A 56,561-nucleotide genomic window follows, 5' to 3' on the forward strand; every position below is an offset into this window, starting at 1 on the left:
TGCCGCCATTGCAGCAGGGGCGCGCCCCTGCTGCAATGGCATCACCAAACTGACCTGTCTCTATTTATCGTGTCTCATGTCAGGGGTGCAGTCCAGAGGCTCCCCTGCAACTCGATCTGGAAATCCGAGACGCCGTCGCCATTGACGTCGCCGCCGATCACCGTCTTGTCGCCCGAGACGGCATAGCGAAGCTGCCCGGCCTGATGGGTGTAGGCGCCGGTGCCGATGAAGGTGAAGGCCTGGTTGCCGGTGGCAGGGCCGCTCGCATCGATCGCCGACAGGTCGATCCTGTCCGCCTGGGCATGGCTGAAATCCATGATCAGGTCGCGGCCGGCGGCCGAGGCCAGGCTGTCGGCCAGGGTGGCATAGACGAAGCGGTCGGCCCCGGCCCCGCCGGTCAGCGTGTCGCGGCCCAGCCCGCCGGTCAGGACATTGGCGACGTCATTGCCGGTCAGCGTATCGCCGAAGTCGCTGCCGATCAGGTTCTCGATCGACGTGTAGATGTCGCCGGTGGCGGTGCCGGCCGATCCCACGCCGGTCGCCAGGCTGGCGACCACGCGGACGGTGCTGTCGGTGTAGATGGCGGTATCGGCGCCGTCTCCGCCGTCGAGATGATCGGGGCCTGCCCGGCCCATGAGGATGTCGTTGCCGCTTCCGCCGGACAGGGCGTTGGCGCCGCTGGTTCCGGACAGCCTATCCGAGACACTGGTGCCGATCGCGTTCTCGACCGAGAAATAGACGTCGCCATCGTACAGGCCGGCGCCGTAGCGCCCCCATATGGTCTTCTGCAGGTCGACGATCGCTCCTCCGGTTTGGGCGTTTCCGATGGAGTAGTCGACGGTGTCGATGCCCGCGCCGCCGTCGAAGCGCTCGGCGCCCATATTGGCCTTCATGATATCGTTTCCGGCGCCGCCGGACAGATCGTAGGGAATGTAAGTCGTGAAGTCCCCCGAATTTCCGCCGCTGATCAGGAGGTCGTCCCCGGTTCCACCGTCGAGATAGGTGATCTCGTCGAATGCACCTGTGAGGGTATCGGCGAAGTTGCTGCCGACGATGCCGAAGATGCCGCTGAAAGTGTCGCCTTCCGCGGTGCCGCCCGAAGCGGTTCCGGCGGCGAGATCGACGGCCACGCCGGCAAGGCTGTCGACATAGCTGACGGTCGTGGTGCCGGACGGCCACGGGTCTTGAGTGAAGTGGTCGGCGCCGGCGCCGCCGATGAGGATGTCGTCGCCTCCGCCGCCGTTGAGAGTGTTGGCGTTGGCGTCGCCGATCAGTGTGTCGTCGAAACTGCTGCCGAAGATGGTCTCGATCGAGGCATAGGTATCGCCCTCGGCGGTGCCGCCCGATCCGGTCCCGGTCAGGTCGGCAGTCACTCCGACCGTGCTGTCGGTATAGGAGACGGTATCGCTGCCGCTGCCGCCGTCGAGATGATCCGCACCCGCACCGCCGCTCAATCTGTCATCGCCGGCACCGCCCGCGAGAGCGTCGGCACCGGCATCGCCGGCCAGCGTGTCATTCCCGGCCGCGCCACGCAGCGTATCGTCGCCATCCCCGCCGGTGATGGCCGCGGCACCGGCGCCGGCGCTGATGATATCGTTGCCGTTCCCGCCGGAGAGACTGCCGAGCGTGTTGCCGCCGGTCAGCCTGTCATCGTGGTCGCTGCCGACGATGTTCTCGATCAAGAAGTAGGTGTCGCCATAGGCCGTGCCGGTCGTACCGATCCCGGTCGTCAGATTGACGGTCACCCCCACCGTGCTGTCGGTGTAAACGGCCGTGTCGCTGCCGTTACCGCCGATGAGATGATCGGTCCCGGCCCCGCCGGTCAGCATCCCGCCGCCGTCGCCGGCTTCAAGAATGTCGGCTCCGGCTCCGCCCGCCAGGATGTCATAGCCGTTCCCGCCGGAAAGAACATTCGCGCCGCCGTCGCCGGTCAAGGTGTCGGCGAGAGCGCTGCCGACGATGCTCTCGATCGAAACATATGTGTCTCCCTCGGCCGTGCCGCCTGATCCGGTTCCGGTGATCAGGCTGACGATCACCGCGGCGGTGCTGTCCGCATATCTCGCCGTATCCTCCCCGGCCCCGCCATCGAGATGATCGGCACCGGCACCGCCGGTGAAGCTGTTGTCCGCACCGTCGCCGGTCAGGTTGTCGGCAAAAGTGCTGCCGACCAGATTCTCGACCGAGGTGTAGGTATCGCCGGTGGCCGTGCCGGTCGACCCGGTTCCGGCCAAGCTTGTGGTCACTCCGACGGCGCTGTCGTCGTAAGAGGCCGTGTCGATTCCGGCGCCGCCGTCGAGATGATCGGCGCCGGCGCCGCCGCGCAGCACGTCGTCGCCATCCAGGCCGTCGAGGGTATCGTTGCCGCCAAGGCCGAAGATCTCGTCGGGGCCGCCGGTGCCGTCGAGCAGGTCGTCGCCAGGGGTGCCGAAGATCGCCATGACAGATCCCTCGATGCCTGTGTTGCCGATCCGACGTTGGCGACAAAAGGTGGCCGAATTCAGCCGACGTCTTCCGTCTTGATACCAGCTTCTTTCGGCCGGGCGCAGCGGCGGTCGGCCGACGCAGAGCTACCGCCGGACCAGGCATCCGCGCAGGAAGATGTCCACCGCCTCGTCGACCCGGCGGTCGATCTCCACCCGGGTCGGCAGCGGGGCGACGCCGAGCGTGGCGGCGCGGAGCGGTTCGGCGATCGTCATCGAGACCAGCATCCGGGCCGTTTCCATGGCGTCGTCGAAACGCAGCACGCCATGCCGGCGCTGCGTCTCCAGCCAGGCGGCCAGCGCCTCGGCGTTGCGCACCGGACCGGCCTGGTAGAAGGCCTTCGCCATCCCCGGGAAGCGCAGCGACTCGGCGTAGACCAGCCGGTTCAGCGCCACCGTCTCCTCCGACAGCACCAGCCGCGCCAGCTCCTGCAGGAACTGATGCAGGGCCTGCTCCATGCCTTCCGGATCGGGGCCGGCGTCATGCCCGATCGGCGAGCGCAGCGCTTCCGACCGGGCGTCGATCACAGCCTCCAGCAGATGCTCCTTGGTGTCGACGAAGCGGTAGATCGTCTTCTTCGACACGCCGGCCGCCTGGGCCACCGCCTCCATGCTGGTGCCGCCGAAGCCCTGGGCCAGGAAAATCCGGGTCGCCGCCTCCAGGATCAGGCGCCTGGTCTCCTCGTCGCTGCGCTGCTGCGGCCGGCCTCGCGGCCGTTTCGGCGTTTCCTGCATGTCTGGCCCCTCGGTCGCGCATTTGCACAATTCGCTTCCCTCTCCCATCTTTTGTCGGAAACCGTCAAGTTTCCTAAATCGCCTCGACATCCCGCCGCCCTCGAAGACGGCCGGCGATCCGGCGGTTTTCGCTTTGGAGGGCAAATGTCATGACGCATCAGGTTCAGCCGGCCCAGCTCCGCACCGCGCCGGCGCCGGAGGCCAGCGAGACCGCGGCCGCGCCGGCGGCGCCGCGGCGCCGCCTCGGGCGCCGGCTCCTGCTGCTGCCGCTCGGGGTCGTCGTCCTGGCCGGCGCCGCGTGGTTCGGCTGGAACTGGTGGACCGTCGGGCGGTTCCAGGAATCGACCGACGACGCCTATGTGAAGGCCGATTCGACCACCATCGCGCCGAAGGTCTCCGGCTACATCGCCGAGGTGCTGGTCCAGGACAACCACGCGGTGACGGCGGGCCAGCCCCTGGCCCGGATCGACGACCGCGACTACGCCGTGGCGCTGGACCAGGCCAAGGCCAATGTCCTGGCGGCCCAGGCCGACATCGCCGATGCCGACGCGGCGATCCAGCAGCAGGCGGCGGCGATCGAGCAGGCCCGCGCCACCGTCGGGGTCGACCAGGCGGCGCTGACCTACGCCCAGCAGCAGTTCGACCGCTACACGGCCCTGGCCAAGACCGGCAACGGCAGCGTGCAGAACGCGCAGCAGATGACCGCCAACGTCCAGTCGGCGACCGCGACGCTGCAGCGCGACCAGGCGGCGGTGACCGCGTCGGAGAAGCAGCTCGACGTGCTGAAGGCCCAGCTGGAGAAGGCGAAGGCCGCGCTCGCGGCCGACCAGGCGGCGCAGCGCCAAGCCGAGCTCAACCTCGGCTATACCACCATCGCCGCGCCGGTGGCAGGCACGATCGGCAACCGCAGCCTGCGGGTCGGCCAGTACGTCCAGGCCGGCACCCAGCTGATGGCCGTGGTGCCGCTGGCCGAAACCTATGTCGTCGCCAACTTCAAGGAGACGCAGCTGACCGACGTGCATCCGGGCCAGCCGGTCGACATCGCGGTCGACATGTTCCCGGACGCCGACATCCACGGCCATGTCGACAGCCTGTCGCCGGCCAGCGGCCAGGAATTCGCCCTGCTGCCGCCGGACAACGCCACCGGCAACTTCACCAAGATCGTCCAGCGCATCCCGGTGAAGATCGTGCTCGAGCGCGACGACCCGCTGGCGGGCGAGCTGCGCCCCGGCATGTCGGTGATCGCGACCATCGACACCAAGCAGGGCGACACCAAGCAGGGCGACACCAAGCAGGACACGGCCGCGGCCCACTGAGCGCCGCGGCCGGAGGGCCCAATCCATGTCTTCCACCACCACCGCCGGCGCCCCGCCGACCAGTTCTGGCGACCGTGCCAGCCTGACCACCTGGATCTCGGTGTTCTCCGGCCTGCTCGGCGCCTTCATGGCGGTGCTGAACATCCAGATCACCAATGCCTCGCTGCCGCAGATCGAAGGCGGCATCGGCACCGGCGTCGACAACGGCGCCTGGATCTCGACCTCCTATCTGATCGGCGAGATCATCGTCATCCCGCTGACCGCCTATCTCAGCCAGGTCTTCTCCTTCCGCCGCTTCCTGCTGGTCAACACCGCACTGTTCCTGGTGTTCTCGGTGGCCTGCGCCTTCGCCACCAGCCTGGGCGAGATGATCCTGCTGCGCGGCATCCAGGGCTTCACCGGCGGCGTGCTGATCCCGATGGCCTTCACCCTGGTGATGACCAGGCTGCCGCTCTCCCAGCGGCCGATGGGCATGGCGCTGTTCGCCATCACCGCCACGTTCGCGCCGGCGATCGGCCCGACCATCGGCGGCTGGCTGACCGACAATTACGGCTGGGAATACATCTTCTACATCAACCTGGTGCCGGGCGCCTTCATGCTGGCCGGGCTGGCCGCGACGCTGGAGCGCGAGCCGATGCGGCTCTCCCTCCTGAAGGAGGGCGACTGGTTCGGCATCGGCGCCATGGCGATCGGCCTGGCGGCGCTGCAGACGGTGCTGGAGGAGGGCAACAAGGACGACTGGTTCGGCTCTCCCTTCATCGTCCGCCTGACCGTGATCGCCGTCGTCTTCCTGTCGCTGTTCATCTGGATCGAGCTGACGGTGAAAAAGCCTGCGGTCGATCTGCGCCTGCTGACGCGGTGGAACTTCGGCTTCGGCACGCTGGCGAACATCTTCCTCGGCTTCGCCCTCTACGGCAGCGCCTATCTGCTGCCGCAGTACCTGGCCCAGGTGCAGGGCTACGACTCGGAGCAGATCGGCATGGTGGTCGCCTGGACCGGCCTGCCGCAGCTGCTGATCATCCCGCTGGTGCCGATGCTGATGGGCCGGATGGACGCCCGCTGGCTGGTGGCCGGGGGCCTCCTGGTCTTCGCCGCCAGCTGCTTCATGAACACCCACATGTCGCTGGTCTATGGCGGCGACCAGCTGTTCGCGCCCAACATCGTCCGCGCGATCGGCCAGGCCGTGGTGATGGCGCCGCTCTCGGCCATCGCCATGGCCGGCATCGCCCGGCACGAATCCGCCGCCGCCTCGGGCCTGTTCAACATGCTGCGCAACCTCGGCGGCGCCTTCGGCACCGCGCTCTTGGGCACCATCGTCACCAAGCGCGAGCAGTACCACTCGAACATCATCGGCCAGTCGGTGTCGCTGTTCCAGGAGGCGACGCGGACTAGGATCGACCAGCTGACCCAGCATTTCCTGTCGAGCGGCGTGTCCGACCCGGCGACCGCCAAGCACCAGGCGGTGATCGCCATCGGCAGGACCGTGCGGGCGCAGTCGCTGGTGATGGGCTTCAGCGACACCTTCGCCGTGCTGGGCGTGATCCTGCTGGCCTCCGCCGCCTGCGTCTTCATCATGCGCAAGGGCGCCGCCTCGGGCGGAGGAGCGCATTAGGTTCGCGTAGATTGGGTTCGCGCAAGCGAACCCAACACTGGTCCCGGCGGCGCGATGTTGGGTTCGCCCGAAGGCGAACCCAACCTACGACGTCAATTCACCAGCTTGCGGTACAGGTGCCAGGTGGCGTGGCCGAGCACCGGCATGACCACGATCAGCCCGACGAACAGCGGCAGCGAGCCGACCACGAGGCTGGCGGCGACGATCAGACCCCAGGCCGCCATCGGGATCGGGTTGGCGGCGACGGCGCGGACCGAGGTCCAGATCGCGGTATCGGCGCCGACGTCGCGGTCGAGCAGCAGCGGGAACGACACCACGCCGATCGCCATCGCCGCCACGGCGAAGACCAGGCCGACGCCGCAGCCGACCACGATCAGGGTCCAGCCGGCGGTGGTGCCGAACACCTCGCCCAGGAAGGTGCCGAGCGAGGCCGGCTCGCCCGGGCCGAGGGTGGCGTTGTAGATCACCTGGGCCAGGACCATCCACAGGATGAAGATCGCCGCCAGGATGGCGCCGACCGTCAGGATGACGCCGAAGCGGGGCGTGCGCAGCACGCCGAAGGCGGCGCCCCAGCTGGACGGCTGGCCCATCTCCCGCCGCCGGCTCATCTCGTAGAGGCCGATCGCGGCGAAGGGGCCGATCAGGGCGAAGCCCGAGGCCAGCGGGAACAGGAGCGGGATCATGTCCTGCCCGACCATGGCCCGTGCCAGCACCAGCCCGACCACCGGATAGATCAGGCAGAGATAGAGGACGTCGGTGCGGTAGTGGCCGAAATCCTCGAAGCCCTTGGCCAGGGCGTCGCGCAGGTCCTGCAGCCCGATGCGGTGCACCGCCGGGGCCAGGCTGTTGGGGTTCTCTTCGGCGTGGAAGACGGTCTGGCTGCCGGTGCGCAGGGCGTGGCTGCCGAATCTGAGCTGGTCCGCTCCCCACTCCAGGGGGTTTCGGATGGTCATGTCCGTTCCTCCCGAACGTCTGTTCGAGGGGGTTCGCTTCGACCGTGGCAGTGCGGCCGGGATGGCCGCCGGTCACGCCGACGCGACCCGCCATGGACCAAAGTATAACCCGGCTGCGACATTCCGTCCCCTGTCTTTGTCTGGCAGCGTGAAGCAGCCGGGACGTGACGAATCGCACGGCCCTTGAAGGCGGCGGCGGAAAGCCGGAGTATCGGGGCATCGGCAACGCCCGATGCAGCCAGCATGCAGCCAGCCAGGAGGAAGCGTGATGATGCGTTCGACCCTGATCGGTGCACTCGCCTTGGTCGTCTTTACGTCCGGGGGCCTGACCGCGACCGCCCGGGCGGATGGCGACCCGGCGGCCGGCGAGAAGGTGTTCACCCAATGCAAGGCCTGCCACCAGATCGGCGAGACGGCCAAGAACGCCGTGGGGCCGGAGCTGAACGGCCTGTTCGGCCGCCATTCCGGCTCGGTCGCGGGCTACAACTACTCCGACGCCAACAAGAACTCGGGCATCACCTGGGACGAGACGGTGTTCCGCGAGTACATCAAGGCCCCGCGTACCAAGATCCCGGGCACGAAGATGACCTTCATCGGCCTGAAGGACGACCAGAAGATCACCGATCTGATCGCCTTCCTCAAACAGTACGACGCCCAAGGCAAGAAGAACTGAGGGCGGCGGGCCCCGTCGCCCGAGATCGTTGACAATCGAGCGGGCTGACCCGCATCATCAATTCACAGGCCAAGGCCGGACAAGTCTGATGCTGCAAGGGTCGTCTTCGCGTCGACCGTGACGCGGGACGGCCGGGCCAGACGAAGAAGCCGGCCGGCCTCGACACGTGCGAAGGCCGCCATCCATGACGATGTGGCCAAAGTCCGGGGGAGAACGCCGCGCCGGCCCGACGGGTCAGGGCGCACCGGGCCCCCGCGCTGTGCCGCTGCATCCTCGTTTCAGCCCAAGACAACCGACTCCCGGCCTTCTCGTCCATGCCATTGCTCATGACGGGGGTGACCGGAGATGAAGACCGCGCTCGTCCTGGTTCTGGTCGCCGTCGGCTCGGTGGTGTTCCACCTGCTGAGCCCCTGGTGGTGGACCCCGATCGCCTCGAACTGGCATTACATCGACGGCACGATCGAGATCACCTTCTGGATCACCGGCGTGGTGTTCACCGCGATCGTGCTGTTCACCGCCTACTGCGTCTGGCGCTTCCGCCACCGCGAGGGCAACACCGCCGACTACAAGCCGGAGAACAAGCGGCTGGAGGGCTGGCTGACCATCGCCACCGCGGTCGGCGTGGCGGCGATGCTGGCGCCGGGGCTGGTGGTCTGGGCCCAGTTCGTCACCGTGCCGGACGATGCCACCGAGGTCGAGGTGCTGGGCCAGCAATGGCAATGGTCCTACCGGCTGCCCGGCCAGGACGGCAAGCTCGGCACCGCCTCGACCCAGGCGGTGACGGCGGAGAACCCGTTCGGCATCCATGCGGACGACCCGGCCGGCCAGGACGATATCCTGATCCAGGGCGGCGAGCTGCACCTGCCGATCGACAAGCCGGTCAAGATCCTGCTGCGCGCGGTCGACGTGCTGCATGATTTCTACGTGCCGCAGTTCCGGGCGAAGATGGACATGATCCCGGGCTCGGTCACCTATTACTGGTTCACGCCGACCCGCACCGGCACCTTCGAGGTGCTGTGCGCCGAGCTGTGCGGCACCGGGCATCCCTATATGCGCGGCACCGTCATCGTCGACGCCCAGGCCGATTACGACGCCTGGCTGGCGCAGCAGACGACCTATTCGCAGGTCTCGGCCCTGCCGGCGCCGGCCGACCGCGAGGTGGCCGCCGCGAAGTAGTTCCGGCCCCGCGAAGGGGAGGGGCCGCGAGGAGGGAGCATCATTCGGCCGGGACGATCCCCGTCGAGCCCGGCCGCGGAGGAAGCAGGAGGACACGCCCATGGTGGACGTCATCCGCGAACCCGTCGAACCGGTCCCGCCGCTCGAAGTGCCGGATGTCGACCTGTACCATCCGAAGAGCTGGCTGACGACCTGGGTGTTCTCGCAGGACGCCAAGGTCATCGCCGTCCAATACGCCGGCACGGCGCTGGCGATCGGCTTCGTCGCCCTGGTCCTGTCCTGGATGATGCGGCTGCAGCTGGCCTTCCCGGACGACTTCGCCTTCATCGACGCCACCGGCTATTACCAGTTCATCACCATGCACGGCATGATCATGGTGATCTACCTGCTGACGGCGCTGTTCCTGGGCGGCTTCGGCAACTACCTGATCCCGCTGATGCTGGGCGCGCGGGACATGGTGTTCCCCTACGTCAACATGCTCAGCTACTGGATCTACCTGCTGGCGGTGCTGGTGCTGGTGGCCAGCTTCTTCGTCCCCGGCGGGCCGACCGGGGCCGGCTGGACCCTGTACCCGCCGCAGGCGATCCTGTCCGGCACGCCGGGCGGGCGCGAATGGGGCATCATCCTGATGCTCGGCTCGCTGATCCTGTTCATCATCGGCTTCACCATGGGCGGGCTGAACTACGTCGTCACCGTGCTGCAGGCGCGGGCCCGCGGGATGACGCTGATGCGGATGCCGCTGACGGTGTGGGGCATCTTCACCGCCACCATCATGGCGCTGCTGGCCTTCCCGGCCCTGTTCGTCGCCTGCGTGATGATGCTGATCGACCGGCTCTTGGGCACCAGCTTCTTCATGCCGGCCCTGGTCGAGATGGGCGAGCAGCTGAAATACGGCGGCGGCAGCCCGATCCTGTTCCAGCACCTGTTCTGGTTCTTCGGCCATCCCGAGGTCTACATCGTCGCCCTGCCGGCCTTCGGCATCGTCTCCGACCTGATCAGCACCCACGCCCGCAAGAACATCTTCGGCTACCGCATGATGGTGTGGGCGATCGTCGGCATCGGCGCGCTGAGCTTCGTCGTCTGGGCGCACCACATGTATGTCAGCGGCATGAACCCGTATTTCGGGTTCTTCTTCGCCACCACGACGCTGATCATCGCCATCCCGACGGCGATCAAGGTCTACAACTGGGTGCTGACGCTGTGGCGCGGCGACATCCACCTGACGCCGCCGATGCTGTTCGCCCTCGCCTTCATCGTCACCTTCGTCAATGGCGGGCTGACCGGGCTGTTCCTCGGCAACGTCGTGGTCGACGTGCCGCTGTCCGACACCATGTTCGTGGTCGCGCATTTCCACATGGTGATGGGGGTGGCGCCGATCTTCGTGGTGTTCGGCGCGATCTACCACTGGTACCCGAAGATCACCGGGCGGATGCTGGACGACACGATGGGCAAGATCCATTTCTGGGTCAGCTTCGTCGGCGCCTACGCGATCTTCTTCCCGATGCACTATCTCGGGCTGATCGGCGTGCCGCGGCGCTATTTCGAGCTCGGCGAGACCGCTTTCGTGCCGCCCTCGGCCCATGACCTCAACATCTTCATCACCGCCGCGGCGCTGACCGTCGGCGCGGCCCAGTTGCTGTTCCTGTTCAACCTGATCTGGAGCGTGCGGCACGGCCGCGACGCCGGCGGCAACCCGTGGCGGGCGACGACGCTGGAATGGCAGACGCCGACCACCCCGCCGCCGCACGGCAACTGGGGGCGCGAGCTGCCGGTGGTCTATCGCTGGGCCTATGACTACAGCGTCCCGGGCGCTGCGCAGGACTTCCTGCCGCAGAACCAGCCCGGCGCCGTGCACCACGGCTGAGGGCGCGGCGATGGTCATCGTCACCCTGTTCATGCTGGCGGTCGGCGGCTTGGCCTTGTTGTGGCTGGCCCGCCAGGGGCTGATGACCAAGCCTTGGCTGGAGGAGAGCACGGTCGGCAACGTGCCGGCCACCGGCGCCTCGCTGCGTCCGACGGCGCTGATCGGGCTGGGCGTGTTCCTGGTCGTCGCCGGCGCGCTGTTCGCCCTGCTGGTCAGCGCCTATTCGATGCGCATGGCGCTGCCGGACTGGCGGGCGCTGCCGGTGCCGCTGCTGTTGTGGATCAACACCGCGGCGCTCGTGGCCGCCAGCATTGCCCTGCAATGCGCCCAGGCCGCCGCCCGCCGCGACGACCTGGCCGACACCCGCACCGGCCTCCTGGCCGGCGGCGCCGCGTCGCTGGTGTTCGTTGTCGGGCAGCTCCTGGCCTGGCAGCAGCTGCACATGCTGGGCTATTTCCTGGCCAGCAACCCGGCCAACTCCTTCTTCTACCTGGTCACCGCGGTGCATGGCGTGCATGTGCTGGGCGGCTTGGTGGCCCTGGGCCGCACCGGCGCCCGGGCCTGGCGCGGCGACCGGTCCGGCGACGAGTCCGGACGTCTGCGCCTGAGCGTCCAGCTGTGCACGTTGTACTGGCATTTCCTGCTGCTGGTCTGGCTGATCCTGCTCGCCCTGCTGACCGGCTGGGCGGACCGCTTCGCCGAGATCTGCAGCCAGCTCCTGACCTAGGGAGGTCGTCGATGGCCGAAACCCATATCGCCGGAACGCTCGAACGCCCCGCGGGCTGGCAAGGCGTCGCCGCCGATTGGTCGTCCGACCAGCGCGCCTTCAAGAGCGCGTCCTGGGGCAAGGCGATGATGTGGATCTTCCTGCTCAGCGACACCTTCGTGTTCGGCTGCTTCCTCTTGTCCTACATGACGGTGCGGATGTCGACCGCCGAGAGCTGGCCGAACCCGAGCGAGGTGTTCGCGCTGACCATCGGCGGCGAGTCGATCCCGCTGATCCTGATCGCGATCATGACCTTCGTGCTGATCAGCAGCAGCGGCACCATGGCCATGGCGGTCAATTACGGCTACCGCCGCGACCGGGTGAAGACGGCGGTGCTGATGCTGGTGACGGCGGCCTTCGGCGCCACCTTCGTCGGCATGCAGGCCTTCGAATGGACCAAGCTGATCCATGAAGGGGTACGGCCCTGGGGCAACCCCTGGGGCGCGCCACAGTTCGGCTCGGCCTTCTTCATGATCACCGGCTTCCACGGCACCCATGTCACCATCGGCGTGATCTTCCTGATCGCCATGGCCCGCAAGGTGCTGCGCGGCGACTTCGAGACCGGCCGGCGCGGCTTCTTCACCAGCCGCCGGGGCAATTACGAGATCGTCGAGATCACCGGCCTGTACTGGCATTTCGTCGATCTGGTCTGGGTGTTCATCTTCGCGCTGTTCTACCTGTGGTGAGGGACATGGCACACGCCGCGCATATCGACGAAGGGCACGGGCCGTCGCAGCCCGTCGCCCATGCCGAGGGCCAGCAGCACCCGATCAAGCTGTACCTGGTGGTCTGGGGCTGGCTGTTCGTGCTCAGCGCCTGTTCCTACCTGGTCGACTACTTCGCCCTGCAGGGCCTGCTGCGGTGGAGCCTGATCCTGATCTTCATGATGCTGAAGGCGGGGCTGATCGTCGCCGTGTTCATGCATATGAAATGGGAGCGGCTGGCCCTGGTCTACGCCATCACGGTGCCGCCGGTGGCGCTGCTGGTCTTCGTCGCCATCATGGTGGCGGAGTCCGACTATACGCTGCTGACCCGGATGCTGTTCCTGGGTGGGAAGTAGAAGCTTCGTAGGTTGGGTTCGCGACGGCGAACAACATGGCGCCGACCGAACGATTGTTGGGTTCGCAGGAGCGAACCCAACCTACGTCAGTCTTTCAGCACCCCGTCCGCGATCTCGCGGATCAGCTCCGGCAGCACCTCGAAGGCGTAGGGCCGGTAGATGCGCTCCAGCGGCGTGTGGTAGTCGCGCCCCCAGGGGCCGGCGTCGACGATCGGGATCTGCGCCAGGGCCGGGCCGTCGGGCCAGGGCAGACCGGCGCCCCAGGCCGGGGTCTCGGCGGCGATGGCCGCGACCGAGCCCTCGTCGCCCGTGCCGAGGAAGCTCATGTCCGAGATGCCGGGGAACCAGGGCTCGAGCCCGATCGTGGTGCCGTGGCGCGCCGCCACCCTGGCTGCGGCCTCGCGGGTCGCCCGCTCCAGCCGCCGCCCGGCCTCGTCCTGGCCCAGCGATACCGGCAGGTAGGGCATCGAAGCCAGGCCCAGCACCACTGCCGGGCCGCTGCGGCCGCTCAGCCGCCACAGCGCCTCGGTGATCCGGCGGCACTGTTCGGGCAGGTCCAGCCCGGCCTCCGCCGCCTCGGCCGCGACCGCGGCAAGCGCCGCCTCGGCCTCGGGCGAGCGGGCCAGCACCTCGCTGCGCAGCGCGGCGAAGCGCAGCACCGGCACGTCGGGCACATCGGCCCCGCCGCGTCGCCGCAGCTGCGCCGCGACCCCCGCGACGGCGTCCCCGATCAGCCGGGCCAGGGGCGCCAGCACATCCTCCGGCCCGCGCCGGTACAGCGCGGTGTTCCAGAACATCCAGACGGTGCCGGGGGTGGTGACGTCGTAGCCGGCCTTGCCGTCCTTCATGCCCAGCAGCGTCGCCGGGGTGCCGGAAGCGTTGCCCAGGCTCTCGGTCAGCTCCGGCGCCCATTCCACCGCGGCGGCGATGGCGCCGGCCAAAGCGGCGGCGCTCACCCCCCGGATGGTGTCGGCGACGTGGGTGGCGCGGCCGACCACCAGCGCGCTTGGCAGCAGCTTGCCGACGCTGCCCAGCGCCACCGACCGGCCGAAGCGGCCGTCGTCGGTGTCGCCCAGGCAGTCGAGATTGATCGCGGCGTCGAGGTTCAGCCCCAGCCGCTCGGCCAGGCCGGGCAGGGCGCGGGCGGCGCTGCGGGCGCCGGCGGAGTTGACCTCCTCGTCCGGCACGGCGAGGAACAGCAGGTTGCCCTCGCGCTCCGGCTCCGCGGCCGCCGTCTCCAGCACCGCGAGGCCGGCGGCGAGCCCGCCCTTCATGTCGAGCAGCCCGCGCCCGGGCAGGAAGTCCGGCCCGGACAGGTCGGCCAGGGCCAGCCGCTCCGCCTCGCTGGGCGCGTCCCGCCGCAGCCGGGCCAGCAGGGCGTACTTCAACTGCTCCGGCTCGGTCGCCAGCGGCTCGAGGTCGCCGTAATCGGCCGCCGTCACCGTGTCGAAATGGCCGGTCAGAACCACGGTGCGGCGGCCGCGCCCGCGCAGCAGCGCGGCGACGCTGGCGCGGCCCAGCCGGTCGCCGGTCGGGATGGTCCAGACGTCGTCCGGCCGGTCGCGGAAGGCCGGGCTGGCGCGCAGGAGCCCGCACAGCGTCTCGGCGAAGGCGACCTCGTCCGCCGTGCCGGTGACGCTGGGGATGCGGGTCAGGGTCAGCGCCCAGTGCTCGGCGCGGGCGGCGAGATCGGTCATGGTCGTCTCAGCTCTTGCCGGCGAAGGCGTTGAAGGTGATCAGCGTCATCGTGTCCTTGATGTGCGGCAGGGCGTGGATGCGGCTGTTGACGAAGCGGCCGACATCGACGTCCTCCGGCAGGTAGCATTTGACCATCAGGTCGAACTGGCCGGAGATCGAGTAGATCTCCGACACCTCCTCGATCTCGTCCACCGCATGCTCGGCCGTGTCGTAGGCGTGGCCCAGCTCGCATTTCACCATGATGAAGATCGGGCGCATCAAGCGGCCTCCGTGACTCGGGGTTCGGGCCGATCCTAGCCCGGCGGCGGCGGCAGGTCATGCGGGGATGGCGGTCCCGGGCCGGGCTCGGTCGGCGGCCTTTGCCGGGAAAACCCGTCAAACTATCCGTATTCCGGCAGGCGCGCATCCTCCGTTCGGCTGATGCCGCCGCCGCATTTGCCGGGCAGGCTGGCGCGCATCGGGCGGGCCGCGTCCGGCAGCGGGGAGAGCGATCATGGCCGTCGTCAACGGAACCGCGGGGAACGATCTGATCCATGTCGCCGGCGACGGCGTGGTGGCACAGCCCGGCTTCACCGACATCCCCCAGGCGACGGCCTCTAACGACCTGCTGTACGGCCTGGGCGGCAACGACCTCATCTATGGCGGCGTAGGCTTCGACGAGATCTTCGGCGGCGACGGCAACGATGTCATCGATGGCGGTGCAGACTTGGACGAGATCTTCGGCGGCGACGGCAACGATGTCATCCATGGCGGCGCAGGCCCAGACGACCTCGACGGCGGCGAGGGCGACGATGTGGTCTATGGCGACGACGAGGACGACGTGATCTACGGCGGCAATGGCAACGATATCCTGGTCGGGGGGGCCGGCCCGGACACGCTCGCCGGCGGCGCCGGCATTGACACCGTCCGCTATGACGGCACCACCGGCGTCAGGATCGACCTCCACAGGGCTCGCGGCTACTACGGCGACGCCGAGGGCGACGTGATCTTTGGGGTCGAGATCGTCGAGGGCACCGTTTTCGGCGACAACGTGTCTGGAGCCGCCGCCTCCGAGACGCTGAGAGGCCGCGACGGAAATGACACTCTCTATGGCCGCGGCGGCAACGACGCGCTTTCCGGCGATGCCGGCAACGATGGACTCTACGGCGACGACGGCGATGACGGCCTTTCCGGCGGCGACGGCGATGACCTCCTCGATGGCGGTGCCGGGGCGGATCGGCTCGCCGGCGGCGCCGGCGTCGATATGCTTCGGTATTTTAGCAGCGCTGCCGGCGTGGCCGTGAATCTGACGGCCCGGACCGCCTCGGGCGGCCACGCCCAGGGGGATGTGATCGGAGCCGACATCGAGTTGGTGGACGGCTCGGTCTACGCTGACACCCTCACCGGTTCCGCCGCCGCCAATACCCTCTTCGGCGAGGCCGGAAACGACAGCCTCTCAGGGCTCGCCGGCGACGACAGCCTCTCGGGGGGCGACGGCGACGACGTGCTTCGCGGCGGCATTGGGGCGGACCGCCTCGACGGCGGCGTCGGCATCGACTTCGTCAGCTACTACGGTGCAACAGCCAGGGTGATCGTCGATCTGGCTGCAGGCGCCGGCTCCGGCGGCGACGCGGCGGGCGACACCTATTTCGAGATCGAGAACGTCAGCGGTAGTACGGCCGCGGACGGCATCCACGGCAATGCCGTCGCCAATGTCCTCAACGGCTACGAAGGCGACGACGCACTTTACGGCTATGACGGCGACGACACCCTCCTCGGCGGCGCCGGCGACGACTTCCTGCAGGGGGCGGCCGGGGCGGACCGGATCGACGGCGGCGCCGGCATCGACACCATCGACTACAACGGCGCCGCCGGGGTGACGGTCAATCTCGGCACCGGCCTCGGCAGCGGCGGCGAGGCCCAGGGCGATGTGATCTCCGGCGTCGAGAATGTGCAGGGTACCGGCGATTACGGCGATGCCCTGACCGGCTCCGCGGCCGCCAACCGTCTCAGGGGCTATGGCGGGAACGATGTCCTTCTCGGCCTCGGCGGCTCGGACACGCTGATCGGCGACGGGGGCGACGACACGCTCCGCGGCGGCGACGGCGACGATATCCTCCATGTCGGCCCCGGGGCGGACATCATGGATGGCGGCGCCGGCCGCGACACCGTCGTGTTCACCAGCGCCACGGCGGCCGACTGGCAGACGGGGATGCTCAGCCCCGATATCGCCGAGGACACCTGGGAAGGCTGGGAGGTGATCCAGGGCTCCTCCGGCAATGACACCATCCGCACCGCCAACGCGGGCTTTGCGGTGGAGTTGCGCGGCGGCGCCGGCGACGACGTGCTCGCCGCCGCGGTCGACGCCGCCTTCGGCGACACGCTGTGGGGCGAGGACGGCAACGACCGGATCAGCGGCGGCGCCGGCGACGATACGCTCCGCGGCGGTGCCGGGGCCGATACGCTCGATGGCGGCACCGGTATCGACACCGCCAGCTACTACAACGGTCTGGTCGGGGTCTCGGTCAATCTGACCGCCGGCAGCGGCAGCGGCGGCGATGCCTCGGCCGACACCCTGGCCGGGATCGAGAACGTCTCCGGCAGCCAGGGCAACGACATCCTGGTGGGAAACGCCGACGCCAATGCCTTGCGAGGCTGGGGAGGCGCCGACGTGCTCAACGGCGTTGCCGGGCAGGACACGCTCACCGGCGGCACCGGCGCCGACCGCTTCGTGCTGAGCAGCACGGCGCACAGCCCGGTCGGGGGCGGGGCGGACCTGATCACCGATTTCAGCCATGCCCAGGCGGACAAGATCGACTTGCACCTGATCGACGCCAATACCGGTGCCGGCGGCGACCAGGCCTTCAGCTTCATCGGCACCGGCGCCTATACCGGCGCCGCCGGGCAGCTCCGCTACGTCGTCTCCGGCGGTGTCACCACCATCGGCGGCGACCTCAACGGCGACAAGGTCACCGACTTCCAGATCAAGCTCACCGGAAGCATCGCTCTGGTGGCCGGCGACTTCGTGCTCTGAGTCCGCCTCAGCCGCCCTGGTCCGGCGCCGGGCCGCGCACGGTGCGGCGCCAGATCAGCGGTGCCGGGATCGTCAGCCGCAGCGGCGCCGTGCTCTCCGCGTCCAGGGCGGCCATCACCGCGTCGCCGGTGGCGTCGACCGACTGGTCGAAGGTGGTCAGGTCGTAGGCCGACCAGCCGGCCTGCTCGGTGTTGTCGAAGCCGATGACGCAGAGATCCTCGGGCACGCGCAGGCCCAGATCGTGACGCGCGGCGTCGAGGAAGCCGAACGCGACCAGGTCGCTGATGCAGAAGGCGGCGTCCGGCCGGTCCGGCCGCAGCAGCAGGTCGTGCGCTGCGGCCTTTCCGGTGGCGTAGACGGTGCGGCCGCCGCGCCAGATCGCCGGCTCGATCCCCTCCGCCTGGGCGGCGGCCAGGAAGCTAGCCTCGCGCGCCAGGAGCGCGGGCGTGCCCTGGGCCGAGGTCACCAGGCACGGCCGGCGGCAGCCGGCGCGGCGGAAGGCGGCCACCGCCACCCGGCCGGGCAGGGCGCTGTCGATGGCGATGTTGTCGGGCCCGTCGATCCGGTCGTCGCGGTTGATCAGCACCACCCGCTGCCCGGCGGCGAGGCACAGCCGGGTGATGTCCTCCGACGGGGTGCCGGACAGCACGATGGTGGCGTCGGCGCGGTAGTTCAGGATCTGCCGCAGCGCCGATTGCGCATCGGCGTCGCCGCGGCCGCTGGTGCCGATCAGCATGGCGACGCGGCCGCTGTGCTGCAGCCGGTCGATAAGGGCGCCCACCATCCGCGACCGCAGCGGCGTCTCCAGGTCGGACGCGACGATACAGACGATCCGGCTCGACTGCCGGGTCAGGCCGCGGGCCAGGTGATTGACGTGATAGCCCAGCGCCTCCGCCGCTTCCAGCACCCGCCGGCGCGTCTCGGCCGAGACGCTGGCGCCGGGCGTGAAGGTGCGCGAGACGGCGGAGCGGGAGACGCCGGCCCGGTCGGCCACCTGCTGGGCGCTGGCGAAGCTGCGGCGACTCGTCACGAAGGATCCTGGGTGGAACGCCCGTCCGGGCGCGGCAGAAGGTCGATTTTATGCACAGCCGTGCAGATGGCAAGCACTAGGATTGGGACGGAAGCGCCGCCGATGACCTATGGGTTGTTGACAGGCCGGCAGTTTCGTGTCGATCTTGCACAGCCGTGCAAATATCCGGCGCGGGACGCGGGCGGTCGCATTCGGGTCGCGTCCTGAACAGCCCGGGACCACGGCGTAACGGAAGGAACATCCTGGTGCCGCGATTGCGGCGCAGGATCCCGCGAGGGCCGTTGGAGGCGGTTCCCCGGAGGGAAGCGGAAGGGATCGATCATGGGGCATCAGACCACGTTTGGACGGGATCGTCTGGAGGCTCTGGCGGAGGAACTGCGGGAGCGCCGGTCGCGCATGCAGTTCAGCCCGCGTACGGCCAAGCTGCTGGACAGCGGCGTGCCGAAGATGGCGCAGAAGCTGGTCGAGGAGGCGGCGGAGGTGGCGATCGACGCCGTCCGGGGCGAACGCCAGGCCGTGATCGAGGAGGCCGCCGACCTGATGTTCAACCTGACCGTGCTGCTGACCGAGCTCGAGATTCGCCCCTGCGAGGTCTGGGAAGAGATGGACCGGCGCCAGAAGCTGTACGGCATCGCCGAGAAGCTGCCGAAGGACCGGTGAGGCCGCCAGGGTGGAAGTCGGCGGGACCGGGGCTCCGTCCATGAGAAAAAGGGCCGCCCGGCGAACGGGCGGCCCTTCGAGAGGATCCGGCGACTACAGGACGAAGTCGCCTGCCACCAGGTTGATCGAGCCGACCAGGCGGATCTGCACATCGGCCCAGCCGTCGCCATTGGCGTCGATATAGACGTTGGTCTCCGACGCTCCCGCGATGAAGCGGACCTCGCCGGCATCATGGCTGAAGGCCGCCGAACCGATGAAGCTGCCGTCGCCCCCGGTGATGCCCGACACGTCGATCTTGTCGCCCTGGGCGTGAGAGAAGTCGTCGATCCGGTCGACCGTACGCTTGGCGAGGGAGTCGCCGATGACGGAGAAGACGAAGGTATCCGCACCGTCGCCGCCGTTCAGGCGGTCTGCTCCGGCCCCGCCGGCAAGCGTGTCGTTGCCGCGCCAGCCGACCAGATAGTTGGAGCCGCTGTCCCCGGTCAGCGTATCGCCGAACCTGCTGCCGTAAAGATTCTCGATGCTGGTATAGGTGTCGCCGGCGGCCTGTCCGGCGTTGGCCCCCGGATTGGCCAGACTGGCGGTGACGGCGCCGGTCGAAGTGTCGTATGCGGCGGTGTCGAAGCCGGCCCCGCCGTTCATCTGATCCGCGCCGGCGTCACCGACGAGCTTGTCGTTGCCGTCGCCCCCCTGGATGATGTCGTTTCCGGTGCCCCCGTTGAGGATGTCGTTTCCTGCGCCGCCGTCGAGCGTATCGTTGCCGGTCCAGCCGATGATGTAGTTGGCGCCGGCGTCACCGGTCAGGGTGTCGCCGAACATCGAGCCGAAAAGATTTTCGATGCTGCTGTAGCTGTCGCCGGCCGCATCGCCGGTATTGGCCGCGGCGTTGCCCAGATTCGCCGTCACGCCGGTAAGGGCGTTGTCGTAGACAGCCTGATCGATGCCGGTGCCGCCGATCAGGGTGTCGGCTCCGGCGCCGCCGATCAGCCGGTCGGCGCCGGCACCGCCGTCGAGCACGTCGGTGCCGTCCGCCCCCGACAGGCGATTGGCTCCGGTGTCGCCGGTCAGGTGGTCGTCGAACTGGGAACCGCGCAGGTTTTCGATGCTGATCAGGGTGTCGCCGGTGGCATGGCCTCCGCTGGCCGTGCCGAGGGCCAGGTTCACCGTCACGGCGGCGTTGGAGACGATGTAGTCGCCCATGTCCGATCCGGCGCCGCCGTTCAGGACGTCGCCGCCCTCTGCACCGGCCAGGCCGTCATTGCCGGCGCCGCCCAGCAGGGTGTTCGCGCCGGCATTGCCGCCCAGATAGTCGCCGAAGGCCGACCCGGTGAGATTGGTGATGCCGACGAGGCGATCGCCCTCGGCGTCACCGCCATGGCCCGTGGTGACCCCGGTCAATCCAATGCTGAGGCCCAGCAGAGTGATATTGATGTTGGCCGTCTCATAGAGCAGGACCGCGACGCGGGACGAGGACGAGGAGTAGTCCGCCGTGTCGATGCCGGAAACGGAGAGGATGCCGGTGGTGGACAGCACGCCGCCGACCAGGAGATCGGCGCCGGTGCCGCCGATGAGGACGTCATCGCCGCCATAGCCGACCAGGGTATCGTCGCCGCCCCGGCCGTCGAAATGGTCATCGCCCATTGCGCTGAGCAGACCGGTGACAATGTTGGATGGATGGGTGTCCGCTGCGTCGGTGCCGACAAAGGTGGCCATGAATAATCTCCAACACGATATGAAAACTATACAAATTTGATCATCCAGCCTGCGGTTCTTCAACGAGGAATTGCAGGCCTTGTGAAGTTAGACGCATTGTTGAAAGACAGCAGGATAACATTTCGAGTCGGCTTTGATAAAATTTCTATAGAGGAAAATATTATTTCTATAGTCAGATACATTATAACAGCCGATGGGAATTTGATTCCGACCGATCTGCTGTCCGAAGATATCCTTGGTGGCTGCCGTGCTTGCCGTGCCGGCGGGCGAACGGGACGGCACCGTGGACCGATGACAGGGTTGCGTCCGTATCGATGCGGGGCAGGGTAGCCGCGGCTCAGCCTGGCGAGGCTGCCACGCTGCGGGAGTTTCCGGACGGACCGAAGCATGGCCCGGCCATCATCATCACGAGACGCCCGAATGGCGCCAGAAGCTGTACGGCATCGCCGAGACGCTGCCGAAGGATCGGCAGCCGCTTCCGCTCGACCGATGATGGTGCCGCGGCACCGGATCGGCGCCGCGGCTTTGCGTGTCTCTAGACAGTCTCGACGGCCGGGCCGCCGATCTTCGGGTCGGTCAGGCCGGGACGACCGGTTTCGACATGGCCGGCGAAGCGGCGAAGGAAATCGTCTCCGGTCCCGGCCGTGACGCTCAGGTCGAACCAGCCGAAGCTGGACCGCAGCGACCAGCGGTCTCGGACCAGGGCGCCCGGCCGGAGGTAGTGATGCCGCGCCGGCTCGCTGCTGTAGCCGTTGACGACGGTCAGATAGCAGGGCCGGAAGCCGATATTGCTCAGCAGCAGCGTGACGTCGCCCGACAGGCCGTCCTGCATCAGCCGCACCTCGGGCCGGGCGATGCCCGACAGGATCGGGGTCAGGCGGCCCTTGAACCGGTTCAGCATGCCGTTCGGCCCGTAGACCGACAGGTCGTAGCTGCCGGGGCGGTCCGGCGTCCAGCTGTCGGACAGCGTGTCACCGGCCCCGACCGTATATTGCCACGGCCCGCGCCGGTCGGCGGTCGGCTGCATCGGCCGGTCCGGGAACACGGTGTCGTCCGGCTCGTAAGGCTTGCCCGCCTCGTTGAAGGTCGCGCCGCCGCCGGCATGGACGATGAAGCAGGCGCCGGCCGACCCGGCATTGGCGAAATCGATCCAGAACCGGCGCCCGTCCGGATCGACCCGGCCATGGGCGCTGAGGCGATAGGGCAGGGGCCGGGCGCGGCGCTGGCCGCGCTGCTGCACCGGCCGTGACGGCTTGGCCGGCGGCACGGGCCCCGGCCGGCCGGCGGCGGCGTCGGCCTGGGCCTTGTAGCGGCTGGTGTCCGGCAGCGGCGGCAGGGCGGCGTCCGGCGTGCGGAAATCGAAGGCCGCGGTCAGGTCGCCGCAGACGGAGCGGCGCCAGGGCGAGATGGTGCGGCAGGGCACGCCGAAGCGCCGCTCGATGAACTGCAGCACGGAGGTGTGGTCGAACAGCTCGGAGCAGACCCAGCCGCCCTTGCTCCAGGGCGAGACCACCAGCATCGGCACGCGGGGTCCGAGGCCGATCGGCACGCCGTTGTAGTTCTCGTCGCCGACCGGAACCGTGCTGCGGCCCTGATAGCCGTAGAAGCGGGTGTTCACCGGCGGCACCGGCGCCGGCACATGGTCGAAGAAGCCGTCATTCTCGTCGTAGTTCACGATCAGGACGGTCTTGGCCCAGACCTTCGGGTTGCTGGTCAGCGCCTCCAGGATCTTGTCGACGAAGGCCTGGCCGGCGGCGGGGGAGGCGTTGGGGTGCTCGCAGAAGGCGTCGGGGCAGATCACCCACGACACCTGCGGCAGCCGGTCGGCCTTGACGTCATCGGCGATCGCCCGCGCCAGCACGGCGTCGTAGGGATCCTCGTTCGAGGCCAGCTTGGGGCCGACATAGGCGCGGCCGCGCTTGTACAGGTCGGAGCTCTTGCTCAGCTTGCGGAAGTCGCGGTGATAGGCCAGCGAGTTGCAGCCGTAGTTGGAATAGGCCTGGTAGACCCGCCAGTCGATGCCGTGCCTCTCCAGCGTCTCGGCATAGGCTTCCCAGGCCAGCCCTTCCCAGGGCTCGTCCAGGTCCATGTCGCCGGTCCAGTTGTTGTCCAGCTCCTGGCCCTTCAGCCGGCGCTTCGGGTTCTGGGGATCGCGGCCGGTCAGGGTGTAGACGCTGGCGCCGCCGGTGAAGTACTGCCGGTTCGGTTCGGTGTTGGCGAAGATCGAGCAGTGGTTGGCGTCGCAGACGGTGAACGCGTCTGCCAGATGGGCGTAGAAGGGCAGGTCGGACGCGGTGTCGTAATAGCCCATCGACATCCGGCTCTTCAGCGGCACCCAGCTGTCCCAGCTCTTCCACAGCGACTGGTCCAGCTTCCAGCTGTGGTCGGTGCCGTCCATGTGCTGGGCGCTGGTGCTGCCGGTGTCGAGCCGGAACGGCAGGACGTAGTCCAGCTTCGCCTGGGCCGCGGGGTCGGCCTCGTACCAGCGTTGCCGCTCGTGCCAATGGTCCCAGTCGACATTCTGGTAGCCGGTGCGGCTGGCGCCGTTGCGGCCGACGCTCTGGTACCAGACCGGCCGGCCGCTCGGCAGCGGCGCCGGGCGCGGGTCGCCGAAGCCGCGGACGCCGTTCAGCGTGCCGAAATAATGGTCGAAGGACCGGTTCTCCTGCATCAGCACGACGATGTGCTCGACATCGCGCAGGGTTCCGGTGGCGTTATGGGCGGGAATCGCCAGGGCCTCGCGGATGCTGGCCGGCACGGCCATCGCGGCCGCGGCGGCGAGCCCGGTCTTCAGGAATTGGCGGCGGCTGTCGGAAGTCACGATCGGCGTCTCATGGCGGCAGGGGAATCGGACGCCGATCCTATAGCAGCGGAGCGTGACGGACCGGTTACGCCGGCCCCGGGGAAATGCCCGAAAGGGTCGATCGCGGTTGCACCGGCCACGGTCGCGGCGCAGTCTGGCGCCGAACGCCGCGGAGAGTTTCCGGACGGACCGAAGCATGACCGATCATCATCACCACGAGACACCTGACTGGCGCCTGAACGGGGTGCGCGTGATCCGCGGCACCGATCTCGACCCCAACACCGCCCAGACGCCGGGCATGGACCGCAAGGCAGCGATCAACGCGGCCCGGGTCGGGGCGCAGAAGATCTGGGCCGGCACCGTCACCATCCACCCGGACGCCAAGACCGGCGCGCACCACCACGGGCCGCTGGAGAGCGTGATCTACGTCGTTCGCGGCAAGGCCCGGATGCGCTGGGGCGAGAAGCTGGAATACGTCGCCGAGGCCGGGGCGGGCGATTTCATCTTCGTGCCGCCCTATGTGCCGCACCAGGAGATCAACGCCTCGACCGACGAACCGCTGGAATGCGTGCTGGTGCGCAGCGACAACGAGGCGGTGGTGGTCAATCTCGACATCGAGCCGGTGGAGAAGCCGGAGGCGGTCTACTGGGTCGACCCGATCCACAAGCATCCGTGACGGACGGCATGCGGATCGCGGTCGGCGGGTTCCAGCACGAGACCAACAGCTTCGCCACGGCGAAGGCCGGCTTCTCGCAGTTCGAGACGGCCGACGGCTGGCCCGGCCTGTCGCGCGGTGCGGCGCTGGCGCCGGCCCTGGCCGGGATCAACCTGCCGGCCGCCGGCTTCCTCGCCGCCGCGACGGCAGCGGGGCACGAGATCGCGCCGCTCTTGTGGTGCTCGGCCTCGCCCTCGGCGCCGGTGACCGACGACGCCTTCGAGCGGATCACGGCGATGCTGGTCGAGGACCTGCGCGCCGCCGGCCCGGTCGACGCCGTCTATCTCGACCTGCACGGCGCCATGGTCACCGAGAGCGTGCCGGACGGCGAGGGGGAGATCCTGGCCCGCATCCGCGCCGTGACCGGGCCGGACGTCCCGATCGTCGCGAGCCTGGACCTGCACGCCAACGTCACCCGACGGATGGTCGAGCTGTCCGACCTGCTGGTGCCGTACCGCACCTATCCGCATGTCGACATGGCCGAGACCGGGGCGCGGGCGGCGGCGCTGCTGGACCGCATCCTGTCCGGCTGGCGGCCGGGCAAGGCGTTCCGGCAGGCGGAGTTCCTGGTCTCGCTGGTGGCGCAATGCACGCTCGCCGACCCGGCGCGCCGCCTCTACGCGCTGATGGCAGAGCTCGAGCGCCGGCACGACGTCTCGCTCGGCTTCTCCATGGGCTTCCCGGCGGCGGATTTCGCCGATTGCGGGCCCAGCCTGGCCGGCTACGGCGCCGATCCCGCGGCGCTGGCTGCGGCGGTCGACGAGATGACGGCGGCGCTCGCCGCGGCCGAGCCGGAGTTCGTGCCGGTGCTGCTGCAGCCCGACGCGGCGGTGGCCGAGGCCCGGCGCCTGGCGGCCGGGGCGACGCGGCCGGTGGTGCTGGCCGACACCCAAGACAATCCCGGCGGCGGCGCCGAATCCGACGGGGTGGTGCTGCTGCAGGCGCTGATCCGCGGCGGCGCCGAGGGCGCGGTGCTGGGCCTGCTGGCCGATCCGGCAACGGCGAAGGCGGCGCATGCGGCCGGCGTCGGGGCGGTGCTGGACCGCGGCATCGGTGCCGGCAGCGCCTATCGCGGGCAGCAGCCGCTGCGGGCGGCCTGGACGGTGGAGGCGCTGGGCGACGGCCGCTTCACCGGCACCGGCCCGTTCTACGGCGGCAACCGCATGCAGCTCGGCCCGATGGCGCTGCTGCGCCATCCGGGCGGCGTCCGTGTCGCCGTCAGCAGCCGCAAGCAGCAGGCGGCCGACCAGGCGATGTTCCGCCATCTCGACGTCGAGCCCTCCGCCCAGAGGATCCTGGCGCTGAAGAGCTCGGTGCATTTCCGCGCCGATTTCGAGCCGATCGCCGAGGCGGTGCTGGTGGTCGAAGCGCCGGGCCCCAACCTGGCGGACCCCGCCGCCCAGCCCTTCACCCGTCTGCGCGACGGCGTCCGCCTGCGCCCGCTGGGTCCTGTGTTCTTCCGGCGTCGGTAAGAACCCAGCCGACTTCTGCGTTGCCTCTATTCTGCGGGGGCATGGCTGGGGGCGGTCTTGGCCCCCGCGCCCTTCGCCCCGCGCCGGAGCCAGCGGCCGAAGGACAGGGCGCCGTGGGTCAGGTCCTCGACATAGAGGTACAGCACCGGGGTGATGTAGAGCGTCAGCATCTGCGACACCACGAGCCCGCCGACCACGGCCAGGCCCAGCGGCTGGCGCAGCTCGGCACTCGCCCCTTGGCCGACCGCGATCGGCAGCGCGCCCATCAGCGCCGCCATGGTGGTCATCATGATCGGCCGGAAGCGCAGCGTGCAGGCGCGGTAGATCGCATCGCGCGCTGGCAGCCCCTCGCTGCGCTGCGCGTTCAGCGCGAAGTCGATCATCATGATCGCGTTCTTCTTGACGATGCCGATCAGCATCAAGACGCCGATGATCGCGATCACCGACAGGTCGGTGCGGAACAGCATCAGCGTGCCCAGCGCGCCGATCGCCGCCGAGGGCAGGCCGGAGAGGATCACCAGCGGATGGGTGAAGCTCTCATAGAGAATCCCGAGCACGATGTAGATCGTCAGCACCGCGCCGAGCAGCAGCAGCCCCTGGTTCTGCAGCGACTGCTGGAACACCTGGGCGTTGCCAGCATAGGCGGTGGTGATGGTCACCGGCAGGGCGATGTCGGACTTGATCCGGTCGATCTCCGCGGTCGCGTCGCTGAGCGACTTTCCGGCGGCGACGTTGAAGGAGATGGTGACGGCCGGCAACTGCCCCTGCTGGTTGACCGACAGCGGCCCGGCCGTGCGCTCCACCGTGGCGAAGGCGCCGAGCGGCACCAGCTGGCCGTTGGAGGAGCGGACATAGATCTTGTCGAGCGAATCCGCCGACCACGGGAAGGCGGGGTCGAGCTCGAGTATCACCTCATAGCTGTCCACCGACGTGAAGATGGTCGAGATCTGCTCGGTGCCGAAGCCGCCATAAAGCGTCGAGCGCAGCGCGTCGCTGGTGACGCCCAGCTGGGCCGCCTTGTCGCGGTCGACCTTCAGCGTCGCCTGCAGGGCGTTCAGCTGCAGGTCGCTGACCACGTCCTGCAGCACCGACGATCTGCGCATCCCGGTCGTCATCTTGCCGGCCCAGTTGTACAGCTCCTGCTGGTTCAGGCCCTGCATCACGAACTGGTATTGGGCGGAGGAGGTGCGGCCGCCGACCCGCAGGTTCTGCACCGGCACCATGTAGCTGTCGATGCCCGAGATCGGGCCGAGCTGGCGCCGCAGGTCGGAGATCACGGTGTCGAGCGGCGGGCGCTCTTCCTTCGGCTTCAGCTGCACGAACAGCCGGCCGGAGTTCAGTGTGCCGCCATAGCCGTTGGTGCCGACGCTCGACACCACGTCCTGGACATAGGGCGATTTCTGGAACACCTCGCGAACCTGGTTCTGCAGCCCGATCATGGCGTCGAAGGACACGTCCTGCCGGGCCTGGGTGGTGACCTGCAGCTGGCTCAGATCCTCGGTCGGGAAGAAGCCCTTCGGGATCGCCTGGAACAGCAGCATGGTGCCGGCGATGGTGCCGAAGAACACCAGCAGCATCACCGGCCGGTGCGCCAGGCACCAGCGCAGCGTCCGCGAGTAGAAGCCGAGGATGGCGTCGAAGCCGCGCTCCAGCGTCCGGCCGATCGCCCCTTCCGGCTTCTCCTCGTCATGGGCGTGCAGGAAGCGCGAGCACATCATCGGCGTCAGCGTCAGCGACACGAAGGCCGAGGCCGCGATCGACATGGTCACGACGACCGCGAATTCGTTGAAGATCCGGCCGACCACGCCGCCCATCAGCAGCACCGGGATGAACACCGCGACCAGCGACAGGGTGATCGACAGGATGGTGAAGCCGATCTCGCGGCTGCCCTTCAGCGCCGCCTCGAAGGGCTTCATGCCCTCCTCGATGTAGCGGACGATGTTCTCCAGCATCACGATCGCGTCGTCGACCACCAGGCCGACCGACAGGGTCAGGCCGAGCAGGGAGATATTGTCGATCGAGAAGCCGCACAGATACATGCCGGCGATGGTGGCCACCAGCGAGATCGGCACCGTGATCGTCGGGATGATGGTGGCCGACACGCGGCGCAGGAACAGGAAGATCACCATCACCACGAGCGCGATGGTCAGGCCGAGCGTGAACTGCACGTCGGTGACCGCCTGGCGGATCGAGGTCGACCGGTCGTTCAGCACGCTGATCTTCACCGAAGGCGGCATGTCGGCGCTGAACTTCGGCAGCAGCTCCTTCACCGCGTCGACGATGGCGACGGTGTTGGCGTCGGGCTGGCGCTGCACCGCCAGCACGATCGACCGGTTCTGGTCGAACCAGCTCGCCGTCTGGTCGTTCTCGACGGAATCGATCACCTTGGCGACGTCGCCCAGCCGCACCGGCATGCCGTTGGGCGAGGCCACGATCAGGTCGGCGAAGGCCTTGGCGTCGTACATCTGCGTGTCGGCCTGCAGGATCAGCTGCTGCTGCGGGCCCTGCAGGGTGCCGACCGGGGTGTTGACGTTGGCGGCGGCGACCGCCTTCTGGACGTCGTCGACGCTGATGCCGCGGTGGTTCAGCGCGTCGGGGTCGACCTGGATGCGGACGGCGTATTTCTGGCTGCCGTAGATCGACACCTGGGCCACGCCGGTCAGCGTCGACAGGCTGGGCGAGATCACCTGCTCGGCATAGTTGTCGAGTGTCGACAAGGGCAGCGTGTCGCTGCTGACCGACAGCAGCATGATCGGCGCGTCGGCCGGGTTGACCTTGCGGTAGCTCGGCGGCGAGGTCATCTCCGGCGGCAGCTTGCGCTGCACCGCGGTGATGGCGGACTGGACGTCGGCGGCGGCGGCGTCGATGTCGCGGTTCAGGTCGAATTCCAGGGTGATGGTGGTCGACCCCTGGGTCGAGGTCGCGGACATCGACTGGATGCCGGCGATGGTCTCGAACTGCTTCTCCAGCGGCGTCGCCACCGAGCTCGCCATCGTGTCCGGGCTGGCGCCGGGCAGGCTGGCCGAGACGTTGATCACCGGGAAATCGGTGTTGGGCAGCGCCGCGATCGGCAGCTGGCCGAAGGCGAACAGCCCGGCCATGACCATGGCGACCGTCAGCAGGGTCGTCATCACCGGGCGGCGGATGCAGAGCTCCGAGAGGTTCATGGCTCTTGTCCCCGCGCCCGGATCAGGTCGGGCTGACGGCGGAGGCGACGCCGTCCGCGCGCGGCGCCGCCGGGGCCGTGCCGGCCGTCTTCTCGGTGATGCGGCTGCCCTGCATCAGCCGCAGCTGGCCCTCGGTCACCACCTTCTCGCCCGGCTTCAGCCCCTGGGCGACCACGGCGGTGTCGCCGACCGTCCGCGCCACCGTCACCGGCCGCATCTCGGCGGTGCCGTCGGGCCTGGCGACGAAGACGAAGGCACCGTCCTGGCCGGCCTGCAGCGCCACGGTCGGCACCGTGATGGCGTTGTCCTGGGTGCCGAGCTGCAGCGCCACCCGCACGAACTGCCCCGGCCACAGCGCGAAGGCGCCGTTATCGAAGGTCGCCTTCAGCGGGATCGTTCCCGATTTGGTGTCGACGGTGCTGTCGATGAAGCTCAGCTGGCCGCTGGCGATGCGGCGCTGGCCGTCGCTGTCGAAGGCCTCGACCTTCGGCGGGGCCGGGCTGGTCATCGCCGCGCGGATGGCGTCCAGGTTCCGCTCCGGCACGGTGAAGGCGATCCGGATCGGCGTCATCTCGGTGATGGTGACCAGGCTGGTGACGGCGCCGCTGGTGGCGTTGCTGTTGGTGGTGTTGGCCTTGACCAGGTTGCCGGCGGTGACCGAGACGACGCCGAGGCGGCCGGTGATCGGCGCCCGGATCTGGGTGTAGGACAGGGTCAGCTGGGCCTGGTCGAGATTGGCCTGGTCTGCGGCGACGCTGGCCTCGGCCCCCTTGGCGGCGGCCATCGCCAGGTCATAGGCCTGCTGCGAGACCGCGCCGGTCCTGACCAGCGGCTTGTCGCGCTCGACATCCGCCGCGGTCTGGTCGCGCTGGGCCTGGTCCTTGGCCAGGTTGGCCTGGGCCAGGGCGACGGCGGCCTTCGGCGGCTTGTCGTCGAGGGTGAACAAGAGGTCGCCGGCCTGGACGGTCTGGCCGTCGGCGACATGCACCTGCATCACCTGGCTGTCGATGCGGGACGTGACCAGGACGGTCGAGATCGGCTCGACCGTGCCGATGGCGGAGATGGCGGTGGCGACCGGTTTCTGCTCGACCGAAGCGGTGACCACCGGGATCGACCGGCCCGCGTTCTTCGCGCCGGACTGGCCGGCCTCGGCGGTCTTGCCGCTGCGCTCGATCGCGTCGGCGTTGCCGAAGCGTTGCCATGCGACCGCGGCAACGGCGATGCCGAGGACCGCGACGACCCCCAAAACCGAGCGCTTCATGGCCTGATTCCCGCAGCCGGACTGCACCGGAAAAACGCCTGCCCGCCCCGGTGCCTCACCGACATGTAAGACTTTTGTGCACTGCGATGGGGTTAATAATTTTCAATGCGGCAGATGCGACGGAATGCAAAATGCCGCACGAGTGATGGGATCCGGCGCAGCCGTATCCGAACCAAGAATGGTCGAGCGCGAGTATCCTTTGACTAGACAATCAGCAGCGATTGCAATTCAATGAGTAGCCAATCGCTTGGTAAGAGATAGACAATGGCAAAGGACATGCTGCTGACCGTCCGGATGGACGCCAAGTTGCACAGGGCGTTCATGGACGCGGCACACGCTCTGGACCGGCCTGCGTCCCAGGTCGCACGGGATCTGGTGCGAGGCTTCGTGCAACGGCAATCGCGAACCGTCGAGTTCGAGGAGGCCATGCGCCGGCACGAGGCCAGGCTGGCACAAGACGTGCCGCAGGGCACCGAGGAGGAGTACCTGGCGTTCCTGGCGGAGAAGGTTCGGCTCGGCCGCGAGGACATCGCCGCCGGCCGCACCGTTTCGCATGAACAGGTCGTCGCCGAGGGCGAGGCAAGGCGAGCCGAGCTGCTGAAACGGCTCGGTAAGCGGTGAAGGTTGAATGGACCTCGCGCGCGCTTCGCGACAAGGACGACATCTTCCTCTACATCGCTGCCGATGACATCGATGCGGCGTCCCGCATGGACGCTCTGTTCGACGAGGCCGCTGCCCGGCTGGCCGAGTTCCCGTATCTCGGTCATCTGGGCGATCAGCCCGGTACGCGGGAGATCCTGCCGCACCGGAGCTACCGGCTCGTCTACGAGATCAGGGACGGAACTGTGTTCGTTCTGACCCTGATCCATACGGCCAGGCTCTGGCCGCCGGCCCCCTGACAGAGGGAAGGACGGGAGGGCGGCGGCCTTACAGCCGCCCGTTCACCGCATCCACGAACACGGCGCGCAATTCGTCGGCCTTGACCGGCTTGGCGTTGCTGCCGGTCGACGGGTCGGCCTCCGCCATCCGTCCGATCTCCTCGGCCCGGTTGTCGCCGATGCCGATCTCCTTCAGCGTGTGCGGGATGCCGATCTCGCGGCGCAGGTCCAGCACCCAGATCAGGACGGTGTCGAAGCCGGGCTTCGACAGGTCGATATAGCGGCCGAGGCGCTCCATCCGGCCCGCGATGGCGTCGCGGTTGTGGACCATGCAGTACGGCATCAGGATGCCGTTCAGCAGGCCGTGATGGGCGTCGTACAGCGCGCCGAGCGGGTGGGCGAGGGAGTGGATCGACCCCAGCCCCTTCTGGAAGGCGGTGGCGCCCATGCTGGCGGCGACCAGCATGTTGCTGCGGGCCTCCAGGTTGCGGCCGTCCTTGACCGCGACCGGCAGCCAGTCCCGGATCAGGCGGATGCCCTCCAGCGCGATGCCGTCGGCCATCGGGTGGAAGCCGGGGGCGCAGAACGCCTCCAGGCAATGGGCCAGCGCGTCCATGCCGGTGGCGGCGGTGACATGCGGCGGCAGGCCGAAGCTCAGCTCCGGGTCGGCGATCACGACGACCGGCATCATCTTCGGATGGAAGATGATGCGCTTCACATGCGCCTCCTCGTCGGTGATGACGCCGGCGCGCCCGACCTCCGACCCGGTGCCGGCGGTGGTCGGAATGGCGATCACCGGGGCGATCCTCGACGCGTCGGCACGGGTCCACCAGTCGCCGATGTCCTCGAAATCCCACAGCGGGCGCGACTGGCCGGCGTGGAAGGCGATGGCCTTGCCGGCGTCCAGCGGGCTGCCGCCGCCGAAGGCGATGACGCCGTCATGGCCGCCGGCCTTATAGACCGCGACGCCGTCGGCGACGTTCTTCCCGGTCGGGTTCGGCTTGACGTCGCTGAACACGGCGGTCGGGATGCCGGCGGCCTCGTTGGCGGCAATGGCGTCGGCGATCATCGCCAGCTTGGCCAGGCCGGGGTCGGTCACCAGCAGCGGCCGCTGCAGGCCATGGGCCTTGCACAGGTCCGGCAGCTCCTTGATCCGGCCGGGGCCGAACTTCACCGCGGTCGGGTAGTTCCAGTTGCCTTTGAGCATCGGTGGACTCGCTCGGACTTGGTTGTGAAGGCCCCTTATTGTCATCACCGGGCTTGACCCGGTGATCCAGGGGCCGTTGAGGGCGGTGCTTGCCGCCCCTGGATGCTCGGGTCAAGCCCGAGCATGACAGGAGGGGGCGCCGGTCAGGGAAGCCGCAGGTGGAAGGATTTCGGCCGGGTGAGATAATCATAGCCGAGGGTCGAAAGGGTGCAGCCGCGGCCGGACTCCTTGACGCCGGTCCAGGCCAGGGCCGGGTCCAGATAGTCGCAGCGGTTCAGGAACCAGGTGCCGGTCGCCACCTGGTCGCCGATGGCGATGGCGGCATCGACGTCGCGGGTGAAGACCGACGCGGTCAGCCCGTAGGGGCTGTCGTTCATCAGCCGCACCGCCTCCTCGTCCGACGCCACCTTCATGATGCCGACGACCGGGCCGAAGCTCTCCTCGGTCATCACCCGCATCGAATGGTCGACGCCGGTCAGCACCTGCGGCGCCAGATAGGGCGTGCCGGCCTGGTCGGCGGCGAAGCCCCTGACGTCGATCAGGGCGCGGGCGCCCTGGCGCACCGCTTCCGCGGTCTGACCGCGCACGAAATCGGCGGCCGAGGCGCGGACCATGGGGCCCAGCGTCGTCGCCTCCTCGGTCGGGTCGCCCAGCACATATTGCCGGGTCAGCTCGACCGCGCCCTCGACGAAGGCGTCATAGACCGAGGCGTGGACATAGATCCGCTCGATGCCGCAGCAGGACTGGCCGGAGTTGAAGAAGGCGCCGTCGACCAGCGTCTCGACCGCGTGCTTCAGGTCGGCATCGGCGCGGACATAGCCGGGGTCCTTGCCGCCGAGCTCCAGCCCGACGCCGACGAAGCGGCCGGCCGCGGCCTCCTCGACCGCGCGGCCGCCGGGGACCGATCCGGTGAAGGCGACGAAATCGACCGCGCCGCTGCCGATCATCTTTGCGGTGGTCTCATGGTCGGCGTGGATGTGCTGGAACACGCCCGGCGGCAGGTCCCTGAGCGCCTGGGCGAAGCGTTCGGCACATAGCGGGGTCTGGTGCGAATGCTTCAGGATCACCGCATTGCCGGCCATCAGCGCCGGGACCACGGCGTTGACCGCGGTCAGATAGGGGTAGTTCCAGGGGGCGACGACGAAGACGATGCCCAGCGGGTCGCGCCGGATGAAGCGGCGGAAGCCCTCCTTCGGCCCGACGTCGATGTCGGCCAGCGCGCCCTCGGCGACCGAGATCATGTAGCGCGCGCGCTCCTCGAAGCCGCGCACCTCGCCGGGGGTGTAGCGGACCGGCCGGCCCATCTGCCAAGTGATCTCGCGCGCGATCTCCGGCCCGGCGGCGACGAAGGCGTCGACCGCGGCGGACAGCAGGCGCGCCCGCTCCGACACCGGCACGCGCCGCCATTCGGCCTGGGCCACCCGGGCGCGGGCCAGGGCCGCCTCGGCCTCGGCCGGCGTCGCCAGCGGCCGCTCGACATAGATGCCGCCGTTCACCGGCGTGATGGTCTTCAGGATTTGGGTCATTCGGGAACTCGGGACTGCCTCTCTGCGGCGCGCATCTTGCGGCCATCGCCCGGGATTTCCCAAGAGGGATCGCGGCCCGGACCGGGCCGCGTCCGACGCATGGCCAAGCAGCCCTAATTCATCGCCGCGATCGGCACCGGCCGGGTCATCAGGTCGACATAGAGGTCGAAGAAGCGGCGGTTGTCGAACTGCTTCACCACCTTGATCTTCTGCAGCAGCCTGGTCGGCTGCTCCTGCCAATAGCCGAAGGTGCGGCCGTAGCCGGGACCGAAGGCGATGTCGACGTCGACGAACAGCTCCTCGACCTTGGTCGCGTAGCTGGGGTCCACCAGATAGGCGAGGGCGAGCGTGTCGAAGACGTTGACGGTCGCCTTCGGATCCTTGGCGAAGGCCTTCGCCATCCAGGTGTCCTTGAACAGCGCCGGGATCGGGCCGCCGGCGGCGACGATGCGGTCGTAGTCGGGCTTGGTCAGCTGGGTGATGTCGGTGACGTCGAGGGGGATGACGGCCTGGTCGATCGGCTCGCGCATGACGATGCGCGTCGCCTCCGGGTCGATCCAGACATTCATCTCGGCGGCGGGGGTGGTGTTGCCGCGGACGTCGAAGGCGCCGGCCATGTAGACGATCTTCTTGATCAGCGGCACGATCTCCGGGCTCTTGCGCACCGCCAGCGCGATGTTGGTCGCCGGGCCGATCACCAGCAGCGACACCTCGTGCGGGTTGGCCTTCACCGTGTCGACGATGAAGTCGATCGCGTCCTCGTCGCGCAGCTTTGCCTTCTGGGCGAAGCCGTCCGGCGGCGCCACCAGGTCGGCATCGGCCGGCTGCGGCCGATGGAACGCGGTCTTGTAGCTCTCGCCGAAGCCGAACAGGGTGCGCTCGCTCTCGAAGCTCTCCGGGTCGTGCACCAGCGGCAGGTTGGCGCCGGCATGGACGCCGACCTTGTCCGCGATGCCCAGGCGCTCGACCGCGCGCAGCGCGTCCGCCACCTCCTGCTTCAGCCAGTTGTTGCCGGTCACCACTGTGACACCCAGCAGGTCGATCACGCCCTGGCGGTCGAGCTGCGCGGCCATGATCAGGACCTGGCCGTCATCCCCCGTGGTGCTGAAGTCGGTGTCCAGGATGACCTTCTCGGCGGCCACGGCCGGTGCCGCAGCCAACGCCCATGCTGTCACGGCGGCGGCGATCCATCGCTGCATCTTCTGTGCCTCCTCCTGCGCGGACCTGCGTCCTTCCGGTTGGGAGGCGGCGGTCCGGTGTCCTACGATGGCACGCTTCGGCCGCCGCCTGCAGCCGGTACGACACGGAACGCCATGACGATCGAGCTATGCGCCCTGCGCGCCGAGGATCCGGCCCGGATCGCCGCGGTCGAGGGCGGTGCGGCCTGGAACGCGGATGCCGCGCTCTGGGCCGGCTATCTCGCCGACCAGGCCGCCGGCCGGCGGACGGTGCGGCTCGCCTGGAACGGCGACTGGCCGGTCGGCTACGGCACCCTGGTCTGGGAGTCGGATTATCCGCCGTTCCGGGCCGGGGCGGTGCCGGAGATCAACAATCTGGTCGTTGCCGCCTCGGCCCGAGGCCGCGGCATCGGCTCGGCCCTGATCCGGGCGTTCGAGGATCTGGCCCGCCAGGCCGGCCGGGAGCGAATCGGCCTCGGCGTCGGCCTCTACGCCGATTACGGCCCGGCCCAGCGGCTCTATGGCGGGCTCGGCTACCGGCCGGACGGAAACGGCATCACCTGGCAGGAGCGTCCGGTGGTGCCGGGCGACTCGGTGCCGGTCAACGACGACCTCGTGCTGTGGCTGATCAAGCGGCTGTGAGCGCCCAAAACGCCGGCATCGGCCTCGGAAGAGGGCAAAATTTGGGCAAATCTCTCCGTGATCAATTTTTAATCTGATTTCGCTTGCAGCGGCCGCCGCGACATGCTTATGTTGCAGTGCGATATGCAGTGATGAGCTGCTGTCGTAACGCACTTCTTGGGCGTTTCCTCCCTAAACTCGGGCCGCAGCAATGCGGCCTGTTTTTCTTTTGGGGGACAGGCCAACCCCCGATCCGCCGCTCAGGCCCGGGCCGAAGCCGTCACGAAGGCGGCGAGCTCCCGTCCGAACCGGGCCGGCTCCTCATAGAAGGGGCTGTGGCCGCTCTCCGCATAGACCGAGAGGCGGCTGTCGGGATGGAGCGTCTTGATCCGCTCCGACATCGCCAGGCGGACCAGCCGGTCATGGACCCCATGCGTCAGCAGGATCGGGCCGGCATAGGCCTGGAACACCGGTTCCAGATCCGGCGTCGTCGTCTTGACGAAACCCTCCCCCACCGCCCGCGCGGCCATGCCGTTGACGACCAGCATGCGCTGCAGCTCGACGCCCGTCGGCGGCTGGTGGAAGCAGGCTTCGAGAAAGCGCGCCGTCTCCGCCGTCCGCTCGGCCAGGTCGGGCGAGGTGGTGGTGCGGGCGAAGGTGCCCGCCAGCGGCGTCAGCAGGTCGGGCGACAGCTTGGTGACCGCGTCGACCAGGTTGATCCCCGCGACCTGCGCGCCGCCATATTTCCGCAGATACGCGCCGGCCACATAGCCGCCGAGCGACCAGCCGACCAGGACGGGGCGGCGGAGCTTCGCGCCGGCGATCACGACGTCGACGTCGTCCGCCCACCGGTCGGCATACGCATAGGCGTCGGGGGAGGGCGGCTTGTCCGAATCGCCATGGCCGCGGAGGTCGAAGCGGACCAGACGGAAGCCGGCCAAGGCCGGGTCGGCGAACTGCTTGTCCCAGCTCAGGCGGCTCTGGCGCAGCCCGTGGATGAACAGGATCTCCGGCGCCTGCGGGTCTCCCTGCGCCTCACCTGTCAGCGTCGTGCCGTCCGAGGACCGGACGGAGAAGGTCTCTTGCGGCTGCGGCGCGGCGAACCCGAATCTGGCCTGGGCGGCCAGGGCGGCGAGGCCGGCCGCGCCGGCCAGGAAGCTGCGTCGTGAGGGGCTCATCAGCGTCATCCATGTTGTTTATCGATCACTAATCAACTTGTTTGACGCCGGCCGTCAAGATGTTGTTTAGTGGTCGATATGGAACCGGATGCGAAATCGCGCGGCGGGCGGCCGTGGAGCTTCGACCGCGACATGGCGGTCGAGACCGCGATGCGGCTGTTCTGGCGGCACGGCTATGAAGGGGTCTCGGTCGGCGACCTGACCAAGGCGATCGGCATCGCGCCGCCGAGCCTCTATGCCGCCTTCGGCAGCAAGGCCGGGCTCTACCAGGAGGCGCTGAACCGCTACGAGCAGAGCCTCGGCTCGCTCGACATGATGCCCGTCGCCTCGGCCGCCACGTTGGCGGAGGCGGTGCGGCGGCTGCTCGAGTCGGCCGTCGGAGCCGTCACCCATCCCGATCGCGAGCGCAGCTGCATGGTCTCCAGCGGCATGACCGCCTGCCATCCCGACCACGCCGCGCTGGCCCGCGATCTCGCCACGCGGCGCGACGCCATGCGCAAGCGGATCGCGCAGGCCCTGGCGCCCTTCGCCGATGCCGGCGAGGCGGGCCGCCTCGCCCGGCACCTGGTGGCGGTCATGCAGGGCATCTCGATCCAGGCCAAGGACGGTGCCTCGCCGGCGGAGCTGCAGGAGATCGTCGAGGACATGGTCGCGGGCGTCGCGGCGCGGTCGTCCGGCGGTGGACAAAGCCATCGGGGGGCATGAGGCATGGCCCGACAGCAACTGCAGCAGGTGCGCCACGCCGACGCATTCGGACCCTGGTCGAGCCGATCGGCGCCGACACGGTGATGCGTGGAGTTCAGGGTTTGCGGCCGATGACTGCGCCGTTGGCGGCGGGGGCATCGAAGCGGATCGTCTTGATGTCCGTGAAGCCGGCCGCGGTGAGCCAGTCACCATACTCAGCGGCGGTGTAGCTCCGTCCCCAGGTCTCGATGAGCATGTTGAGGCTCATCAAGGCCGCGCCGACCGGCCCGTCCTTGGTGTCGTCGACGAGCTGGTCGGAGATGATGACCTGCCCGCCGGGCGGCAGCGCGGCAAAACATTTGCCAAGGATGGCGCGGCAGTCATCCTCGGCCCAGTCATGCAGGATCATCGACAGCAGGATGGCGTCGTATCCGGCGGGCAGTTGCGCATCGGCGAAGAAATCGCCCTCGACGAGGCCGATGCGGTCACCGAGGCCGGCCTGGTCGATCTTGGGCTTGGTCAACGCACAGACGAAGGGCAGATCGTACACGGTCGCCTTCAACTGCGGATAGCGGTTGCACAGGGTAATGTCGTTGGCCGCTCCGCCACCGCCCACATCCAGCAGCCTCCTGACCGCGGACAGGTCCGTCGCGTCCGCCAGCACCCGGGATGTGGTGATGGACAGCGCGTACATCGCCTCCCAGAAGATGCCCACCAGCGTCGGATCCTCGCCGTCGAACAGCGATTTCTGGCGGGTCGGGTCCCAGGTGAGGGGCCGGTTGCCGTACAGGGCGTCCTTCAGGCGCATCCAGGCCGGGTATTCACGGCGGTCGGCCATCTCGACCCAGCCGCCGAAGTACTGGGGTTTGCCCTGGACCAGGTACTCCTCGGACATCGGGGAGTTGACATAGTGCTCGCCGCGCCGCTCCAGCAGCCCCAGCGCGGCACATGCGGTGAGGAGCATCTCCGATGGACGGCGCTCCATGCCGTATTGCCGGGCGCATTGTTCGATGGTGAGGCCCGGCGTGCCGGAGAGGCGGGTGAACAGCTGGAGCTCATGCGCCACCGCCAGTATCTTCGCGGCCCAGAAGCCGGTGACCAGGGCCATGAGGGGCTCGGCGCTCGGCGCCAGGTCGGGAGATGTCACGGCAGTCGATTCCTTCGGTGAGAGTGGGGGGCGATCGTCGGCGATCGGTGCAGGAGTGCGGTCAGGTCGCCGCGGGCACGGCCTCGCCCGTGAGGAAGCGACCGAGGGCGGCCGCGTCGTAGGCGTTCTCCCAGTGCTCGATGACCCGGCCGTCACGGAAGCGCCACAGCCCGCAGAAGGGCATCCCGATGTCGCGGCCGTTCAGGCGCGCGCGCAGAACGCCCAATACGGCTCCGAAATGGTCGTTGGCGGTGATGTCCTGAACCTCCATGACCAGCGTGTTGGCCGTCAGGCGGATCAGTTCGAGCTCGTGGGCGAGAACGGCGTCCTTCCCCACGACCTGTGGTGGTCCGCCCGAGGCGCCCCGATCCGCGGTGTGCAGCACGACGTCGTCATCGGTGTGCTCGGCGATGCGGCTGAGGTCGGCGTAGATGGCGCGCAGCGTCTCGATGTTGGGATGCGCGTTTGGCCTGGTCATGAGCTCCTCCGTCGGTTGCGGGTGGCCGGTCACCGCTCCGGCCGCCAGATCGCGGGCTTCACCCGGTCGACCGCAGCGGTGATGGCGGCCATGTCGGCATCGCTCAGCCGGAGGTCGGCGGCGCGTGCGTTCTCTTCGAGATGGGTGATGGACGTGGTGCCCGGGATCAGCACCGTGGCCGGGGAGTGGTGCAGCAGCCAGGCGAGGGCGAGCTGGGACGGGGTCGCACCATAATCCGCGGCGATCGGGGCAAGGACGCTGTCGGACCCGACGAGGCCGCCATGCCCCAGCGGGAACCAGGGAATGAAGGCGATGTTGTGCCTTTCCGCATGGCGCAGGGTGTCCTCGTCGGTGCGGTCGGCGATGTTGAACAGGTTTTCCACCGCGACGATGTCGGCGACCGCGCGGGCTCGGGTCAGCTCGTCGATCGTGACCCCGGGCTGCCCGGACAGCCCGATATGGCGGATCTTGCCCTGCTCCTGGAGGCGGGCGAGCTCGCCGATCTGGTCAGCCAGTGGTACGGCCGGGTCGATGCTGTGCAGCTGGTAGACACGGATGCATTCCAGGCCGAGGTTGCGAAGGCTCAATTCGACCTGCTGGCGCAGATACTCGGGACGGCCGAGCGGCACGATATACGGCGGACGGTCCTCGCTGTGGATCCAGTCCTTCGGGCCCGAGCGAAGCATCCCGCCTTTGGTGCAGATCACCAGGTCGTCAGGGTAGGGGTGCAGGGCACGACGGATGATCTGTTCGTTGTTGCCGGGGCCGTAGGAGTCGGCGGTGTCGATGAAGTTGATGCCGAGGTCGACGGCGCGGCGCAGCAATCGGATGGCGCCCTCGGGATCGATCGGGTCGCCCCACATTCCGGGACCGGTCAGGTGCATCGCGCCATAGCCCAGGCGATTGATGGACAGGTCGCCTCCGATGGTCAGCTGCATGGTGGTCTCGGTCTCTACGACGGTCATGACGTGGCCTCCTTGGCTGGAACCAGAACTTCTGCGATCGAGGGAGGGGTGTTGGTGACCCAGGTGCCTAGGGTGATCTCGGCGGTGATGCCCGGCCCGAATCCGGCGACGATGCCGTGCGCGCCGTCGGGAACGATGCCCGCGACGAACAGGCGGCGCAGGGCGTCCAGGACGACGGCGGATGCGATGTTGCCGTGCTCGGTGAGGGTGGCGCGGCTGTGGGCGAACATGCCGGGCTCGACGCCGAGGAAATGCGACAGGTCATCGAGGATGCGCGGGCCGCCGGCGTGGATGACGTAGAAGTCCAGGGCGGAGGCGTCCCATCCGTGTTCGGCGGCCACGGACCGCAGCTCCGGGGCGAGCTGCTCCATCGTCCTGGGCACCCTCCGGTCGAGGCGAAAATGGAAGCCTGTGGCCTTGACTGCATAGGAGATCCAGTCCTCGGTGCCGAGGACGAGGCGCGATCCGTTGCGGGCCAGGGACATCCCCGTGCCGCCCTCGCCACGCACCACGGCAGCGGCCACCGCATCGCCGAACAGGCCGTTGGACAGCAGGTTGCCGACGCTGAGATCGGTGGGCTGGTAGCACAGAGAGCAGAACTCGCACGCGACGATGAGCACATTGGCTCCGGGGTGAGCCAGGCAGAAGTCGTGGGCGCGGTTGATGGCGGCTCCGCCGGCGGCACAGCCGAGCTGGGCGATCGGCAATTGCCGAGTATCGCTGCGGAAGCCGAGCTGATTGATCATCCAGGCGGTGAGCGACGGCATCATGAAGCCGGTGCATGAGACGTAGATGATCGCGTCGATCCGGTCCGCGGTGACCCGCGCATTGGCCAGGGCCTCGTCGACCACGGCCGGGACGCGTGCCTTGGCCTCGCGCACATAGACGAGGTTGCGCGCCTCGAAGCCCGGGTGGCGCAGCGCATCCTCGATCGGCTGCACCAGGTGACGCTGGCGGACGCCGGTGTTGGCGACCAGCCGCAGGACCAGCGGCAACTCGGCGTGATCGGCGTGGAGCCGCCTGGCCAACTCCAGAGTCTGCTCCATGCTGATGGTGTGTTCAGGCACAGCCACCGCCGGACAGCAAAGTACTGGCATCACACACTCCTTGCTGTGGGAACCAGGCAGAGACAGCTGAGCAGCGGGGAGTCCCCGATGCCCCGGATTCCGTCGTCTATTGGAGCCGGCCGGGCCCTTGCCGCGGGATCTCGACGATCACCGCGGGCCGGGACTGAGTTGATTGCGGAAGCCCGCCGCTCAGCCTCGGATTTCTTGCGCGCCCACCATCGGCGTGGCGGGCATGGCCCACCTGGCCGAACGACCCCGGTACATGTTCGATGATGTCGATCGCCCGTTCCGCGCCAACACAAATGCCCCTGACTGAGTCAAGATGATCTGCATGCTTTACCCTTTCGGACTAAAGCGCCGAACGCACGGCTGAGTCGATATCCTCTATTTTCATTATGGTCGGAAATCATCCGTAAGAACGACTCATATCGATCTGCATGATGGAGTCAAGAATTTATTTATGACTATCAATTTATGTGGTTAATTTGGGCGTTGATTTAGATTTTTAGAAATTTATGACTCACAGTCATCTACAAATTCTATAATTTTAAATATAATTTTTCTAAAACAGACGGAATTTGTGGGAATACGGCCCATTAAGTTCCGTGCGTATTGATGTTCACGCGATTGATCGATAATTGATCGAGATGTTCGATCGTTAATAACATTAAGAGATCACAGGTATATGGAGCTCTGTTGCTTCGCCTGGCGGCACCATGCTGTCGCGTTGGAGGCGGTCGAGCTGCTGCGGCCACCCGACGGGGGCCGAGGTCTACCGGACGCCCGAAGCCTGATCTACGTCCTGTCCTCCGGCACCGCGATCCGCACCCCGGCGGCGTCGCAGCGGCGGGCGAAGTCGGGCGGGGGCGGGCGGTCGGTGAGGACCAAGTCGACATCGGCCAGGCTGCACACCTTCACCGGCGCCTCGCGGCCGAACTTGCTGTGGTCGGCGATCACCCAGGTCTCCGCAGCCTGGGCCATCGCCGCATGCGAGAACTCGGCCTCGAACAGGTGGAAGTCGACCAGCTCGCCGCGGCCGTTGATGCCGCCGACCGACAGCACGGCGCAGCGCACCTGGAACTGGCGCAGGAAGGCGATGGCGGAGGGGCCGAAGGCGGCGACGTCGTCGCCATTGACCTCGCCGCCGCACAGGAAGATGCGGTTGTCGTTGCGCGGCGCCAGGCGGCAGGCGATCTCGGCCGAATTGGTCACCACCACCAGCCGGGAATGATGCGCCAGCGCCTGGGCGACATAGGCCGAGGTGGTGCCGTTGTCGAGGATGATCGGGTCGCCGTCGGCGATGCGGGCGGCGACCAGGGCGGCCACCGCCTGCTTGGCCTCGCGGTGGCGCTGCATCCGGCGCTGGAACGGCGGCTCCTCCAGCCCGTCCGGCAGCATCACCCCGCCATGGAAGCGGATCACGGCGCCGGTCTCGATCAGCGGCTTGACGCTGCGCCGGATGGTCTCGGTCGAGACCTCGAAGCGGCGCGCCAGCGCGGCGATGCTGCAACTGCCGGATTCGCGCACGGCGTGCAGGATCTCGCCCTGCCAACGGTTGGACAACATCGGCCCTGCGGCGTTCCCTCGCTCCGGACAATGGCCCTAGCATATCGGCCGGGCCGGACGGCGTGTCCAGCTTCGATCGCGGTCAACCGTCAGATTGAGGTGGGTTTGTCACGCGGCGAGCGCCGTTTTCAATAAGAAGCCACATCTTGATTTGGCTTTGTGTGGATTTGCGGTGCTTCGAGATTGACGGCGGGGATGGCACGGCCTATCCGTCGGTCAGGGAGGCGGGAAATGCCGGAGGCATCGGACATCATCGCCGGGCTGGGCTGCTGGAGCGGGCGTGTCATCGTCGCGCCGCTGGCCGGCGGGCTGACCAACCGCAACTACCGGGTCGACGACGCCGCCGGGATCCATGTCGTGCGGCTGGGCGCCGACATCCCGCACCATCACATCCTGCGCTTCAACGAGCTGGCGGCCAGCCGCGCCGCCGCAGATGCCGGCATCTCGCCCGCGGTGGAGCACGCCGAACCCGGCATCCTGGTGACCCGCTTCGTCGCGGGCGAGACGCTGACGCCCGAGCGGGTGCGGCAGCAGGCGCCGCGGGTGCTGGAGCTGGTGCGCCGCGTGCACCATGAGATGCCGGCCCATCTGCGCGGCCCCGTCCTGGCCTTCTGGGTCTTCCACGTGCTGCGCGACTACGCCCACGCCCTGGAAGGGCGGCGGCCGGCGGCGGAGCTGGCCGGGCTGCTCGATCGCGCTGCGCGATTGGAGGCGGCGGTGGGGCCGGTCGAGCTGGTGCTGGGCCACAACGACCTGCTGGCCGCGAACTTCATCGACGACGGCCGGCGGCTGTGGCTGGTCGACTGGGACTATGCCGGCTTCAACAGCCCGCTGTTCGACCTCGGCGGCCTGGCCTCGAACAACGGCTTCTCGGCGGCGGAGGAGGCGGCGATGCTGGACGCCTATTTCGGCGCCCCAGTCTCGACGGATCTGCGCCGGCGTTACGCCGCGATGAAGGCGGCGTCGCTGCTGCGCGAGGCGATGTGGAGCATGGTGTCGGAGATCCATTCGACGCTGGAGTTCGACTACGCCGCCTATACCGACGAGAACCTGCGGCGCTTCGAGAGCGCCTGGGACGACTTCCAGAGGATGCCATGAACGCCTTTCCCACCCAGGCCCGCGCCGTGGTCATCGGCGGCGGCATCGTCGGGGTCTCGACCGCCTATCACCTCGCCCGGCTGGGCTGGGCGGACACGGTGGTGATCGAGCGGCACAAGCTGACCTCCGGCTCCACCTTCCATGCCGCCGGCCTGGTCGGGCAGTTGCGCTCCAGCGCCAGCATCACCCAGCTGCTGGGCCATTCGGTGCGGCTCTACACCGAGCTGGAGCGCGAGACCGGCCTGGCCACGGGATGGAAGATGAATGGCGGGCTGCGCCTGGCCTGCACCGAGGCGCGCTGGACCGAGTTGAAGCGCCAGGCGACCACGGCCCGCAGCTTCGGGCTGGAGATGCACCTGCTGTCGCCCAAGGAGGCGCAGGAACTGTGGCCGCCGATGCGGGTCGACGACCTGGTCGGCGCCGCCTTCCTGCCGACGGACGGCCAGGCCAACCCGTCCGACATCACCCAGTCCCTGGCCAAGGGCGCGCGCATGGCCGGCGCTGCGATCTGGGAGGACACCGAGGTCACCGGCATCGAGACCAGGGACGGTCGGGTGACGGCGGTCGTGACCAGCCGCGGCCGCATCGCCTGCGAGGCTGCGGTGAATTGCGCCGGGCAATGGGCGCGCGAGCTCGGCCGCATAGTCGGGGTCAACGTGCCGCTGGTGTCGGTCGAGCACCAGTACATGGTGACCGAGCCGATCGCGGGCGTGACCCGCACCTTGCCGACGCTGCGCGACCCCGACCGGCTGACCTATTGGAAGGAGGAGGTCGGCGGGCTGGTGATGGGCGGCTATGAGCCCAACCCGATCGCCTGGGCCATCGACGGCATTCCCGAAGGCTTCAACTTCCAGCTGCTGCAGCCGAACTGGGATCACTTCCAGCAGATCGTCGAGCTGGCGATGGGCCGCGTGCCGGCGCTGGAGACGGCGGGGGTGAAGGAGCTGATCGCCGGGCCGGAGAGCTTCACCCCGGACGGCAACTTCATCCTCGGCGAGGCGCCGGAGCTGCGCGGCTTCTATGTCGGCGCCGGCTTCAACGCCTTCGGCATCGCCTCGGGCGGCGGCGCCGGCAAGGCGCTGGCGGAGTGGATCGCGGGCGGCGAGCCGCCCTACGACCTGTGGCCGGTCGACATCCGCCGCTTCGGCCGGGCCCAGGCCGATGTCGACTGGGTCCGCAGGCGGACGCTGGAGCTGTACGGCAAGCACTACGCCATCGCCTGGCCGAACGAGGAGCATGCCAGCGCCCGGCCGCTGCGCCGGTCGCCGCTGTACGACCGCCTCAAGGCCCAGGGCGCCTGCTTTGGCGAGAAGCTGGGCTGGGAGCGGCCGAACTGGTTCGCGGCCGCGGGCGAGGCTGCCGAGGAGATCCCGAGCTTCGGCCGGCCGAGCTGGTTCGCGGCGGTGGTGCGCGAGCACCGGGCGACCCGCGAAGCGGTGACGGTGTTCGACCAGTCCTCCTTCGCCAAATTCGCGATGGTCGGCCGGGATGCCGAGGCGGCGCTGTCCTGGATCTGCGCCAACGACGTGTCGCGGCCGCCGGGCACGCTGATCTACACCCAGATGCTGAACGCCAGGGGCGGCATCGAATGTGACCTGACCGTCGCCCGTCTGGCGCCGGACCGCTACCACATCACCACCGGCACCGGCTTCGCCACCCACGACTTCGACTGGATCGCCCGCAGCATCCCGGCCGGCGCCGACGCACATCTGGTCGACGTCACCTCGTCCTACGCGGTGCTCAGCCTGATGGGGCCGAAGGCGCGGGACGTGCTGCAGGCGCTGACCCGCGACGACGTCTCCAACGCCGGCTTCCCCTTCGGCCGCGTCCGCCGGATTGCCGTCGCCGGCGCGCCGGTGCTGGCGCTGCGCATCACCTATGTCGGCGAGCTGGGGTGGGAGCTGCACATCCCGACCGAGTTCGCCGTCGGTGTGTATGAGGCGGTGATGGCCGCGGGGTCGGCGCACGGCATCGCCAATGCCGGCTACCGCGCGATCGAGACGCTGCGGCTGGAGAAGGGCTACCGCGCCTGGGGCAGCGACATCGGGCCGGACCATACGCCGCTCGAGGCCGGGCTCGGCTGGGCGGTGAAGCTGAAGACGGGCATCCCCTTCCAGGGGCGCGAAGCACTGGAGGCGCAGCGCGGGCAGCGGCTCAAGAAGATCCTCGCCACCTTCACGGTCGACGACCCGTCGGTGGTGTTGCTGGGTCGCGAGACCATCCTGCGCGACGGCAAGCCGGCCGGCTGGCTGTCCAGCGGCGGCTTCGGCCACACGGTCGGCAAGCCGATCGGCCTCGGCTATGTCCGCGACCCGGCCGGTCTGGACCGCGAGGCGCTGCTGGGCAGTCGCTACGAGCTGGAGGTCGCGACCGAGCGGGTGCCGTGCCGCGTGCATCTCGATCCGCTCTACGATCCGCGGATGGAGCGGGTGAAGCAATAGTGCGTAGGTTGGGTTCGCCTTCAGGCGAACCCAACACGGGCGATGTTCCCGGCATGTCGATGTTGGGTTCGCGTCGCGAACCCAACCTACGTCCGGATCAGATCACCCCAGCCTTGAGCGCTGCCTGCCAGTGCTCCAGCCGCTGCTTCAGGCGCTTGTCCCGGAAGTGGGTGGTGTCCTCCTCGGACAGGATCTCGACCATCTCGAAGGTGAAGGCGGCCTCGCCATGCGCGCGCCACGCCTGCTGCAGGCCGGGATGCGTGTGGCTGCCGAAGCGCAGCATGAACCAGGCGCGGTTCCGCGCGGTGGCCAGGTTGGGACTGCGCCCGACCCAGGTCCCGCCCGACGCGACGCAGCGCACCGCATAGATTCCGGCGGACACCCTCTGCTCCTTGCAGGCGGCGATGGCCGCCTTCCTGTCCTCGCTCTTCATCGCCCGATCCCATTCCATAGTGGTGCGAGATTATTGCCCGGGTGATATTGACGCAAGACATTTTGCCCGGGTATAAATCGGCTCGTCTCGCCACCGGGATCCTGTTGCCGTGACCGCGACCGCCTCCACGCCTTGCACCGCCTTCGAAGGCCCCACGCTGCTGCTGTCCGGCCCCTTGGCCGAGGTCGCGCTGGTGGCCAAGGCCAGGGTCGACCGCAATATGGGCGGCCCCATCCTCGTCTTCGACGACACGACCGGGCGGGTGGTGGATCTCGACCTGCGCGGCAGCGAGGCCGAGATCGTCGCGCGGCTGGCGCCGGCGGACAGCGCCGAGCCGGCGGAGCCTCGGGGGCGGGGACGGCCGAAGCTCGGCGTGGTCGGGCGCGAGGTCACCCTGCTGCCGCGGCATTGGGAGTGGCTGGCGGCTCAGCCGGGCGGAGCATCGGTGGCGCTGCGCAAGCTGGTGGACGAGGCCCGGCGGGCCGGCGGCGCAACGCAGCGGATGCGCGCGGCGCGGGAGGCCGCCTATCGCGTCATGTCGGCGATGGCGGGCGACCTGCCCGGCTTCGAGGAAGCATCACGCGCCCTGTTCGCCAGCGACCGTGGCCGCTTCGAGCAGGAGACCGCGACCTGGCCCCCGGATCTGCGCGGCTACGTCATGCGCCTCGCCTTCGGCGGGCCGGCGAACGACCCGGCGAAGACACGCTGATTCCGTCCGCGCGGAAACCGCTTGAGCTGAAGCTGACTTGAACTTGTAGGCTGCCCCGACTCACCACCATCGAGGGGCATCATGGACACTCTGCGCATCGGCCTGATCTACGGCAGCGTCCGCGACGGGCGGTTCTGCGACACCGTCGCCGGCTGGGCGGCCGGCGAGATCGAGCGGGCCGGCGGCTTCGCGCTCGACCCGATCGACCCGCGCGCGCTCGGCCTGCCGGACTGGAGCGGCCGGCGGGACGGGGAGGGCGTCACCGCCTTCCGCGAGCGCATCGACCGGGCCGACGCTTTCGTCGTGGTGACGCCGGAATACAACCACGCCTACCCGGCGGTGCTGAAGTTCATGATCGACTGCGCCTATGCCGAATGGCAGGCCAAGCCGGTGGCCTTCGTCTGCTATGGCGGCATCTCCGGCGGCCTGCGGGCGGTGGAGCAGCTGCGCCTGGTGTTCGCCGAGCTGCATGCGGTGACGCTGCGCGACACGGTCAGCCTGGCCTTCGCCCAGCGCCGCTTCGACGCTTCCGGCCGGCTGGTCGAGCCGGAGCAGCCGACCGCCGCCATGGCGGTGATGCTGAAGGCGCTGCGCTGGTGGGGCACGACGCTGCGCCAGGCCCGTGCCGTCGCCCCCTATGCCGAGGCGCTGGCGTAGGCCCCGCAAAAAAGAACCCCGCCGGAGGAGGCGGGGCTGAGGGGTCCAGTGGTGGAAGGGAGCTCTCGCACCCCCCGAGAGAGAGACGAAGCAGGGGGGCGATCTATTCCGGATAATCTGTTCACCGCCCGAAGGTGGCGAGGGCGACGCCGCCGAGGGTCAGAGCCAGGGCGCCGATCTCGCGCGGGCCGAACGGGTCGCCCAGCATCGCCACCGAGGCGAGGACTCCGATCACCGGCGTCATCAGCGCCCCGATGGTGGCGACCGAGGCCGGCAGCCGGCGCAGCGCCGCGAACCAGGCGATATAGGCGAGACCGAAGGCCAGGACGCCGCCATAGACCAGCGCCAGCCAGTGATCGGCGTCGAGCGCCCCGAAGTCCGGCTGTTCCAGCAGCTGCCAGAACAGCAGCAGCGGCAGCAGGCCCAGCCCGGTCTGCCACGCCACCAGGGCGGTCGGCGGCATCGCCACCGGCGCCCGCTTGGCCAGCACGGTGCCGAGCGCGAACAGCATCGACCCGGCCAGGGCGAAGGCGACGCCGGGCAGCTTGGCGGCGATATCGGCCTCGCCCGGCGTGCCGTGCGCCACCAGCAGCACGATGCCGGACAGGCCGAGCACCAGGCCGATGCCGCGGGCCGGGGTCGGCCGCTCGCCCAAGAGTGGCCAGGCCAGAAGCGCGGCCCAGATCGGCAGGGTGTAGGCCAGGATCGTCGTCTCCGACGCCCGCAGCCACAGCAGCGACAGGGTGGTCAGCGCCATCCAGGCGGTGACGTTGAGCGACGCCGCCAGGCACAGCCGGCCCCACTGGCCGCGCGGCGGCACCAGGGATTCGCGCCGGGCCAGGGCGATCGCCAGCACCAGGGCGGTGCCGATCAGGCCGCTCGCCGCCCGCACCGAGAAGGGCGGCAGCACGGCCACCAGATATTTCACCAGGGGCCAGTTGAAGCCCCACATCAGACTGGTCGCCACCAGGAATCCCAGCCCCTGGACCGACACCCCCGGTGCCTTGGACGCGGCGTTCGTCACCATGGGTCGCTAGAGGATGACCGGGCTCTGCAGCCCGTCCATGCTGATGTTGACGCCGGTGATGTAGCCGGCCTTGGCCGAGGCCAGGAACAGCACCGCGTCGGCGATCTCCTCCGGCTGCGCCCCGCGGCCGAGCGGGATGCGCGACACCGCCCGCCGCCGCGCCTCCTCCAGGGTGATGCCGTGCAGCCGGGTCTCCGCCTGCAGCCCCTCGGCCACCCGCTCGGTCTCGGTCAGGCCGGGGTTGACGCCGACCACGCGGACGCCTTTGCCGGCATAGGCGGTGGCCAGGCCGGCCGTGGCCAGCATCAGCGCGGCGTTGGCGGCGCCGCCGGCGATGTGGACGGTGGCCGGCACCTTGCCGCCATTGCCAATGACGTTGACCACGACGCCGGTGCCGCGCGCGGCCATGCGCTTCACCACCGGGTCGATGACGTTGATGTAGGAGAAGAACTTGGCGTCCATCGCCGCCTTGTAGGCGGCCGGGGTCAACTCCTCCGCCGGGGTCCGCCGGGCGGCGCCGGCCGAGTTGACCAGCACGTCGATCGGGCCGAGCTGACGCTCGGCCGTTTCCACCGCCGACAGGGCGGCGGCCGCGTCGGTCAGGTCGGCGGCGATGGCGACGGTGCCGGGCAGCCCGGCCGCGGCGCGGTCGAGATTGGCCTGGCTGCGTGACACGATGGCGACCCTGGCGCCCTCGGCCAGGAACGCCTTGGCGCAGGCCAGGCCGATGCCCTTCGATCCGCCGGTCACCAGCACGGTCTTTCCGGTCAGGCCGAGATCCATGGAACGCTCCTTCGGATTGGGTTCAGGCGCAGGCCTCAGAGACCGTTTGGAAATGCGCTGGCGTGAGTCGGCTGGTGGTGGTTTCGAGAACCGGCGCGCAGCGGACGTTTGGGTCCGTGAGCACCGGAAGCGCAGAAACCGCCATCAGACGGCCGCGCCAGTAGCATTTCCAAGCGGTCTCTCAGATGATCTCGAAGTACCGAGCCAGTTCCCAATCGGTGATGTGCTTGCGGAATTCGCGCTCCTCCCATTCGCGGGTGGCGGCGAAATGCTCGACCCAGTCGTCGCCGAACAGGCCGCGCGCCGGTTTCGATGCGCGCAGCCGCTGCGCCGCCTCCCACAGCGTGCGCGGCAGCTCCATCTTGCGCGGGAAGGACTTCGCGTAGGCGTTGCCCTTGACCGGCTCGCCCAGCTCCAGCTTGCGTTCGATGCCCCAGAGGCCGGCGCCCAGCGCCGCGGCCAGGACGATGTAGGGGTTGGCGTCGGCGGCGGCGATGCGGAACTCGACCCGCTGGCTCTTCGGCCCGCCCTGGATCACGCGCAGCGCCGTGGTCCGGTTCTCCACCCCCCAGGTCGCCGAGGTCGGCGCCCAGAAGCCGGGGATCAGCCGGGAATAGGCGTTCACCGTCTGCGCGATCATGGCCAGGAACTCCGGCATCAGCGCCTGCTGGCCGGCCACGAAATGGCGCATCGTCGCGCTCATGCCGTGCGGGTCCTTCGGATCATGGAAGGCCGGCTTGCCCTTGCCGTCGACCAGCGACATGTGGATGTGGCCGCTCTGCCCCGGCACCTCGTTCGACCACTTCGACATGAAGGTGGCCATCAGGTTGTTGCGCTGGGCGATCACCTTGGTGAAGGTGCGGAACAGCGTCGCCTTGTCGGCGGCGGACAGGCCGTCATCGACCGCGATCGCCGCCTCCAGCACGCCCGGCCCGGTCTCGGTGTGCAGCCCCTCGATCTCGCAGTCCAGCGCCTGCATGGTGCCCAGCAGCTCGTGGTACAGGTCCGACCAGACCGTGTTGCGCAGCGTCGAATAACCGAAGAAGCCGGGCGTCAGGCTGGTCAGGTTGCGGTAGTGCTTCTCGCGCACCGAATGCGGCGTCTCGTCGAACAGGAAGAACTCGTATTCGAACGCCGCCTTCAGGCCGAAGCCCATGCCGGCGGCCTTGTCCAGCATCCGGCGCAAGAGGGCACGCGGGCACACCGCCTCGGCCTGGTCGGCCAGCTCGCACAGGAAGAAGGGAAGGTCGTTCTCGAAGGGCAGCCGGCGCATCGTCTCCGGCAGGATGCGCACCGGCGCGTCCGGATAGGCGGTGTGCCAGCCGGTGTAGCGGGCGTTGTCGTACAGCTGGTCGTGGCTGTCCCAGCCGACGATCACGTCGCAGAAGCCGAAGCCTTTCTCCAGCGCCGACAGGAATTTGTCGCGCGAGATGTACTTGCCGCGCAGGATGCCGTCGACATCGGTCAGCGCCACCTTGACGTGGTTGTATCCCCCCTCCTGCACCAGCCTGCGGGCGTCGTCGCCAGTAAAGCGGGGGGCGGTGAAGCGGGCCGCGGACGCGGCGGGGCGGGGGCTAGCGGCCCGGGATGTCGGTTGCGCCATAGGTTCGAAGTCTCCCGTTTCCTGTCGCCCGCCGCTTTGCCGGAGGATCCGATGCGGGTCGATATGCGGAGCCTATTCAGAGCATGCCTGACGAAGCGGCGGCAAGACGGGCCGCGACGCGGCGTGGTCCGGAGCCGTCCTTCCCGCAATACCCTTGTCGGCGTTGTGGTTCGGTGAGACAGTTTCTGCCGGATCCGGGCGGGTCCTGTGTGGAATCATGCCCGTTCTTGTGAGGGAGCGATCCAGGAAGCAGTCCAGAACGACAACAGGGAGCGCAGATCGATGTCCCAGGACGCTCGCGGTCCGGGAAGCCCGCACGACATCTCCGACGATGTGAAGGTTCTGCACAGCATGGGCTATGCCCAGGAGCTGCTGCGGCGGATGTCCGGCTTCTCCAACTTCGCCATCTCCTTCTCGATCATCTGCATCCTGTCCGGCGGCATCAACTCGCTGGGGCAGGGCATCGGCGGCGTCGGCGGCGCCGCGATCGGCATCGGCTGGCCGCTCGGCTGCCTGGTGTCGCTGATCTTCGCCCTCGGCATGGGCCAGATCGCCTCGGCCTATCCGACCGCCGGCGGCCTCTACCACTGGGGCTCGATCCTCGGCGGCCGGGCGCTGGGCTGGTTCACCGCCTGGTTCAACCTGATCGGGCTGATCGCGGTGCTGGCGGCGATCAATGTCGGCACCTTCCTGTTCGTGGTCGGTGCCTTCGGGGCCCAGCTCGGGCTCGAGGCCAATGCCTGGACCCAGTTCATCTTCCTGGCGCTGCTGACCGGCAGCCACGCGCTGTTGAACCATCTCGGCATCCGGGTGACGACGCTGCTGACCGACCTCAGCGGCTACCTGATCTTCCTGGTGGCGGTGGCGCTGACCATCGCCTTCCTGGCCTACGCCCCGGCGATCGACATCTCCCGGCTGTGGACCTTCACCAACTACAGCGGCCCGGCGGGCGGCGACGTCTGGCCCCAGCATGGCAGCCTGCTGATGGTGTTCCTGCTCGGCCTGCTGCTGCCGATCTACACCATCACCGGCTTCGACGCCTCGGCCCACACCTCCGAGGAGACGGTGCAGGCGTCGCACAACGTGCCGCGGTCGATGGTGCGGTCGGTGGTGCTGTCCGCCGTCTTCGGCTACGCCATGCTGGTCGCCTTCGTGCTGGCGATCCCGAACATGGACGAGGCTGCGGCCCAGGGCTGGAACGTGTTCTTCTGGACCTCGGACGCGGTGCTGCCGGCCGGGCTGAAATACACGCTCTATTTCGGCATCGCCGTCAGCCAGTATCTCTGCGGCCTGGCCACCGTGACCTCGGTGTCGCGGATGATCTTCGCCTTCGCCCGCGACGGCGGCCTGCCGGCCTCGGCCTCGCTGCGCAAGGTCAGCCCGACCTTCCGCACCCCGGTCGCGGCGATCTGGACCGGCACGGCGCTGGCGGTGCTGCTGACCGTCTATGCCGACCTCTACTCCATCGTCGTCTCGGTGGCGGTGATCTTCCTGTTCATCTCCTACGGCCTGCCGGTGGCGCTCGGGGCCTGGGCCTATGGCCGGACGTGGACGCAGATGGGGCCGTGGACGCTGGGCGGCGCCTACCGGCTGGTGGCGGTGCTGTGCGTCGCGGCGGCGGTGCTGATCTTCATCATCGGCGTGCAGCCGCCGAACGAGAAGGCGCTGTACATCACCATCGCCTTCCTGATCATCACCGCGCTCGTCTGGTTCTTCCTGGAGAACCGCCGTTTCCAGGGACCGCCGATCGGCGAGGCGATCCGCCGGCGCCAGGCCGAGATCGCGGCGGCCGAGCAGGCCGTGGGCGAGACCACGGGTGCGGCTGTCGGCGAAGCCGGCAAGGCCTGATCCAGGCCGCTGCCATCCATGGGGCGCCCCAGCCGGGCGCCCCTTTTCCTTGCCGTCGGGGCGGGGTCGATCTAAACCATATAAGTCGTACAATACGGCCGCCGGTCGACGGCGGCAGGTTCAGGGGAAACGCAGGATGAAGGTCGTCATCACCGGTGGTCTCGGTTTCGTCGGGCTGAATCTGGCCCGGGCGCTGCTGAAGCGCGGCACGCTGACCGGCATCTCCGGCCAGCAGGAGCCGATCGACGCGATCACCCTGTTCGACATGGCGGCGCCGGCCGAGCGGCCGGACGGCCTCGACGACCGGGTGTCGATCGTCACCGGCGACATCTCCGACCGCGCCACCGTTTTCGGCCTGGTCGACCGCGACGACATCTCGGTGTTCCACCTCGCCTCGATCCTGTCGGGCGGCGGCGAGAAGGATTTCGACCTGGCGCTGCGGGTCAATCTCGACGGCGGGCTGAACGTGTTCGAGGCGGTGCGGGCCCGGAAGGGCGGGGCGCAGCGCCTGGTTGCCGCCAGCTCGATCGCCGTGTTCGGCGGCTCGGTGATGCCGAAGACGGTGACCGACGCCACCAAGCAGACCAGCCAGACCACCTACGGCGTCACCAAGACGATCTGCGAGCTGCTGGTCAACGACTACAGCCGCAAGGGCTTCTTCGACGGCCGCTCGGCCCGGCTGCCGACCATATTCGTCCGTCCCGGCAAGGCCAATTCCGCCGCCTCCAGCTTCTGCTCCGGCGTGTTCCGCGAGCCGCTGAACGGTGTCGAATGCGTGCTGCCGGTGACCCGGGCGCAGCTGCCGATGCTGGGCTACCGCAACTGCGTCGCCAGCTTCATCGGCCTGCACGAGGCGCCGGCCGCGGCGCTGGGCGACGACCGCGCCGTCAACCTGCCGAGCCGCGCCTACACGGTGGAGGACATGGTGGCGGCGGTGAAGCGGGTGGCCGAGAAGTACCAGATCAAGCTCGGGCCGATCACGACGAAGCCGGACCCGGTGATCCAGGCGATCGTCGACGGCTGGGCCACCGACGCCTCCTGGGACCGGGCCCGCGCGCTCGGCCTGCCGATCGACGAGAGCATCGACCGGGTGGTCGAGGACTACATCGAGGACTTCCTGCCCAGCCGTCATTGACCTGCATAGGTTGGGTTCGCGGCCGCGAACCCAACATTGCGCCGGCGTCTGGATGTTGGGTTCGCCATCCGGCGAACCCAACCTACGGCTGAACGTTCCTCACGCCGCGCCGGCGGCCTGCAGGATCAGCGCCGCGATCTCCTGCGGGTGCGAGACGATGCCGAGATGGCTGGACGGCAGCTCGATCGTCTTCGCACCCATGCGCCTGGTCATGAAGCGCTGCAGGTCGGGGTTGATCGTGCGGTCCTGGGCCGAGACCTGGTAGAAGCTCGGCTTCGACCGCCATGCCGCCTGCGTCACCTTGGCCGTGAACAGCGCGTCCGAGACGCGGCCCTGGACGGCGTAGAGCACGCGGGCCTTGGCCGGGTCGACGTCGCCGGCGAAGTCGCGCAGGAACGCCTCCTCGCCCAGCCAGGCGTATCCGCCGGCATGGACCACGCCCGCGCTCGCCGGCGGGGTCGGATAGGTCTTGGCCAGCGCCGTGTAGTCCTCGTCGGCGTCCGGCGCGCGGGCGGAGCAGTAGACCAGGGCCGAGACCTTCGGATGAACGCCGGTCTGGGTGATCACCTCGCCGGCATAGGAGTGGCCGACCAGCACCGTGGGGCCGTCCTGCAGGTCCAGGACGCGCTGGGTGAAGGCGCAGTCCTCGGCCAGGGACTGCAGCGGGTTCTGCACCGCCGTCACGTTCAGCCCGGCCTGCTGCAGCCGGGGGATGATCTCCACCCAACAGGATCCGTCGGCATAAGCGCCGTGCACCAGCACGACGTTGCGGGCGCGCGGCACGGCGACCGGCGCGGCCGCCGCCGCGGTGCGGGAGCCGGCGGCAAGCACGGCCGCGCCGCCGGCGGCGGCCAGGCCCATCAGGAATTCACGACGATCGATGGCGTTCAGCATGATCTTCTCCGCAAGGCAGGGCGCTTCCGGCCCCTCCGGAAGCGGCGCTCGATCGTCTCTGTATGTGGAGAGCGCGTCGGAGCGGCATCTGTGTATTCGGATGAAGGTGGCGGATAGTTTCATGAATACGCTGTAACGATCGATGCAAGCCGAAGCTTGTTTCCTTCTGGCGAAATCTACGCCGCGGCCGAACCCGCTCGGCGTTCCGGCGCCTGCGTTCCGGGTGTCTGATACCGGTAACAGATTTGTACGATCATAACGTCGAATCCGTTTGACCCGACAGGACCATCCGCTACCCTCTGCGGCAACGATCGGCGGCCATGACGCTTCCGGCATCGCTCAATAGGGAGGGGGAATGGCCTCGGTCTCGATCCGTGGTGTCACCAAGAGCTTCGGCACCGTCCCGATCATTCATGGCGTCGACATCGAGATCGGCGACCACGAATTCGTGGCGCTGGTCGGCCCCTCCGGCTGCGGCAAGTCCACCCTGCTGCGCATGATCGCGGGGCTGGAGCGGATCACCGGCGGCGACATCTCCATCGCCGGCCGCCGCATCAACGATGTCGCGCCGAAGGAGCGGGACATCGCCATGGTGTTCCAGAACTACGCGCTGTACCCGCACATGACGGTGCGGGACAACATGGCCTTCGCCCTGATGCTGGCCAAGACCGACAAGGCCGAGATCGACCGGCTGGTCGGTGACGCCGCCGGCATCCTCGGCCTGTCGGCGCTGCTCGACCGCTATCCGCGGCAGCTGTCCGGCGGCCAGCGCCAGCGCGTCGCCATGGGCCGCGCCATCGTCCGCGACCCGCAGGTGTTCCTGTTCGACGAGCCGCTGTCGAATCTCGACGCCAAGCTGCGGGTGCAGATGCGCACCGAGATCAAGCTCTTGCACCAGCGGCTGAAGACCACCTCGATCTACGTCACCCACGACCAGGTCGAGGCCATGACCATGGCCGACCAGATCGTGGTGATGCGCGACGGGCGGGTGGAGCAGGCGGGCGCGCCGCTCGATCTCTACGACAACCCGGCCAATGTCTTCGTTGCCGGCTTCATCGGCTCGCCGGCCATGAACTTCATCGACGGCACGGTGGCCGATGGCGGCGTCCGCGCCGGCGACGGCACGCTGCTGCCGCTGCCGCCGGGTGCGCCGGTCGAGGCCGGGAAACGGGTGCGCTACGGCGTGCGGCCGTCGCATCTGCGCGTCGCCGCCGACGGCGCCGGGCTGCCGACCGAGGTCGAGGTGATGGAGCCGACCGGCGACGACACCT

General features: G+C 68.7%; 47 protein-coding genes (1 of these 47 running past the window's edge). 23 read left to right on the top strand and 24 right to left on the bottom strand.

The genetic code is table 11. From position 1 onward, the window contains the following. Positions 1-74: 74 nt before the first annotated feature. Entirely contained in the window at positions 75-2,438 is a 2,364-nt protein-coding gene (locus ACFW16_RS21100) for a beta strand repeat-containing protein (RefSeq protein ID WP_380308618.1), read from the bottom strand. 129 nt (positions 2,439-2,567) lie between these two features. Continuing rightward, a complete protein-coding gene (locus ACFW16_RS21105; protein ID WP_380308620.1) occupies positions 2,568-3,215 on the bottom strand; it encodes a TetR/AcrR family transcriptional regulator in 648 nt (215 codons plus the stop codon). Between the two features lie 149 nt (positions 3,216-3,364). On the opposite strand from ACFW16_RS21105, the gene ACFW16_RS21110 reads away from it, so the two are divergent. Continuing rightward, a complete protein-coding gene (locus ACFW16_RS21110; RefSeq protein WP_380308622.1) occupies positions 3,365-4,531 on the top strand; it encodes an HlyD family secretion protein in 1,167 nt (388 codons plus the stop codon). Positions 4,532-4,556: 25 nt separating this feature from the next. Then, entirely contained in the window at positions 4,557-6,143 is a 1,587-nt protein-coding gene (locus ACFW16_RS21115) for an MDR family MFS transporter (RefSeq protein WP_380308624.1), read from the top strand. 92 nt (positions 6,144-6,235) lie between these two features. Here the strand turns inward: ACFW16_RS21115 and ACFW16_RS21120 are convergent, their stop codons facing one another. After that, entirely contained in the window at positions 6,236-7,096 is an 861-nt protein-coding gene (locus ACFW16_RS21120; RefSeq protein WP_380308626.1) for a DUF2189 domain-containing protein, read from the bottom strand. A 268-nt stretch (positions 7,097-7,364) separates the two neighbouring features. Here ACFW16_RS21120 and ACFW16_RS21125 point away from each other — a divergent pair, with 268 nt between their 5' ends. From ACFW16_RS21125 to ACFW16_RS21150, 6 genes are all read left to right on the top strand, one after another. Beyond that, the gene (locus tag ACFW16_RS21125; protein WP_380308628.1) at positions 7,365-7,769 is read left to right on the top strand and encodes a c-type cytochrome; all 405 of its coding nucleotides are present in this window, start codon (positions 7,365-7,367) and stop codon (positions 7,767-7,769) included. Between the two features lie 345 nt (positions 7,770-8,114). Beyond that, entirely contained in the window at positions 8,115-8,945 is an 831-nt protein-coding gene (locus tag ACFW16_RS21130; RefSeq protein ID WP_380308630.1) for a cytochrome c oxidase subunit II, read from the top strand. Positions 8,946-9,045: 100 nt separating this feature from the next. Then, positions 9,046-10,809, top strand: coding sequence for a cytochrome c oxidase subunit I (ctaD, locus tag ACFW16_RS21135; protein ID WP_380308632.1), 1,764 nt, complete (start codon positions 9,046-9,048; stop codon positions 10,807-10,809). A 10-nt stretch (positions 10,810-10,819) separates the two neighbouring features. Further along, positions 10,820-11,536 (top strand): cytochrome c oxidase subunit 3, encoded by a 717-nt coding sequence (locus ACFW16_RS21140; protein ID WP_380308634.1) that lies wholly within the window; start codon positions 10,820-10,822, stop codon positions 11,534-11,536. Between the two features lie 11 nt (positions 11,537-11,547). Next, positions 11,548-12,261: a heme-copper oxidase subunit III family protein gene (locus tag ACFW16_RS21145; protein ID WP_380308636.1), complete on the top strand. Its 714-nt coding sequence runs from the start codon at positions 11,548-11,550 to the stop codon at positions 12,259-12,261. A gap of 5 nt (positions 12,262-12,266) precedes the next feature. Then, positions 12,267-12,635, top strand: coding sequence for a cytochrome C oxidase subunit IV family protein (locus tag ACFW16_RS21150; protein WP_380308638.1), 369 nt, complete (start codon positions 12,267-12,269; stop codon positions 12,633-12,635). Between the two features lie 86 nt (positions 12,636-12,721). Here the strand turns inward: ACFW16_RS21150 and ACFW16_RS21155 are convergent, their stop codons facing one another. Both ACFW16_RS21155 and ACFW16_RS21160 read right to left on the bottom strand, forming a co-directional pair. Then, complete coding sequence (locus ACFW16_RS21155) at positions 12,722-14,332, bottom strand: M20/M25/M40 family metallo-hydrolase (RefSeq protein WP_380308640.1); 1,611 nt, start codon at positions 14,330-14,332, stop codon at positions 12,722-12,724. Between the two features lie 7 nt (positions 14,333-14,339). Continuing rightward, the gene (locus ACFW16_RS21160) at positions 14,340-14,591 is read right to left on the bottom strand and encodes an Lrp/AsnC ligand binding domain-containing protein (RefSeq protein WP_138891733.1); all 252 of its coding nucleotides are present in this window, start codon (positions 14,589-14,591) and stop codon (positions 14,340-14,342) included. A 235-nt stretch (positions 14,592-14,826) separates the two neighbouring features. Between ACFW16_RS21160 and ACFW16_RS21165 the strand changes: the two genes are divergently transcribed. Then, the gene (locus ACFW16_RS21165) at positions 14,827-17,346 is read left to right on the top strand and encodes a hypothetical protein (protein WP_380308643.1); all 2,520 of its coding nucleotides are present in this window, start codon (positions 14,827-14,829) and stop codon (positions 17,344-17,346) included. Positions 17,347-17,353: 7 nt separating this feature from the next. Here the strand turns inward: ACFW16_RS21165 and ACFW16_RS21170 are convergent, their stop codons facing one another. Next, entirely contained in the window at positions 17,354-18,376 is a 1,023-nt protein-coding gene (locus tag ACFW16_RS21170; protein WP_380308645.1) for a LacI family DNA-binding transcriptional regulator, read from the bottom strand. Positions 18,377-18,697: 321 nt separating this feature from the next. On the opposite strand from ACFW16_RS21170, the gene hisE reads away from it, so the two are divergent. Then, positions 18,698-19,036: a phosphoribosyl-ATP diphosphatase gene (hisE, locus tag ACFW16_RS21175; RefSeq protein WP_380308647.1), complete on the top strand. Its 339-nt coding sequence runs from the start codon at positions 18,698-18,700 to the stop codon at positions 19,034-19,036. Positions 19,037-19,129: 93 nt separating this feature from the next. Here hisE and ACFW16_RS21180 read toward each other — a convergent pair whose 3' ends face one another. Then, on the bottom strand, positions 19,130-20,812 hold the full coding sequence (locus tag ACFW16_RS21180; protein ID WP_380308649.1) for a calcium-binding protein: 1,683 nt from the start codon (positions 20,810-20,812) through the stop codon (positions 19,130-19,132). A 472-nt stretch (positions 20,813-21,284) separates the two neighbouring features. Then, complete coding sequence (locus ACFW16_RS21185; protein WP_380308651.1) at positions 21,285-23,570, bottom strand: phosphocholine-specific phospholipase C; 2,286 nt, start codon at positions 23,568-23,570, stop codon at positions 21,285-21,287. A 178-nt stretch (positions 23,571-23,748) separates the two neighbouring features. Between ACFW16_RS21185 and ACFW16_RS21190 the strand changes: the two genes are divergently transcribed. Together ACFW16_RS21190 and ACFW16_RS21195 are read left to right on the top strand one after the other, a co-directional pair. Continuing rightward, positions 23,749-24,228, top strand: coding sequence for a cupin domain-containing protein (locus ACFW16_RS21190; protein ID WP_138891742.1), 480 nt, complete (start codon positions 23,749-23,751; stop codon positions 24,226-24,228). An 8-nt stretch (positions 24,229-24,236) separates the two neighbouring features. After that, on the top strand, positions 24,237-25,739 hold the full coding sequence (locus tag ACFW16_RS21195) for a M81 family metallopeptidase (protein ID WP_380308654.1): 1,503 nt from the start codon (positions 24,237-24,239) through the stop codon (positions 25,737-25,739). 26 nt (positions 25,740-25,765) lie between these two features. Here ACFW16_RS21195 and ACFW16_RS21200 read toward each other — a convergent pair whose 3' ends face one another. Together ACFW16_RS21200 and ACFW16_RS21205 are read right to left on the bottom strand one after the other, a co-directional pair. Continuing rightward, entirely contained in the window at positions 25,766-28,906 is a 3,141-nt protein-coding gene (locus ACFW16_RS21200) for an efflux RND transporter permease subunit (protein WP_380308656.1), read from the bottom strand. Positions 28,907-28,928: 22 nt separating this feature from the next. After that, positions 28,929-30,167 (bottom strand): efflux RND transporter periplasmic adaptor subunit, encoded by a 1,239-nt coding sequence (locus ACFW16_RS21205; RefSeq protein WP_380308658.1) that lies wholly within the window; start codon positions 30,165-30,167, stop codon positions 28,929-28,931. 264 nt (positions 30,168-30,431) lie between these two features. Here ACFW16_RS21205 and ACFW16_RS21210 point away from each other — a divergent pair, with 264 nt between their 5' ends. Continuing rightward, positions 30,432-30,788, top strand: coding sequence for a hypothetical protein (locus tag ACFW16_RS21210; RefSeq protein WP_380308660.1), 357 nt, complete (start codon positions 30,432-30,434; stop codon positions 30,786-30,788). Then, a complete protein-coding gene (locus ACFW16_RS21215) occupies positions 30,785-31,066 on the top strand; it encodes a type II toxin-antitoxin system RelE/ParE family toxin (protein WP_380308662.1) in 282 nt (93 codons plus the stop codon). The genes ACFW16_RS21210 and ACFW16_RS21215 overlap by 4 nt, the downstream gene beginning before the upstream one ends. Before the next feature lie 28 nt (positions 31,067-31,094). Here ACFW16_RS21215 and ACFW16_RS21220 read toward each other — a convergent pair whose 3' ends face one another. The 3 genes from ACFW16_RS21220 to ACFW16_RS21230 form a co-directional block, all read right to left on the bottom strand. Further along, positions 31,095-32,252, bottom strand: coding sequence for an iron-containing alcohol dehydrogenase (locus ACFW16_RS21220; RefSeq protein WP_380308664.1), 1,158 nt, complete (start codon positions 32,250-32,252; stop codon positions 31,095-31,097). A 143-nt stretch (positions 32,253-32,395) separates the two neighbouring features. Beyond that, positions 32,396-33,778: an aldehyde dehydrogenase family protein gene (locus ACFW16_RS21225; protein WP_380308666.1), complete on the bottom strand. Its 1,383-nt coding sequence runs from the start codon at positions 33,776-33,778 to the stop codon at positions 32,396-32,398. A 113-nt stretch (positions 33,779-33,891) separates the two neighbouring features. Further along, positions 33,892-34,977, bottom strand: a complete 1,086-nt coding sequence (locus ACFW16_RS21230; protein WP_380308668.1) for a nucleoside hydrolase — start codon at positions 34,975-34,977, stop codon at positions 33,892-33,894. A gap of 114 nt (positions 34,978-35,091) precedes the next feature. Here ACFW16_RS21230 and ACFW16_RS21235 point away from each other — a divergent pair, with 114 nt between their 5' ends. Continuing rightward, the gene (locus tag ACFW16_RS21235; RefSeq protein ID WP_380308670.1) at positions 35,092-35,598 is read left to right on the top strand and encodes a GNAT family N-acetyltransferase; all 507 of its coding nucleotides are present in this window, start codon (positions 35,092-35,094) and stop codon (positions 35,596-35,598) included. A 239-nt stretch (positions 35,599-35,837) separates the two neighbouring features. Here the strand turns inward: ACFW16_RS21235 and ACFW16_RS21240 are convergent, their stop codons facing one another. Then, positions 35,838-36,755, bottom strand: a complete 918-nt coding sequence (locus ACFW16_RS21240; protein ID WP_380308672.1) for an alpha/beta fold hydrolase — start codon at positions 36,753-36,755, stop codon at positions 35,838-35,840. A 78-nt stretch (positions 36,756-36,833) separates the two neighbouring features. On the opposite strand from ACFW16_RS21240, the gene ACFW16_RS21245 reads away from it, so the two are divergent. Next, positions 36,834-37,460 carry a TetR/AcrR family transcriptional regulator gene (locus ACFW16_RS21245; protein ID WP_380308743.1) on the top strand — a complete coding sequence of 209 codons (627 nt, stop codon included), beginning with the start codon at positions 36,834-36,836 and terminating at the stop codon, positions 37,458-37,460. Positions 37,461-37,554: 94 nt separating this feature from the next. Here ACFW16_RS21245 and ACFW16_RS21250 read toward each other — a convergent pair whose 3' ends face one another. The 5 genes from ACFW16_RS21250 to ACFW16_RS21270 all read right to left on the bottom strand — a co-directional run bounded on the left by ACFW16_RS21250 (position 37,555) and on the right by ACFW16_RS21270 (position 42,662). Beyond that, positions 37,555-38,547: a methyltransferase gene (locus ACFW16_RS21250; RefSeq protein WP_380308674.1), complete on the bottom strand. Its 993-nt coding sequence runs from the start codon at positions 38,545-38,547 to the stop codon at positions 37,555-37,557. A 100-nt stretch (positions 38,548-38,647) separates the two neighbouring features. Next, complete coding sequence (locus ACFW16_RS21255) at positions 38,648-39,064, bottom strand: nuclear transport factor 2 family protein (protein ID WP_380308676.1); 417 nt, start codon at positions 39,062-39,064, stop codon at positions 38,648-38,650. Positions 39,065-39,093: 29 nt separating this feature from the next. Next, the gene (locus tag ACFW16_RS21260) at positions 39,094-40,002 is read right to left on the bottom strand and encodes an aldo/keto reductase (RefSeq protein ID WP_380308678.1); all 909 of its coding nucleotides are present in this window, start codon (positions 40,000-40,002) and stop codon (positions 39,094-39,096) included. A 23-nt stretch (positions 40,003-40,025) separates the two neighbouring features. Next, positions 40,026-41,126 (bottom strand): type III polyketide synthase, encoded by a 1,101-nt coding sequence (locus ACFW16_RS21265; protein ID WP_380308680.1) that lies wholly within the window; start codon positions 41,124-41,126, stop codon positions 40,026-40,028. A gap of 765 nt (positions 41,127-41,891) precedes the next feature. Continuing rightward, positions 41,892-42,662: a DeoR/GlpR family DNA-binding transcription regulator gene (locus ACFW16_RS21270; RefSeq protein WP_380308681.1), complete on the bottom strand. Its 771-nt coding sequence runs from the start codon at positions 42,660-42,662 to the stop codon at positions 41,892-41,894. 231 nt (positions 42,663-42,893) lie between these two features. Here ACFW16_RS21270 and ACFW16_RS21275 point away from each other — a divergent pair, with 231 nt between their 5' ends. Further along, entirely contained in the window at positions 42,894-43,760 is an 867-nt protein-coding gene (locus ACFW16_RS21275) for a phosphotransferase (RefSeq protein ID WP_380308683.1), read from the top strand. Further along, entirely contained in the window at positions 43,757-46,201 is a 2,445-nt protein-coding gene (locus ACFW16_RS21280; protein WP_380308685.1) for an FAD-dependent oxidoreductase, read from the top strand. The genes ACFW16_RS21275 and ACFW16_RS21280 overlap by 4 nt, the downstream gene beginning before the upstream one ends. 97 nt (positions 46,202-46,298) lie before the next feature. On the opposite strand, the gene ACFW16_RS21285 is transcribed toward ACFW16_RS21280, so the two are convergent. After that, positions 46,299-46,634 (bottom strand): GIY-YIG nuclease family protein, encoded by a 336-nt coding sequence (locus ACFW16_RS21285; RefSeq protein WP_380308687.1) that lies wholly within the window; start codon positions 46,632-46,634, stop codon positions 46,299-46,301. 109 nt (positions 46,635-46,743) lie between these two features. Between ACFW16_RS21285 and ACFW16_RS21290 the strand changes: the two genes are divergently transcribed. Then, positions 46,744-47,343, top strand: a complete 600-nt coding sequence (locus ACFW16_RS21290; protein WP_380308689.1) for a DUF2239 family protein — start codon at positions 46,744-46,746, stop codon at positions 47,341-47,343. Positions 47,344-47,424: 81 nt separating this feature from the next. Next, on the top strand, positions 47,425-48,000 hold the full coding sequence (locus ACFW16_RS21295) for an NADPH-dependent FMN reductase (protein WP_380308691.1): 576 nt from the start codon (positions 47,425-47,427) through the stop codon (positions 47,998-48,000). Between the two features lie 121 nt (positions 48,001-48,121). Here ACFW16_RS21295 and ACFW16_RS21300 read toward each other — a convergent pair whose 3' ends face one another. The 3 genes from ACFW16_RS21300 to ACFW16_RS21310 form a co-directional block, all read right to left on the bottom strand. After that, positions 48,122-49,027, bottom strand: coding sequence for a DMT family transporter (locus ACFW16_RS21300; protein WP_380308693.1), 906 nt, complete (start codon positions 49,025-49,027; stop codon positions 48,122-48,124). Positions 49,028-49,033: 6 nt separating this feature from the next. After that, positions 49,034-49,810, bottom strand: a complete 777-nt coding sequence (locus tag ACFW16_RS21305; protein ID WP_380308695.1) for an SDR family oxidoreductase — start codon at positions 49,808-49,810, stop codon at positions 49,034-49,036. 181 nt (positions 49,811-49,991) lie between these two features. Then, positions 49,992-51,413: a glutamine synthetase family protein gene (locus ACFW16_RS21310; protein ID WP_380308697.1), complete on the bottom strand. Its 1,422-nt coding sequence runs from the start codon at positions 51,411-51,413 to the stop codon at positions 49,992-49,994. A gap of 282 nt (positions 51,414-51,695) precedes the next feature. Between ACFW16_RS21310 and ACFW16_RS21315 the strand changes: the two genes are divergently transcribed. Both ACFW16_RS21315 and denD read left to right on the top strand, forming a co-directional pair. Next, the gene (locus tag ACFW16_RS21315) at positions 51,696-53,261 is read left to right on the top strand and encodes an amino acid permease (protein ID WP_380308699.1); all 1,566 of its coding nucleotides are present in this window, start codon (positions 51,696-51,698) and stop codon (positions 53,259-53,261) included. A 136-nt stretch (positions 53,262-53,397) separates the two neighbouring features. Then, positions 53,398-54,396: a D-erythronate dehydrogenase gene (gene denD / locus ACFW16_RS21320; RefSeq protein WP_380308701.1), complete on the top strand. Its 999-nt coding sequence runs from the start codon at positions 53,398-53,400 to the stop codon at positions 54,394-54,396. A gap of 99 nt (positions 54,397-54,495) precedes the next feature. Here denD and ACFW16_RS21325 read toward each other — a convergent pair whose 3' ends face one another. Continuing rightward, complete coding sequence (locus ACFW16_RS21325) at positions 54,496-55,290, bottom strand: alpha/beta hydrolase (RefSeq protein WP_380308703.1); 795 nt, start codon at positions 55,288-55,290, stop codon at positions 54,496-54,498. 355 nt (positions 55,291-55,645) lie between these two features. On the opposite strand from ACFW16_RS21325, the gene ACFW16_RS21330 reads away from it, so the two are divergent. Continuing rightward, positions 55,646-56,561 carry the 5' portion of an ABC transporter ATP-binding protein gene (locus ACFW16_RS21330; protein ID WP_380308705.1) on the top strand. The gene runs 143 nt beyond the window's last position, so the window shows 916 of its 1,059 coding nt (coding positions 1-916); the start codon lies at positions 55,646-55,648; the stop codon falls past the right edge of the window.

This window comes from Inquilinus sp. NPDC058860, from assembly GCF_042743185.1.
In the GTDB taxonomy this organism is placed as follows: Bacteria; Pseudomonadota; Alphaproteobacteria; order DSM-16000; family Inquilinaceae; genus Inquilinus.

Bases quoted from the DNA above. Each gene is read 5' to 3' on its own strand.
- ACFW16_RS21100 (WP_380308618.1), bottom strand. From the start codon at position 2,438: ATGGCGATCTTCGGCACCCCTGGCGACGACCTGCTCGACGGCACCGGC.
- ACFW16_RS21105 (WP_380308620.1), bottom strand. From the start codon at position 3,215: ATGCAGGAAACGCCGAAACGGCCGCGAGGCCGGCCGCAGCAGCGCAGC.
- ACFW16_RS21110 (WP_380308622.1), top strand. From the start codon at position 3,365: ATGACGCATCAGGTTCAGCCGGCCCAGCTCCGCACCGCGCCGGCGCCG.
- ACFW16_RS21115 (WP_380308624.1), top strand. From the start codon at position 4,557: ATGTCTTCCACCACCACCGCCGGCGCCCCGCCGACCAGTTCTGGCGAC.
- ACFW16_RS21120 (WP_380308626.1), bottom strand. From the start codon at position 7,096: ATGACCATCCGAAACCCCCTGGAGTGGGGAGCGGACCAGCTCAGATTC.
- ACFW16_RS21125 (WP_380308628.1), top strand. From the start codon at position 7,365: ATGATGCGTTCGACCCTGATCGGTGCACTCGCCTTGGTCGTCTTTACG.
- ACFW16_RS21130 (WP_380308630.1), top strand. From the start codon at position 8,115: ATGAAGACCGCGCTCGTCCTGGTTCTGGTCGCCGTCGGCTCGGTGGTG.
- ctaD (WP_380308632.1), top strand. From the start codon at position 9,046: ATGGTGGACGTCATCCGCGAACCCGTCGAACCGGTCCCGCCGCTCGAA.
- ACFW16_RS21140 (WP_380308634.1), top strand. From the start codon at position 10,820: ATGGTCATCGTCACCCTGTTCATGCTGGCGGTCGGCGGCTTGGCCTTG.
- ACFW16_RS21145 (WP_380308636.1), top strand. From the start codon at position 11,548: ATGGCCGAAACCCATATCGCCGGAACGCTCGAACGCCCCGCGGGCTGG.
- ACFW16_RS21150 (WP_380308638.1), top strand. From the start codon at position 12,267: ATGGCACACGCCGCGCATATCGACGAAGGGCACGGGCCGTCGCAGCCC.
- ACFW16_RS21155 (WP_380308640.1), bottom strand. From the start codon at position 14,332: ATGACCGATCTCGCCGCCCGCGCCGAGCACTGGGCGCTGACCCTGACC.
- ACFW16_RS21160 (WP_138891733.1), bottom strand. From the start codon at position 14,591: ATGCGCCCGATCTTCATCATGGTGAAATGCGAGCTGGGCCACGCCTAC.
- ACFW16_RS21165 (WP_380308643.1), top strand. From the start codon at position 14,827: ATGGCCGTCGTCAACGGAACCGCGGGGAACGATCTGATCCATGTCGCC.
- hisE (WP_380308647.1), top strand. From the start codon at position 18,698: ATGGGGCATCAGACCACGTTTGGACGGGATCGTCTGGAGGCTCTGGCG.
- ACFW16_RS21190 (WP_138891742.1), top strand. From the start codon at position 23,749: ATGACCGATCATCATCACCACGAGACACCTGACTGGCGCCTGAACGGG.
- ACFW16_RS21195 (WP_380308654.1), top strand. From the start codon at position 24,237: ATGCGGATCGCGGTCGGCGGGTTCCAGCACGAGACCAACAGCTTCGCC.
- ACFW16_RS21200 (WP_380308656.1), bottom strand. From the start codon at position 28,906: ATGAACCTCTCGGAGCTCTGCATCCGCCGCCCGGTGATGACGACCCTG.
- ACFW16_RS21205 (WP_380308658.1), bottom strand. From the start codon at position 30,167: ATGAAGCGCTCGGTTTTGGGGGTCGTCGCGGTCCTCGGCATCGCCGTT.
- ACFW16_RS21210 (WP_380308660.1), top strand. From the start codon at position 30,432: ATGGCAAAGGACATGCTGCTGACCGTCCGGATGGACGCCAAGTTGCAC.
- ACFW16_RS21220 (WP_380308664.1), bottom strand. From the start codon at position 32,252: ATGCTCAAAGGCAACTGGAACTACCCGACCGCGGTGAAGTTCGGCCCC.
- ACFW16_RS21225 (WP_380308666.1), bottom strand. From the start codon at position 33,778: ATGACCCAAATCCTGAAGACCATCACGCCGGTGAACGGCGGCATCTAT.
- ACFW16_RS21230 (WP_380308668.1), bottom strand. From the start codon at position 34,977: ATGCAGCGATGGATCGCCGCCGCCGTGACAGCATGGGCGTTGGCTGCG.
- ACFW16_RS21235 (WP_380308670.1), top strand. From the start codon at position 35,092: ATGACGATCGAGCTATGCGCCCTGCGCGCCGAGGATCCGGCCCGGATC.
- ACFW16_RS21240 (WP_380308672.1), bottom strand. From the start codon at position 36,755: ATGAGCCCCTCACGACGCAGCTTCCTGGCCGGCGCGGCCGGCCTCGCC.
- ACFW16_RS21245 (WP_380308743.1), top strand. From the start codon at position 36,834: ATGGAACCGGATGCGAAATCGCGCGGCGGGCGGCCGTGGAGCTTCGAC.
- ACFW16_RS21250 (WP_380308674.1), bottom strand. From the start codon at position 38,547: ATGGCCCTGGTCACCGGCTTCTGGGCCGCGAAGATACTGGCGGTGGCG.
- ACFW16_RS21255 (WP_380308676.1), bottom strand. From the start codon at position 39,064: ATGACCAGGCCAAACGCGCATCCCAACATCGAGACGCTGCGCGCCATC.
- ACFW16_RS21260 (WP_380308678.1), bottom strand. From the start codon at position 40,002: ATGCAGCTGACCATCGGAGGCGACCTGTCCATCAATCGCCTGGGCTAT.
- ACFW16_RS21265 (WP_380308680.1), bottom strand. From the start codon at position 41,126: ATGCCAGTACTTTGCTGTCCGGCGGTGGCTGTGCCTGAACACACCATC.
- ACFW16_RS21270 (WP_380308681.1), bottom strand. From the start codon at position 42,662: ATGTTGTCCAACCGTTGGCAGGGCGAGATCCTGCACGCCGTGCGCGAA.
- ACFW16_RS21275 (WP_380308683.1), top strand. From the start codon at position 42,894: ATGCCGGAGGCATCGGACATCATCGCCGGGCTGGGCTGCTGGAGCGGG.
- ACFW16_RS21280 (WP_380308685.1), top strand. From the start codon at position 43,757: ATGAACGCCTTTCCCACCCAGGCCCGCGCCGTGGTCATCGGCGGCGGC.
- ACFW16_RS21285 (WP_380308687.1), bottom strand. From the start codon at position 46,634: ATGAAGAGCGAGGACAGGAAGGCGGCCATCGCCGCCTGCAAGGAGCAG.
- ACFW16_RS21295 (WP_380308691.1), top strand. From the start codon at position 47,425: ATGGACACTCTGCGCATCGGCCTGATCTACGGCAGCGTCCGCGACGGG.
- ACFW16_RS21300 (WP_380308693.1), bottom strand. From the start codon at position 49,027: ATGGTGACGAACGCCGCGTCCAAGGCACCGGGGGTGTCGGTCCAGGGG.
- ACFW16_RS21305 (WP_380308695.1), bottom strand. From the start codon at position 49,810: ATGGATCTCGGCCTGACCGGAAAGACCGTGCTGGTGACCGGCGGATCG.
- ACFW16_RS21310 (WP_380308697.1), bottom strand. From the start codon at position 51,413: ATGGCGCAACCGACATCCCGGGCCGCTAGCCCCCGCCCCGCCGCGTCC.
- ACFW16_RS21315 (WP_380308699.1), top strand. From the start codon at position 51,696: ATGTCCCAGGACGCTCGCGGTCCGGGAAGCCCGCACGACATCTCCGAC.
- denD (WP_380308701.1), top strand. From the start codon at position 53,398: ATGAAGGTCGTCATCACCGGTGGTCTCGGTTTCGTCGGGCTGAATCTG.
- ACFW16_RS21325 (WP_380308703.1), bottom strand. From the start codon at position 55,290: ATGCTGAACGCCATCGATCGTCGTGAATTCCTGATGGGCCTGGCCGCC.